The organism is Bradyrhizobium sp. C9 (assembly GCF_002532045.1).
Taxonomy (GTDB): Bacteria; Pseudomonadota; Alphaproteobacteria; order Rhizobiales; family Xanthobacteraceae; genus Bradyrhizobium.
This window is the reverse complement of record NZ_NWTG01000006.1, coordinates 338,579-389,166: the sequence shown is the minus strand read 5'-3', so window position 1 is coordinate 389,166 and position 50,588 is coordinate 338,579. Positions and strand designations below refer to the sequence as shown.

49 protein-coding genes (1 of these 49 cut by a window edge) are annotated in these 50,588 nt (G+C 64.2%); 36 read left to right on the top strand and 13 right to left on the bottom strand.

The genetic code is table 11. The features are described 5' to 3' along the window. Positions 1 to 272 precede the first annotated feature (272 nt). The gene (gene hemE / locus CO675_RS16740; RefSeq protein ID WP_097673017.1) at positions 273 to 1,319 is read right to left on the bottom strand and encodes a uroporphyrinogen decarboxylase; all 1,047 of its coding nucleotides are present in this window, start codon (positions 1,317 to 1,319) and stop codon (positions 273 to 275) included. Between the two features lie 120 nt (positions 1,320 to 1,439). Between hemE and CO675_RS16735 the strand changes: the two genes are divergently transcribed. Beyond that, entirely contained in the window at positions 1,440 to 1,625 is a 186-nt protein-coding gene (locus CO675_RS16735; protein ID WP_097672975.1) for a hypothetical protein, read from the top strand. A gap of 29 nt (positions 1,626 to 1,654) precedes the next feature. After that, positions 1,655 to 1,789, top strand: coding sequence for a hypothetical protein (locus CO675_RS41750; RefSeq protein ID WP_283808108.1), 135 nt, complete (start codon positions 1,655 to 1,657; stop codon positions 1,787 to 1,789). 60 nt (positions 1,790 to 1,849) lie between these two features. Here CO675_RS41750 and CO675_RS16730 read toward each other — a convergent pair whose 3' ends face one another. The 3 genes from CO675_RS16730 to CO675_RS16720 all read right to left on the bottom strand — a co-directional run bounded on the left by CO675_RS16730 (position 1,850) and on the right by CO675_RS16720 (position 4,286). Beyond that, complete coding sequence (locus CO675_RS16730) at positions 1,850 to 2,140, bottom strand: PilZ domain-containing protein (protein ID WP_245452783.1); 291 nt, start codon at positions 2,138 to 2,140, stop codon at positions 1,850 to 1,852. A 72-nt stretch (positions 2,141 to 2,212) separates the two neighbouring features. After that, positions 2,213 to 3,871 (bottom strand): pilus assembly protein TadG-related protein, encoded by a 1,659-nt coding sequence (locus CO675_RS16725; RefSeq protein WP_097672973.1) that lies wholly within the window; start codon positions 3,869 to 3,871, stop codon positions 2,213 to 2,215. Position 3,872: 1 nt separating this feature from the next. After that, a complete protein-coding gene (locus tag CO675_RS16720; RefSeq protein ID WP_097672972.1) occupies positions 3,873 to 4,286 on the bottom strand; it encodes a TadE/TadG family type IV pilus assembly protein in 414 nt (137 codons plus the stop codon). Positions 4,287 to 4,663: 377 nt separating this feature from the next. Between CO675_RS16720 and CO675_RS16715 the strand changes: the two genes are divergently transcribed. Beyond that, positions 4,664 to 5,551 (top strand): LysR family transcriptional regulator, encoded by an 888-nt coding sequence (locus CO675_RS16715; protein WP_245452782.1) that lies wholly within the window; start codon positions 4,664 to 4,666, stop codon positions 5,549 to 5,551. A gap of 30 nt (positions 5,552 to 5,581) precedes the next feature. Here the strand turns inward: CO675_RS16715 and CO675_RS16710 are convergent, their stop codons facing one another. Together CO675_RS16710 and trhO are read right to left on the bottom strand one after the other, a co-directional pair. After that, positions 5,582 to 5,797, bottom strand: coding sequence for a SlyX family protein (locus CO675_RS16710; protein WP_097672970.1), 216 nt, complete (start codon positions 5,795 to 5,797; stop codon positions 5,582 to 5,584). Next, positions 5,790 to 6,542 (bottom strand): oxygen-dependent tRNA uridine(34) hydroxylase TrhO, encoded by a 753-nt coding sequence (gene trhO, locus CO675_RS16705; protein ID WP_097672969.1) that lies wholly within the window; start codon positions 6,540 to 6,542, stop codon positions 5,790 to 5,792. The genes CO675_RS16710 and trhO overlap by 8 nt, the downstream gene beginning before the upstream one ends. A 183-nt stretch (positions 6,543 to 6,725) precedes the next feature. Here trhO and ggt point away from each other — a divergent pair, with 183 nt between their 5' ends. Genes ggt through CO675_RS16690 form a run of 3 tightly spaced genes read left to right on the top strand, consistent with a single transcriptional unit; the run spans position 6,726 to position 9,841 of the window. Further along, entirely contained in the window at positions 6,726 to 8,312 is a 1,587-nt protein-coding gene (ggt, locus tag CO675_RS16700; RefSeq protein WP_097672968.1) for a gamma-glutamyltransferase, read from the top strand. 34 nt (positions 8,313 to 8,346) lie between these two features. Next, entirely contained in the window at positions 8,347 to 8,805 is a 459-nt protein-coding gene (locus CO675_RS16695; RefSeq protein WP_097672967.1) for an FKBP-type peptidyl-prolyl cis-trans isomerase, read from the top strand. Positions 8,806 to 8,851: 46 nt separating this feature from the next. After that, positions 8,852 to 9,841, top strand: a complete 990-nt coding sequence (locus CO675_RS16690; protein WP_097672966.1) for a D-2-hydroxyacid dehydrogenase family protein — start codon at positions 8,852 to 8,854, stop codon at positions 9,839 to 9,841. A gap of 66 nt (positions 9,842 to 9,907) precedes the next feature. Here CO675_RS16690 and CO675_RS16685 read toward each other — a convergent pair whose 3' ends face one another. Continuing rightward, positions 9,908 to 10,111 carry a CsbD family protein gene (locus CO675_RS16685; RefSeq protein ID WP_097672965.1) on the bottom strand — a complete coding sequence of 68 codons (204 nt, stop codon included), beginning with the start codon at positions 10,109 to 10,111 and terminating at the stop codon, positions 9,908 to 9,910. Between the two features lie 145 nt (positions 10,112 to 10,256). On the opposite strand from CO675_RS16685, the gene CO675_RS16680 reads away from it, so the two are divergent. Next, positions 10,257 to 10,781, top strand: a complete 525-nt coding sequence (locus CO675_RS16680; RefSeq protein ID WP_076866333.1) for a cupin domain-containing protein — start codon at positions 10,257 to 10,259, stop codon at positions 10,779 to 10,781. Between the two features lie 46 nt (positions 10,782 to 10,827). After that, positions 10,828 to 11,565 (top strand): enoyl-CoA hydratase/isomerase family protein, encoded by a 738-nt coding sequence (locus CO675_RS16675; RefSeq protein WP_097672964.1) that lies wholly within the window; start codon positions 10,828 to 10,830, stop codon positions 11,563 to 11,565. A 134-nt stretch (positions 11,566 to 11,699) separates the two neighbouring features. Here the strand turns inward: CO675_RS16675 and CO675_RS16670 are convergent, their stop codons facing one another. After that, complete coding sequence (locus CO675_RS16670; protein ID WP_097672963.1) at positions 11,700 to 13,226, bottom strand: amidohydrolase family protein; 1,527 nt, start codon at positions 13,224 to 13,226, stop codon at positions 11,700 to 11,702. 216 nt (positions 13,227 to 13,442) lie between these two features. Here CO675_RS16670 and CO675_RS16665 point away from each other — a divergent pair, with 216 nt between their 5' ends. Further along, positions 13,443 to 14,456 carry an alpha/beta hydrolase gene (locus CO675_RS16665; RefSeq protein WP_097672962.1) on the top strand — a complete coding sequence of 338 codons (1,014 nt, stop codon included), beginning with the start codon at positions 13,443 to 13,445 and terminating at the stop codon, positions 14,454 to 14,456. Positions 14,457 to 14,574: 118 nt separating this feature from the next. Continuing rightward, positions 14,575 to 14,997 (top strand): VOC family protein, encoded by a 423-nt coding sequence (locus tag CO675_RS16660; protein WP_097672961.1) that lies wholly within the window; start codon positions 14,575 to 14,577, stop codon positions 14,995 to 14,997. Positions 14,998 to 15,005: 8 nt separating this feature from the next. Here the strand turns inward: CO675_RS16660 and CO675_RS16655 are convergent, their stop codons facing one another. Beyond that, a complete protein-coding gene (locus CO675_RS16655) occupies positions 15,006 to 16,451 on the bottom strand; it encodes a sensor histidine kinase (protein ID WP_097673016.1) in 1,446 nt (481 codons plus the stop codon). Beyond that, positions 16,451 to 17,122, bottom strand: coding sequence for a response regulator (locus CO675_RS16650; protein ID WP_050401724.1), 672 nt, complete (start codon positions 17,120 to 17,122; stop codon positions 16,451 to 16,453). The genes CO675_RS16655 and CO675_RS16650 overlap by 1 nt, the downstream gene beginning before the upstream one ends. A gap of 471 nt (positions 17,123 to 17,593) precedes the next feature. Between CO675_RS16650 and CO675_RS16645 the strand changes: the two genes are divergently transcribed. The 3 genes from CO675_RS16645 (at position 17,594) to CO675_RS16635 (ending at position 20,197) form a co-directional block, all read left to right on the top strand. Next, positions 17,594 to 19,363, top strand: coding sequence for a glycosyltransferase family 39 protein (locus tag CO675_RS16645; protein WP_198964624.1), 1,770 nt, complete (start codon positions 17,594 to 17,596; stop codon positions 19,361 to 19,363). A gap of 114 nt (positions 19,364 to 19,477) precedes the next feature. Next, complete coding sequence (locus CO675_RS16640) at positions 19,478 to 19,801, top strand: ComEA family DNA-binding protein (protein ID WP_097672960.1); 324 nt, start codon at positions 19,478 to 19,480, stop codon at positions 19,799 to 19,801. 66 nt (positions 19,802 to 19,867) lie between these two features. Continuing rightward, positions 19,868 to 20,197 (top strand): hypothetical protein, encoded by a 330-nt coding sequence (locus tag CO675_RS16635; protein WP_097672959.1) that lies wholly within the window; start codon positions 19,868 to 19,870, stop codon positions 20,195 to 20,197. Between the two features lie 64 nt (positions 20,198 to 20,261). On the opposite strand, the gene CO675_RS16630 is transcribed toward CO675_RS16635, so the two are convergent. Both CO675_RS16630 and CO675_RS16625 read right to left on the bottom strand, forming a co-directional pair. After that, positions 20,262 to 21,362: a hypothetical protein gene (locus CO675_RS16630; protein ID WP_245452789.1), complete on the bottom strand. Its 1,101-nt coding sequence runs from the start codon at positions 21,360 to 21,362 to the stop codon at positions 20,262 to 20,264. 47 nt (positions 21,363 to 21,409) lie between these two features. Then, positions 21,410 to 22,117: a FecR family protein gene (locus tag CO675_RS16625; RefSeq protein ID WP_097672957.1), complete on the bottom strand. Its 708-nt coding sequence runs from the start codon at positions 22,115 to 22,117 to the stop codon at positions 21,410 to 21,412. A 236-nt stretch (positions 22,118 to 22,353) separates the two neighbouring features. On the opposite strand from CO675_RS16625, the gene CO675_RS16620 reads away from it, so the two are divergent. Beyond that, on the top strand, positions 22,354 to 23,658 hold the full coding sequence (locus CO675_RS16620; protein WP_097672956.1) for a phospholipid carrier-dependent glycosyltransferase: 1,305 nt from the start codon (positions 22,354 to 22,356) through the stop codon (positions 23,656 to 23,658). Between the two features lie 154 nt (positions 23,659 to 23,812). Here CO675_RS16620 and CO675_RS16615 read toward each other — a convergent pair whose 3' ends face one another. Beyond that, on the bottom strand, positions 23,813 to 24,445 hold the full coding sequence (locus CO675_RS16615; RefSeq protein ID WP_097672955.1) for an OmpA family protein: 633 nt from the start codon (positions 24,443 to 24,445) through the stop codon (positions 23,813 to 23,815). 160 nt (positions 24,446 to 24,605) lie between these two features. On the opposite strand from CO675_RS16615, the gene CO675_RS16610 reads away from it, so the two are divergent. From CO675_RS16610 to CO675_RS16505, 22 genes are all read left to right on the top strand, one after another. Next, a complete protein-coding gene (locus tag CO675_RS16610) occupies positions 24,606 to 24,848 on the top strand; it encodes a hypothetical protein (protein WP_097672954.1) in 243 nt (80 codons plus the stop codon). A 105-nt stretch (positions 24,849 to 24,953) separates the two neighbouring features. Further along, positions 24,954 to 26,117, top strand: a complete 1,164-nt coding sequence (locus CO675_RS16605; RefSeq protein ID WP_097672953.1) for a winged helix-turn-helix domain-containing protein — start codon at positions 24,954 to 24,956, stop codon at positions 26,115 to 26,117. A gap of 130 nt (positions 26,118 to 26,247) precedes the next feature. Continuing rightward, entirely contained in the window at positions 26,248 to 27,570 is a 1,323-nt protein-coding gene (locus tag CO675_RS16600) for an MFS transporter (RefSeq protein ID WP_097672952.1), read from the top strand. Positions 27,571 to 27,872: 302 nt separating this feature from the next. Continuing rightward, the gene (locus tag CO675_RS16595; protein ID WP_097672951.1) at positions 27,873 to 28,979 is read left to right on the top strand and encodes an efflux RND transporter periplasmic adaptor subunit; all 1,107 of its coding nucleotides are present in this window, start codon (positions 27,873 to 27,875) and stop codon (positions 28,977 to 28,979) included. 57 nt (positions 28,980 to 29,036) lie between these two features. Continuing rightward, positions 29,037 to 32,174, top strand: coding sequence for an efflux RND transporter permease subunit (locus CO675_RS16590; protein WP_097672950.1), 3,138 nt, complete (start codon positions 29,037 to 29,039; stop codon positions 32,172 to 32,174). A 21-nt stretch (positions 32,175 to 32,195) separates the two neighbouring features. Next, positions 32,196 to 32,804 (top strand): TetR/AcrR family transcriptional regulator, encoded by a 609-nt coding sequence (locus tag CO675_RS16585; RefSeq protein WP_097673014.1) that lies wholly within the window; start codon positions 32,196 to 32,198, stop codon positions 32,802 to 32,804. Between the two features lie 163 nt (positions 32,805 to 32,967). Beyond that, positions 32,968 to 33,591 carry a flavin reductase family protein gene (locus CO675_RS16580; protein WP_097672949.1) on the top strand — a complete coding sequence of 208 codons (624 nt, stop codon included), beginning with the start codon at positions 32,968 to 32,970 and terminating at the stop codon, positions 33,589 to 33,591. 328 nt (positions 33,592 to 33,919) lie between these two features. After that, a complete protein-coding gene (locus CO675_RS16575) occupies positions 33,920 to 35,164 on the top strand; it encodes an SMP-30/gluconolactonase/LRE family protein (protein ID WP_097672948.1) in 1,245 nt (414 codons plus the stop codon). Between the two features lie 381 nt (positions 35,165 to 35,545). Further along, positions 35,546 to 37,813: an acyl-CoA dehydrogenase gene (locus CO675_RS16570; protein ID WP_097672947.1), complete on the top strand. Its 2,268-nt coding sequence runs from the start codon at positions 35,546 to 35,548 to the stop codon at positions 37,811 to 37,813. Next, positions 37,813 to 39,096 (top strand): acetyl-CoA C-acetyltransferase, encoded by a 1,284-nt coding sequence (locus CO675_RS16565; RefSeq protein ID WP_097672946.1) that lies wholly within the window; start codon positions 37,813 to 37,815, stop codon positions 39,094 to 39,096. Before CO675_RS16570 ends, CO675_RS16565 begins: the two co-directional genes overlap by 1 nt. 2 nt (positions 39,097 to 39,098) lie before the next feature. Next, entirely contained in the window at positions 39,099 to 41,195 is a 2,097-nt protein-coding gene (locus CO675_RS16560; protein ID WP_198964622.1) for a 3-hydroxyacyl-CoA dehydrogenase NAD-binding domain-containing protein, read from the top strand. Between the two features lie 89 nt (positions 41,196 to 41,284). Then, positions 41,285 to 41,638 carry an acyl-CoA thioesterase gene (locus CO675_RS16555; RefSeq protein ID WP_097673013.1) on the top strand — a complete coding sequence of 118 codons (354 nt, stop codon included), beginning with the start codon at positions 41,285 to 41,287 and terminating at the stop codon, positions 41,636 to 41,638. 166 nt (positions 41,639 to 41,804) lie between these two features. After that, positions 41,805 to 41,999, top strand: coding sequence for a hypothetical protein (locus CO675_RS16550; protein ID WP_097672944.1), 195 nt, complete (start codon positions 41,805 to 41,807; stop codon positions 41,997 to 41,999). 81 nt (positions 42,000 to 42,080) lie between these two features. Next, positions 42,081 to 42,776 carry an HAD family hydrolase gene (locus CO675_RS16545; protein WP_097672943.1) on the top strand — a complete coding sequence of 232 codons (696 nt, stop codon included), beginning with the start codon at positions 42,081 to 42,083 and terminating at the stop codon, positions 42,774 to 42,776. Between the two features lie 143 nt (positions 42,777 to 42,919). Beyond that, positions 42,920 to 43,750: a DeoR/GlpR family DNA-binding transcription regulator gene (locus CO675_RS16540; RefSeq protein WP_092124510.1), complete on the top strand. Its 831-nt coding sequence runs from the start codon at positions 42,920 to 42,922 to the stop codon at positions 43,748 to 43,750. A gap of 336 nt (positions 43,751 to 44,086) precedes the next feature. Further along, on the top strand, positions 44,087 to 45,631 hold the full coding sequence (gene glpD, locus CO675_RS16535; RefSeq protein WP_097672942.1) for a glycerol-3-phosphate dehydrogenase: 1,545 nt from the start codon (positions 44,087 to 44,089) through the stop codon (positions 45,629 to 45,631). Then, positions 45,628 to 46,767, top strand: a complete 1,140-nt coding sequence (locus CO675_RS16530; protein ID WP_097672941.1) for an ABC transporter ATP-binding protein — start codon at positions 45,628 to 45,630, stop codon at positions 46,765 to 46,767. The genes glpD and CO675_RS16530 overlap by 4 nt, the downstream gene beginning before the upstream one ends. A 12-nt stretch (positions 46,768 to 46,779) precedes the next feature. Continuing rightward, complete coding sequence (locus CO675_RS16525; RefSeq protein ID WP_097672940.1) at positions 46,780 to 47,865, top strand: ABC transporter ATP-binding protein; 1,086 nt, start codon at positions 46,780 to 46,782, stop codon at positions 47,863 to 47,865. Further along, positions 47,865 to 48,767 (top strand): carbohydrate ABC transporter permease, encoded by a 903-nt coding sequence (locus CO675_RS16520; protein WP_097672939.1) that lies wholly within the window; start codon positions 47,865 to 47,867, stop codon positions 48,765 to 48,767. The genes CO675_RS16525 and CO675_RS16520 overlap by 1 nt, the downstream gene beginning before the upstream one ends. Then, the gene (locus tag CO675_RS16515) at positions 48,767 to 49,573 is read left to right on the top strand and encodes a carbohydrate ABC transporter permease (RefSeq protein ID WP_021075985.1); all 807 of its coding nucleotides are present in this window, start codon (positions 48,767 to 48,769) and stop codon (positions 49,571 to 49,573) included. The genes CO675_RS16520 and CO675_RS16515 overlap by 1 nt, the downstream gene beginning before the upstream one ends. 66 nt (positions 49,574 to 49,639) lie before the next feature. Next, complete coding sequence (locus tag CO675_RS16510; RefSeq protein WP_097672938.1) at positions 49,640 to 49,966, top strand: DUF2160 domain-containing protein; 327 nt, start codon at positions 49,640 to 49,642, stop codon at positions 49,964 to 49,966. A 108-nt stretch (positions 49,967 to 50,074) separates the two neighbouring features. After that, positions 50,075 to 50,588, top strand: the 5' portion of a protein-coding gene (locus tag CO675_RS16505; RefSeq protein ID WP_173643029.1) for an ABC transporter substrate-binding protein. It continues 1,229 nt past the right edge of the window; 514 of the gene's 1,743 nt are visible here — the first part of the coding sequence; its start codon is at positions 50,075 to 50,077; its stop codon lies off the right edge, out of view.

Sequence of the window (50,588 nt, the reverse complement as noted above, 5' to 3'; positions counted from 1 at the left end):
CCATCTCGCAGCCGCAATGATCTGGATGCAATGAATGTCGATCGGTCCTAGTGCGCAATTGCGCACGGGAGCCGGGACCCATAGCCACCGAAGGTCATTGTTGCACGACGCTGGGGCCACAGCCTTTTCTAACAACCCAACCCTGTGGTTATGGGTCCCGGCGTTCGCCGGGACGACGAGGGGAGAGATTGAGCTGCATCCCCGTCGACCCGTCGAGATGCGCGCAAGAGCGCGCTCCTCAGGGCGACGGTCATGCGGTGGGTTATAGGACCTTAGCCCCTATACGCGCGGACCCGTGCGACCATCTGCTCGACATGGGCGATCGGCGTCTCCTGCAGGATGCCGTGACCGAGATTGAAGATCAGCCGGCCGCTGCCGAAATTCTCCAGCACATCGTCGACCGCGCGGTCGAGTGCGGCGCCGCCGGCGATCAGGGCCAGCGGATCGAGATTGCCCTGCACGGCGACGCGACTTTGCACCCGCTCGCGGATCATCGACGGCTCGGCTGCCCAATCGATCGAGACGGCATCGACGCCGGTCTGCTCGACATAGGCCGGCAGCATGCCCGCCGCGCCGCGCGGAAAGCCGATGATCCTGGCACCGGGGACCTGCTTGCGCACCCCGGCAACGATACGCCGGGTCGGCTCGATCGACCAGCGCGCGAACTCGCGCGGCGGCAGCACGCCGGCCCAGGTGTCGAAGATCTGCAAGCAGTCGGCGCCGGCCTTGAGTTGGCCGACGAGGTAGTGGATCGAGTTCTCGACCAGGACGTCGATGATCTTGGCGAAGGCGTCCGGATGGCGGTAGGCGAGCATCCGCGCCGGCGCCTGGTCCGGCGTGCCCTGTCCAGCCACCATGTAGGTCGCGACCGTCCATGGCGCGCCGCAGAAGCCGATCAGCGTGATCTCGGGCGCGAGCTCGCGCCGGACCCGGCGCAGGGTTTCAAAGACCGGCTCGAGCTGGTCGAAATTGGCCTCGGTAGCCAGCGTCGCGATCTCGGCGGGCGTTGCCAGCGGGTCGAGCCGCGGCCCTTCGCCGGCCTCGAAGCGCACCGAACGGCCGAGCGCGTAGGGGATCACCAGGATGTCCGAGAAGATGATCGCGGCGTCGAAGTTGAACCGGCGGATCGGCTGCAACGTGATCTCGGTGGCGAATTCGGGCGTGAAGCAGAGGTCGAGGAAGCCGCCGGCCTTGGCGCGCAGCTCGCGGTATTCCGGCAGATAGCGGCCGGCCTGCCGCATCATCCAGAGCGGCGGCGCGGCCTGCCGGTGGCCCGACAGGAGGTCGATGAGCGGCTTCTTGATGGCATCCTGGGGCACGCGAAAGTTCCTGATCACGGTCAAATTTGGCCCCTGATACACGCTGCGGCGCAATGGGCCAAGGCGGTTCTGGAACCCCCCTTTGCGCGGGCGCGTTGTCCCAGCGAATGGAGGGACGATATGGCCGAGAAATTCGATCCTGCCCCGCATGACAAGCATGCCGAGAAGCCGCACGAAGCGCAGGCTGCCGACCGCAAGGCGCGCTCCCGGTTGAAGGAGGGACTGGAGGATACCTTCCCGGCCTCCGACCCGGTCAGCGTCACGCAGCCCGCGCCGACGAAGCACGACGGCAATCGGGACAATTAGCTGGTATATCCCAGCGAGCGCTAACCACGATGCGAAATGAGTTCAATCATGCGAGGAACGACTCGCCGCGAAGCGGTGGCTCGAAGCGCACCGCGCCGGTGGCGTGGGGCGCGATCGTCGCGACGGCAATCGCCGTGATCCTGTGGCTGACGCTGCACGCCTGACACGCTTGCGGGCGGCCGCGATCAGCGAAGCCGCCCGCATATCGTGATGCTCGGGACCGGTTAGACCGGGCGGCCTTCGGGGCGCTGCACCCGCTCAAATTCGAACGTCACGCCGAGCCGGCGCTCCAGGCGCCAGACCAGAATGCAGTGCCGGCGGATCGGTTCGCTCTCGATCTCGAGATCGAACGCGAACGGAATGGCTGCGTCGCTTTCCACGGCCAGCCCCGCGCCGCCGGTCGAGATGTTGAGCACAAGACATTCGACGCTGGTGTTGCGGAAGAAGATCGTTCCGCGCTTCATCAGGACGGTTCGTTGGCTGTCGATCTTGTATCTTCTTATTGTTGTACTCACGGCAGTCTCCTACCCCCGATCTTCTCCCACCCCGATGTGATGCCCGTCGCGATCGCTCCCCCGGAGAACGCCCTAATTCACCAATACCGCGCCGTCGCAGCGGATGCCCAGCACCCAGACGTCGACCTGGCCGAGTCCGATGCCGAGCGTCGAAAGCAGCGACGCCAGCACCTGATCGATCGGACTGGTCACGGCACTCAGGATGCTCATGACCAGCGCGCCCAATCCGGGAAGCGGAATGCCGGCGATGGTGAGCGAGAGGTCGCCGAGCAGGCTCGACGTGAGCGAGGTGAGGAAGTTGGTGGTCGTCACCGTCTTCTTCGTCCCTGCCTGGATGTCGCTGTAGCTGAAGTTGACGTTGGTCGGCGTGGTGTTGCCCATGCCGACATGGGCGAGGCCGGTGATCGTGATCCCCAGCACAGTGGCCAGCGTTGCCGGCGGCGGATTTGGCTTGGTCGTGAAGTTGGTCATGTCGGCAACCGTGACGTTGCCGATCCAGGCGTCGACGATCCCCGGCGTCACGCCGATCGTGACCTGCGAGGTGTTGATGTTCGGATGGCCGCAGGACACCGCATTGAGCGTCGCGGTGCCCGAGGCGACCTCGACATAAACCGGCAGATTGATCGAGGCGATGCTGCCGGAGCCGAGAACGTTGACGGTTGCCAGGACTCTCGTCTGCGCGGTGTGCACGCTCACGCCCTGGGTGCCCATCGCGATCCAGCTCGAGCCGACCGGACGCTCGCCGATCGTCGCGATCACGGACACGTTGGCGATGCCGGGCAGGCCGAAATTCACCGAGGTGGCGATCTGATGGCTGCCGTTAGCGATCTGCGCCACCGTGTTGATGAGGTCGAACACCGAGATGCTGGCGCCGACCTTCGGTTTCTGCCCCACCGTGAGGTTGGCGAAGGGACCGAGGTCGATCAGGGTGCCGGGCGAAATCTTGGTTGAGGAGCCGGTGACGGCCTGGGAGATCGTCGACAGCGCGGTCGTCGCCGCGCCCGCGCCGTTGGTGATCTGCTGTGTGGTCAGCGCGGCCGCCATGATATCGCCGACCTTGAGGTTGCTGCTCAGGAGGTCGCTGTAGGTGACGCCGGTCAGGTTGACCCGGGTCGCCAGCGCCGACAGGAAGTCGAGGGCGTCGATCTTGGCGCTGATCAGCGAATTGTAGTCCATCACCGACAGCGACAGCGTGGTGCCGAGCATCGAGCCGAGCAGCGCGTTGATCGCGCCGCCATTGACCGACAGCAGCCGCGAGCCGATCTCGAACGAGGCCATTTCGGTCGATGTCGCGGTCGCGGTCGTCGTGATGTTGAAGCTGCTCGCGCCGGTGATGTAGCGCGCGAAATAGAGCGGGGTCTTGGTCGTCAACGTGACGCGCGCGGCGTTCGGAATGCCGACCGCCGGGGTCACGAAGCGGGACTGTGGCGCGACCGCGCTGTTTGCGGTGTAGGTCCCGGTCTCGACCTTGACCAGCGCGCTGGCCGGATAATTGTTCTGCGTCACCGTCGCGGAGGCGGCGTTGACCGGATTGCTCAGATTGGCGGCGGCGACGATCGCGGCGAGGTCGGCGGTGCTCTGGGTCTTGCGCCGGTCGGCGAAGATCGTGCCGAGATCGATGGCAAGCCCGGCGCACCCGATCAGGAGCGTCATCAGGCCGGCCGAGATCATCGCGAAGTTTCCTCGTTCGTCGGCGCCGAAGCGCCGCATCAGCATGAGGATGCCGCTCATGCTAGAATCCCCCGTACTGGATCGCTGCGGAGCGGACGATGGTGCTCGCCGGCGCCGGGACGAAAGGCAGCTTGTAGATGAAGTTGCCGGCCGCGTTGTAGTTGACCGTCACGACGTAGACGTTGGCGTTCAAAGGGGACGGCGCGGCATTGACGGTGAGATTGCTGGCGACCAGCAGCGGGTAGGTCGATGCGTTGGCGGTGACGTAGCTCGTCGCAAGGCTGTTGCGCTCGGTGTCGGTCATTCCGGCGATCGACGACCGCGCCGCTTCGGCGGCGAGTTGCTGCACGCCATGCACCATCGCAAGATACGAACCGAATACAATGATGCCGAAAATGAATGCAAGAAACAGCGGCAGCATCAGCGCAAATTCGACAGCAGAAGCGCCGCTACGACAGCGAAAGAACCTGGTCATGGCACACCTCGAAACGCAAACTAGGGCGCTACGTTGCGATGCCTTTGATTAAGGAAAACTATGAAAACGCTTCCGCGAATCAGTGACGTCAATTCAGACTTATCGGGTCAGTAATGCGTAATGGGGCGATCAGAATCTTTGATGCGATCCCCGCAAAAACCCGGAGTTCGGTCCGGTTGAGGTGCTGCGGCGTGTTGAGATGCTGTTGTGGGATACCGTGACATGCGGAGTAATGCACGTAACAATACATATGGCCTGCAATATCAGTGCCTTGGCGGCAATTGTGCCTAAACGAAAGTGCAACCAAATGTTAGTATAGCCTGGTCACATACTGTGGAGATTGGAACTGCGTCCGTGCTGAGATTGGAGTGCTCGCGATGCATAGACCGCGTCAGCATTTGAATATTCCTACAGAAATTGTTCGCACCGTCGTCGCAATCGCGGAGACGGGAAGTCTATCGAAGGCCGGCGAGCGTCTCGGCCTCAGTCAGCCGGCGATCAGTTCGCAGGTCAAGCGACTGCAGAGCCTGGTCGGCGGCGCGCTCTTCGTCAGAACGGCGAACGGCACCACGACGACGGAGCTCGGCAAGGTTGCCGTGCAGCAGGCAAGGCGAATCCTCGAAGCGAACGACCAACTGCTTCGGCTCGGCGGCAATCACGAAGGACCGCAGCCGTTGCGGCTCGGAATGAGCACGATGCTCGCCGAGGAATTCCTCAAGCTGCATCCGGCCGACGCACTCGCCGACGTGCTGGTTCACGCCGACATGTCGCCGATCGTCATCAGGGGATTGATCGACGGCTACATCGACATCGCCTTCGTCTACAGCAATCCTTCGCTGGAGAACGAAGACGACGTGACGATCGCCGCCGAGGCCGACGAGCGCTCGGTTTGGGTACGATCACGCGATTTTGTTCTGCGGCCGGGCGCCCCGATCCCGATCCTGGCGTGGCCGGGTGACGACTGGATGATCCGGACGCTCACCAAGCACAACATCTCGTACAAGATCGTGTTCAGGAGCCCGAACCACCAGCTGCGACTGGAAGCCGCACGGGCTGGATACGGCCTGACGGCGTGCCCCGAGCGGATGATCCCATCCTCGCTGATCTCGGCGAAGGACTATTATCTTCCTGAGCTTCCGCTGCAGAAGCGCATGCTGTGTGTTCGCCCGGGCCTCGAGGGAAGCCGAGCGACGGCGATGGTGCAGCGGTTGTCCAGCCTGTTCTTCAGCGGCGCGAAGCCGATGCGTCAGGTGAGCAACATGTAATCCGGCGCCGCCGGGCTCCGGCGGCATCGATCAGTAGTGCGGTGGGCGCTCGTTGGCGGGGCCCGGCGCCTGGCGTTCGGTCTCCTGAAGCCGGTCGCGCAGCTCGGCGAGCTGGCGCGTCAGCGCGTCGATCTGCTTCCATTGGGCCGTGATGGTCTGGTTCAGCGTCTCGATGGCGTCATCCTGGTAGGTCAGGCGGACCTCCAGCGCATCGATTCGCTCGCTCAGCTTTGCCGCGTCATTCATGCACGGCGTCCTCGTGCCCACGCTCGCGCAGGCCGTGGCCGAGCGCGACCCGTTCGTCGAACACGAAGCAGTCGCCGCGCCAGCGGCTGTCCTGCCGCGGCGTTTCCTCGAGATATTTCAGGATGCCGCCCTTGAGGTGATAGACCTCGCTGAAGCCTTGCGCGAGCAGATAGGCGCTGGCCTTCTCGCAGCGGATGCCGCCGGTGCAGAACATTGCGATCCTGCGGTGCTTCGCCGGATCGAGCTGCCGCGCGGCAAATTCCTTGAACTGTCCGAAGCTCGCGATCTTGGGATCGACCGCGCCTTCGAAACTGCCCATCGCGACCTCGAACGCGTTGCGGGTGTCGAGCACCATGATGTCGGGCGAGGCGATGAGTGCGTTCCAGTCGCCGGCGTCGACATAGGTGCCGACCTGCCGCGTCGGATCGACAGTGGTGTCGCCGAGCGTCACGATCTCCTTCTTCAGCCGCACCTTGAGCCGCTGGAACGGCATCTGCGCGGCTTCGGAGAATTTCAGCTCGAGATTGTCGAGGCGGCCGCCGAACAGCGGTCCGTGCTCAAGCTCAGCGACGAAGCCGTCGATGGCTTTGTCGCTGCCGGCGATGGTGCCGTTGATACCCTCATGCGCGAGCAGCACGCTGCCCTTGAGATCAAGGTTGGTGCAGAGCGCGCGCAGCGGCTCGCGCAGGGCGCGGAAGTCAGGCAGTGCGGCGAACTGATAGAAGGCAGCGACCTTGAGGGGCATGGCCGGGGTTTATCAGGCCTGCCAGATCGGCGAAACCCCGCAAAGCCATGCATTATCGGGATAATTCCTCTGGCATACCATGCATTGCCCTGCCGGGGACGAATGTGCCATGTACTCCGCATCCCCTTGGCATCCATCCGCCGCAGCAGCATCAGACCATCACGATCAAGCGAGCTCTCCGTTATGAGGAATTTCCACTTCGCCGGCCGTTCCACGGTCCACGCCCAGAACGCGATGGTCGCAACGTCGCATCCGGAGGCGGCACTGGTGGCCATCGAGGTGATGCGCGCGGGCGGCACGGCCGCCGACGCTGCGGTTGCGGCCTGCGCGCTGCTCGGCGTCATCGAGCCGCAATCGACCGGTATCGGCGGCGACTGCTTTGCGCTGATCCAGCCGAAGGGCGAGGGCAAGATCACGGCCTATAACGGCAGCGGCCGGGCGCCGATGGCGGCCACTGCCGAGTGGTATCTCGAACGCAAGATCCATTCGGTGCCGCTGACCTCGGCGCATGCCGTCAGCATTCCCGGCGCGATCGACGCCTGGGACGTGATCCTCCGGGATCACGGCAAGTTCGGCTTCGACCGCCTGCTGCAGCCCGCAATCAAGGCCGCCGAGGAGGGCTATGTCGTCGCTCCGCGCATCGCCTTCGACTGGAAGAACGGTTTCGAGAAGCTGAAGAACGGCACCAACACCGAACGCTATCTGCTGCCGCACGGCAAGCCTGCGGTCGCCGGCGACGTGATCCGCCAGCCCGAGCTCGGCAAGACGCTGCGCGCCATCGCGCAAAAGGGCCGCGACGCCTTCTACAGCGGCGAGATCGCCGCCGACATGGTCGACACCCTGCGCGGCATCGGCGGCCTGCACACGCTGGAGGACTTTGCGGCGCATTCGACCGAGACGACCGCGCCGATCGGCACGATGTACAAGGGCTACGACGTCTGGCAGTGCCCGCCGAACGGCCCCGGCATCACCATGCTGGTCATGCTCAACATCCTGTCGCGCTTCGACCTGACCAAGTTCAAGCCGCTCAGCATCGAGCGCTTCCACCTCGAGGCCGAGGCCGCACGCATCGCCTACATGATGCGCGAGCAGCATATCGGCGATCCCCAGCACGCCCATGTCGACGTCGCCGGTATCCTCTCCAAGGAGTTCGCCGACGAGCACATCAAGAACATCCGGATGGACCGGCTGCTCGAGTTGCCGAACGTGGCGCCGCCGATGAATCCCTCGACCGTCTACATCACGGTGGTCGACAAGGATCGCAACGTCTGCTCCTTCATCAACTCGATCGCGCACTCGTTCGGCTCGGCGATCGTCTCCAACAAGACCGGCGTCCTGCTGCAGAACCGCGCCGGCGGCTTCCGCATCCAGCCCGGCCATCCGAACTGCATCGCGCCGGGCAAGCGTCCGCTGCACACCATCATCCCGGCGCTGGCCACAAAGAACGGCCGCGCGGTGATGCCGTATGGCGTGATGGGCGGGCAGTATCAGCCGGTCGGCCAGACCCGCGTGCTGACCAACATGCTCGACTATGGCTGCGACATTCAGGAGGCGATCGACATGCCCCGCGGCCTGCATTACGAGGGCGTCTACCAGCTCGAGGACAGCGTGCCGGCCGAGATCGTCGAAGGCCTGAAGAAGATCGGTCACAAGACCACCAGCGTGGTCGCGCCGCTCGGCGGCGGCCAGGGCATCTGGATCGATTGGGAGAAGGGCACGCTGACCGGCGGCTCCGATCCGCGCAAGGACGGTTGCGCGCTCGGCTACTGATCGGATCGACATCAATCAAGGAAGGACGTCCCAGATGCAATCTTCACGACGCACGATCATCACGACTGCATTCGCCGGCCTTGCGGCGGCAGTCTCCACGTCCGTTGCCGGCAGGACGGCAATGGCCCAAACCGCAGGAAAGCCCATGACCACTGCTTCAGGCCTCCAGATCATCGACAGCAAGGTCGGCACCGGCGCCTCGCCGAAGACAGGCCAGACCTGCGTGATGCACTATACCGGCTGGCTCTACGAGAACGGCCAGAAGGGCAAGAAATTCGACTCTTCCGTCGACCGCAACGAGCCGTTCGAATTTCCGATCGGCCAGGGTCACGTGATCAAGGGCTGGGACGAGGGCGTCGCCACCATGAAGGTCGGCGGCAAGCGCACGCTGATCATTCCGCCGAACCTCGGCTACGGCGCGCGCGGCGCCGGCGGCGTGATCCCGCCGAACGCCACGCTGATGTTCGACGTCGACCTGCTCGGCGTGAAATGACCTGATGGCCGTCAACTAACCGGCCCATGACAAGAGGGGCGCAGCGATGAAGATCTCGATCCTCGACGATTATTTCGACACGCTGCGCACCCTCGATTGCTTCCGCAAGCTCGACGGCTACGACGTCACGATCTGGAACGATCATGTCCAGGACGTCGACGCGCTCGCCGAGCGGCTGCGCGACACGGAGGCGCTGGTGCTGATCCGCGAGCGCACCCAGATCCGCACCCCGCTGCTGGAGCGGCTGCCGAAATTGAAGCTGATCAGCCAGCGCAGCGTCTATCCGCATATCGACATCGACACCTGCACGCGGCTCGGCATCATCGTGTCGTCGGGCCAGCATGCCGATACGCCGTCCTACGCCACTGCCGAATTCACCTGGGGCCTGATCCTCGCGGCGATGCGTGCGATCCCGCAACAAATGGCGGCGCTGAAGGCCGGCAAATGGCAAATCGGCGTCGGCCATACGTTGCGCGGCAAGACGCTCGGCATCTACGGCTACGGCCGCATCGGCGCCGTGGTCGCGGGCTACGGCAAAGCGTTCGGCATGAACGTGCTGGTCTGGGCGCGCGAGGCAGCGCTGGCCAAGGCGCGCGCCGACGGTTACGAGACCGCCGCCAGCAAGGCCGATTTCTTTGCCCGCTGCGACGTGCTGTCGCTGCATATGCGACTGGTCGACGCAACACGCGGAATCGTCAAGGCGGAAGACCTCGCGCGGATGAAAGATGTCGCGCTGATCGTCAACACCAGCCGCGCGCCGCTGATCGAGCCGGGCGCACTGGTCAATGCGCTGCGCGCCGGCCGGCCCGGCATGGCCGCGGTCGACGTCTACGAGAAGGAGCCGCTGCGCGACACGTCGGATCCGCTGCTCAACATGGACAATGTGGTCTGCACACCGCATCTCGGCTACGTCTCGCGCGACGAATACGAGATCCAGTTCACCGATATCTTCGATCAGATCGTGGCTTACGCTGCCGGAACGCCGACTAATGTCGTCAATCCGGATGTGCTGGCACATCCGCGCCCGCGCAGCTGACCATCGTCGCTCATGCTCCAACGGCAGGCCTGATGGGCCGGCCGCCTCATCTATCGCTCAGCGAGGCTAGTGGGCTGCGGTCGCCCTCTTGACTGCATGTCTGACCATCGTCTTGGCGCCGCCGAGTGCCTTCTGTCCCTTGCCCTTGACTTCCTGGATCGCGCCTCTGCCTTGCATAGCCAGAGAACCAGTGGCCTTGCCGAGACGCCGCTTGACCTTGCCAATCGCCTCGTTGGCCGTGCCCTTGATCTTGTCGGTCGCGCTACCCATGAATTACTCCTTCAAAATGCGCAGACCCAACGCGCCGGGACATGGCTATGTTCCGATTTGGCAATGTTCCCATTTTGCGCTCGCCTGCACGTCAGCTTTTCGGTAGCGTTCCACGCGCGAAACTTGACCAACGAAAGCAAGAACGATGAGCGGTTCCCACGATCACACCCATTCTCACGACCATGATCACCATCATCACGACGACGAGCGCTGGAAGCACGACGGCGTCCGGGTGATTCCGGGCAACCAACTCGATCCGAACGTGCCGTCGACCGCCGGCATGGACCGCAAGGCCGCGATCAATTTCGCCCGGGTCGGCGCGCAGAAATTGTGGGCCGGCACCGTCAGCATCAAGCCGGACGCCAAGACCGGCGCGCATCACCACGGCCATCTCGAAAGCATCATCTATGTCGTGAAGGGCAAAGCGCGGATGCGCTGGGGCGAGAAGCTGCAGTTCACCGCCGAAGCCGGTCCCGGCGATTTCATCTTCGTGCCGCCCTACGTGCCGCACCAGGAGATCAACGCCAGTCCTGACGAGGTGCTGGAATGCGTGCTGGTGCGTTCCGACGGCGAGGCGGTCGCGATCAACCTCGACATCGAGCCGGTCGAGAAGCCGGAGAACGTGCTCTGGGTCGATCCGGTGCACCGGCATCCCGACGAGAAGAAATAACGTCGCAGCCGCGACGAAAGACAACAACAAGAGCAGGGAGGCCAGCATGACGCTCGTTCGTTACGAGAGCGCCGACCACGTCGCGACCATCACGATGGCACGCAGCGACAAGCACAACGCGCTCAACAACGCGTTGTGTACCGAGCTGCGTGACGCCTGGCTGCGGTTTCGGGACAGCGACGATCGTGTCGCGGTGCTGGCTTCGTCGGAGGAAAAGTATTTCTCGGTCGGCGCCGATGTTGGCGATCTCCCCGCCAACATGTGGCACGCCGTGCCTGGCCTCGGCGTCGAGCTTGACAAGCCGGTGATAGCAGCGACATCCGGCTGGGTCGTGGGTGGCGCCTTCGTGCTGGTCCAGATGGCCGATCTGTGTGTGGCGTCGGAGACGACACGCTTTATCTACCCCGAGGGAAAGATCGGCACCACCGCAGGCGGCGTCTCATCGGCGATGGCGCGGATGCCGCACAAGATCGCGATGGAGTTTCTGCTGGTCGGCGACGAAATGTCGGCGGAACGCGCTTTCCAGATCGGCTTCGTCAACAAGGTCGCGCCGAAAGGTCAGCACCTCGCGCTGGCGCAGGAGATGGCTGCGAAGATCGCCGGCAATGCCCCGCTGGTGGTCCGCGCGCTGAAGAAGCTGGCCCGCGAGGCGATGCCGAAGGGACCTCTCGAAACCGTCGCCGACGCGCGGCGATTGCTCGATGAGGTCAGGGACAGCGAGGATCTCAAGGAGGGTGTGAAGGCCTTCGCCGAGAAGCGGAAGCCGAAGTTTACGGGAAGGTAGCGCAGTCATTGCGAGGAGCCAACGGGTCGCGCGAACGCGCGCCCGATGACAGGCTCGGCGACGAAGCAATGCATCTCTCCGGTGCGCGGCGCGATGGATTGCTTCGCTTCGCTCGCAATGACGGCGTCTAATGACTACACAAACACCCGGTGATCGATCGGCCCGTTCGGCACCACATAGCCGTAGCGCGTGTTCGACGGCTCCACGCCGGCCTTCTCATACTGCGCCTTCATCATCGCGAAGCGGTCGCCCCTGATGTCGAGCATCGCACGCTTCGGCTGGATGTTGTAGAGCCGGGCATTGTTGTCGCCGAAGATCGCGGTCTTCACCGGTCCGTCGGCGGGCCCGAGCGGCGCGTAGCCGAACTTCTTCTGCATCATCTCGGGGATCTCCAGCCGCCGCAGGCCCTCGATCTGCCATTGCGGCGCGCCGGTCCACAGCGCGTCGGTGCCCCAGCAAACGTGGTCGACGCCGAGACCCTTGATCAGGGTGCCCATCAGCGCGGCGCAGACATTCGGTTCGGCGACCAGCGTGGTCGCGAACAATTGCCCGACATCGCCGTAGACATTGTTGACGCCATATTGCGCCGGAATGTCGGCGAGGTCACTGGTCCAGGCGATGCGGCCAGTGCGCTCGAATTCGGCCAGCGCCACCTTGGGGTCGCCGCCGACATGGCGATAGGCCGAGTGATAGATGATGAAGTTGAGCTGCGGCCAGTCCTTGGCCGCCTGGCCGACATCGGCGACGTCGGCGAAGCCACGCAAATTCGGATACTGCTTCTCGATCCCGGGCGGGAACAGTCCCTTGTGCACGCAGACATTCTTGATGCCTGCCTTGACCATCTTCTCGTAGCCCTTGTAGGCGACCTTCTCGTCGTCCAGCCGCCAGGGATAGCGGCTGATCTCCTTGTGGGTGTTGTCGCCGATCGTGTAGCCCTTACAGGATTCCGGCTTTAGCGCCAGCGCGGCATCGAGCTTGTCGAGCCAGCCGGGCTGGCCGGGCGTGAAGATCGCGTGGCAGAATACGCGGCGCGAGCCGGCCTCGCCGTTCATTTTCTTGCGCGCATCGGCCATCTGCTCGTTGGTCAGGAACCAGTCCTGCTCGATGTCCGACGGCGCCGAGGAGATCAGCGCGATCTTGGTGTCGGAATCGAGAAACATCTCCTTCTTGTAGTTGTTGAACTTCAGATCCTCGATGGTCTGCTCGTGATCGTTGAGCTCCCGGTTCCAGCCGGCCTTGCCAACCGCCTTGCGCATTTCCACGAAGCCCATGATGCGGGTGTCGTCGCGCAGGAAATGCGTGTGCATGTCCATGATGAACTGATCTTTTAGTCCGTTGGCGCGCTCTTGCGCCATCGCGGGCGTCGCAGCCTCGGCCGGCGTCACGTCGAACAGCTCGCCATAGACCTGGTTCATTGCGACAAAGGAGGCGGCCATGCCAGCCGCGGTCTGGAAGAATCTTCGGCGATCGAGGCCCTGCTTGCCGCCGAGATCGTCGGCCATCGCCAGCAGGCGTGCCTCGACCTCGCGCTGCCGTTCGTTCTGGGGGTCGGGATAGAACTCGTCGCTGGAGACGATCTGGGTCGGGATCGGCGTCTGGTACTGGCACAGTTCGGAGGGCATCAAGGCGGCAAGTTCTTCGTCGGTGAGATTGCTGCTCATTCTTCGCTCCCGCATCGCGCCGGATTTTTCCGATCGGACCGCGGCGGAGACTAGGTCCAAGTCCGTCCGTCGTCCGCGCCGATTGCCGGTATCAGCGTTCACAAAATCGTGCATCGCAGCCGCGGACGCGAGAGGCCGGCTTCGCACAACCGGTCCTGTGCGCTGCTATGCTCGATAGCACCGGATCGGACGAAGAAATCCGGAAGGGAGCGAAGCATGTCAGCAGATCATTCGCGGCGCACCATCATCACAGGCATCGGCGTTGCGACGGCAGCCGGCGTGCTCGGCGCGACGCCGGCGCAGGCTGCGACCGCAGTTCCTGCCGAGGGAGAAATATGGAGCAACGAATACTGGGCCAAGAAGGGTGACATTCCGCTGTGGATGTTCCGCAAGCGGATCGGCGCGCCGAAACCGGGCGAGCCGGCGCGGCCTGTGGTGTTCTTCGTCCACGGCTCGTCGGTGACGTCGAGGGCGTTCGACCTCACGGTGCCGGGCAAGGGCGAGTATTCGCTGCTCAATGTCTTTGCGCGCTACGGCTTCGATTGCTGGACCATGGATCACGAGAACTACGGCAAGTCGGGCCGCACCTCGGGCAACGCGGATATCGCAAGCGGCGTCGAGGATCTGAAGGCGGCGGTCGAGGTGATCGCGCGCGAGACCGGCGAGAAGCGATATCACTTCATCGGCGAATCCTCCGGCGCGTTGCGGGCAGGCGCCTTCGCGATGGCCGAGCCCGAGCGCATCGATCGCCTGGTGTTCGCCGCCTTCACCTACAAGGGCGAGGGCTCGCCGACACTGGCGAAGCGCGCCGAGCAGCTTGCCTATTACCGCAGCCACAACATGCGCAAACGCGACCGCGACATGATCCGCTCGATCGCGACCCGCGACAGGCCCGGCACGTCGGACCCCGCCGTGATGGAAGCGTTGGCCGATGTCGAGATGCAGTTCGGCGACCAGATCCCGACCGGCACCTATCTCGACATGACCGCCAATCTGCCGGTGGTGCATCCGGAGAAGGTGTTGGCGCCGGTGCTGCTGGTCCGCGGCGAGTATGACGGGATCGCGTCGGTCCCCGACCTCGAGGAGTTCTTCAACAGACTGCCGAATGGCGACCGGCAGTTCATCATCCTGCCCGGTACCGCCCATTCGGTGGCGCTGGCCACCAATCGCGAACTGTTCTGGCATGTGACGCGGGCATTCTTGACGATGCCGACGCCGATCGTGACCTAGGCGGCCTGCGGCAGGACGTCGCAAGAAAAATCTGCGCGGCGATGTCGGGATCCGGCTATGCGGTTCGTCCTCGGGGCACAACCCCGCCAACAGGAGTTCTTTCGTGGCCAATCCCAAAATGATCTTCGTCAACCTGCCGGTCAGCAATCTCGCCCATGCCACTACTTTCTATGAGGCGATCGGCGCGACCAGGAATCCGCAATTTTCCGACGAGACTGCGTCCTGCATGGTGATCTCCGATACCATTTTCGTCATGCTGCTGACCCACGATAAGTTCCGGCAGTTCACGTCGAAGAAGATCGCCGACGCCAAGACGACGAGCGAAGTGCTGGTCTGTCTCTCCGCCGACAACCGCGACGCCGTCGACGGCTATGTGACCAAGGCTACGGGCGCGGGCGGCAGCGCCGATCCGTCGCCGAAGCAGGATTTCGGCTTCATGTACGGCCGCAGCTTCGAGGATCCCGATGGGCACATCTGGGAAGTGATGTGGATGGACCTCGAGGCCGCAACGAAGGCGCAGGCCGCCGCGGCCACCGCCTGAGGATCACTTCACGCTGCCGAAATGCCGTCCGGCCGGGCTTCGGTCATGGTTTGGACGGCTTTTCTCCCCTGAGGCAGGTCGGCTTGCCGGCAGCCGGCGACCGGAAAGTTAAGCTCGACCGTGGTGCCGCCGCCGGGCGTCTCGCAGAGGGAAACGGTGCCGCCGTGGGTGGTCATCACCTGGGAGACGATCGAAAGTCCTAACCCTGTTCCTTCCGCGCCGGTGTTGCCGCGCTTGAAGGGCTCAAGCAGCAGTTCGGGCTGACCGAGTTGGAGTCCCGATCCGTAGTCAATCACGCTCAGCCGCGCGGGTGCTCCGACCTCGATGAGGACGGAGCCGCCTGTGCCGCCGTGAGTCACGGCGTTTCGGATCAGGTTCGAGAGCGCGACGGCGATCGCGGTTTCCGAGCCGCGTACCCAGATCGGGTGACGAGGCTCGATGAACTCGACATCGCTTCCGTTCTTCAACGCCATCGGCACGTGTTCGGCCGCAACCTTGCGTGCAAGCGCCGCAAGGTCCATTTCGATCAGTTCGGCAGGTTCGGCGGAGATGCGCGCCAGTTGGAGCAGCATGGTGACGATCGACGACAGCTTCTGGTTCTCGGCGATCAGCCTCGCACGCAATGGAGCGTCCTCGACCTGCTCGAGTATGGTGCGCGCATTGGTCAAGGGCGTACGCAACTCGTGTGCAGCATTCGACAGGAAGTTTCGTTGCGATTTCGAAGCGACGTCTATTCGCGATAGCGCGCGATTGAAAGCCGCGACGAGAGGCAGGAGCTCGGCCGGCGCATCCTGTTCCGGCAGTCGGCGACCATCCGAAACCCCATCGATCATCTCGGCGGCCGCAGCGACGGCCCGGACGGGACGTGCGATCAACGTCGGCACGAAAACCATCGCGGTAAACGCCGTCGCCGCCAGGACGAGGATAATGGGGAGCGCGACGATCGTCGCATCGGTGAGCATTCCGGTCGTTAGTTGCGCTGCCGTATAGGCCACACCACCGGTTTCAATCCACACTTCACCCACAGGCGTATTTCGGACCGCCGACATCTTCTTCAGATTGGTGGTTTCCCCGTCAAACGCGTAGGCGAGGAAACTCGTCCCGTCACGCGATGTCTGGGTCTTTTGCGGACGCCACTTCGGGACTGGGCCGTAGCTGACCTCTCCACTCTTGTCGGACACGACATACCAGAATGTCGGGAATTCGCGGGTGATCTCGTCCAGCCTCGAGGTCCGCTTGAGCGCCAGTTGCCCGGTCTCGTTGCGGATGACGGCTTCCTTCAATGCATCGGCGACGTCGGCGGCGGCCCAGGTGCCGTCATCGTCACCGCCAAATCGGATCAGCAGCGCTGCCGCGCAGAGCAGCATGATGGTCGTCACGGCGCCGATCAGCGTCGCGGACAGCACCGCGATCGAGCGATGGACGCGCTTGAGCCTTTGCCACTGCAAAATCATCATTCACCACTCAAGAGATATCCGAGGCCACGGACCGGTTTGATGACGACCTTGCAGTTGGCCGCGCGCAGACGCCGGCGTAGCCGCGAAACGTGGGCCTCGATGGCGTTTGATTGAATCTCGTCGTCAAAGCTGTAAGCGGCAACTTCAAGGGTCTCGCGCAGGACGACGCGCCCGATGCGCCGGACCATCGCTTCCAGAATCGCCAGTTCACGCCGCGGGACGACAATTGGCGCGTGATCGACGCAGACCTCGCGATTGAGCACGTCGTAGCTCAGATTGCCGATGCGAACGATCGCCCCTCGATCGAGAAACAGACGTCGCAGCACCGCCTTGGCTCGGGCAATCAGCTCGATCGGCTCGAAGGGCTTGGCCACGTAGTCGTCCGCCCCGTCGTCGAGGGCGCGCGCAATATCGAGGGGGTCGTCAAGCGCCGTCAGCACGATCGTCGCGGGGCTCGGCTTTTGCTGCTTCAGGTCGCGCAGCAAGGCCAGACCGTCGCCATCCGGCAGTCCACGGTCGATCACGACGAGTTCGAAGCTTCGCACGGCGACTGCAGCGCGCCCCTCCTCGAGCGTCGTGACCATGTCGGATGCGCCGAAGGCCGTAGCCAAGGTATCCCGCAGCCATGGCCCAAGCTGCGGGTCATCCTCCACGACCAGAACTCGCACCGCGTTCTCCCAAGTGTAAACCAATGTTTCTACCATTACAGACGGATTACAATAGGATTACGGCCGGGAAGAAAGCCGCGGTGTCCATACGAACGCATTGATGTAATTGACATTTTCACGGGGCTCGACCGGCCATCCGGGAATGGCAGCGGTGATCGGATCGGTACCTGACAGAGGCCGGTCCGAAAGACTCAATCAGGGGCGCCGCACCGGCGGGCGCGCTGGCGCTCCGTGGCCGATCGGCGTCACGACAGCAAGCGAGCTTTCGCATGCGCATCCCCTCTCAGCGAATTCCCCGCCAGAGACGTCGATCAACATGACCGGCGAATGACGACGCCTCGCCTCGCGCAAGGATACGTCGACAGAGGCAGAGGTCGCGTCAGGCTATCGTAATGGTCGCCGTGAAAAGCATGCCGGACAACGCGGCTCGCATCGCGCTTTCCGATCTCCGTCCCCAGGCTTCCGAACGATATGCCGGTCGATTTTGCGTTCTCAGCGATGGCCAAGCGGTCCGATCGCAGCCCGGCGTCGTGGCGCCGTCCGTTCAATCGATGGCTGGAGGGAGTGGAGGCAGGGTGGTCGGTGCCGTTGCTGCTGGTTTGCTTCGTCGGCATCTGGACGGTGTATCTGTCGGTGGCCTATCACGGCGCCGGCCTGCATCCGGACGTGCTGGAGACCTGGACGTATGGCCGGCATTTCGCATGGGGTTATCCCAAGCATCCGCCGTTGATGGGGTGGACGACCGGCGCGTGGACCTCGGTCTTTCCGCTCACCGACTGGTCGCTGCAGCTGATGGCAATGACGTATGCGGCGTTGGCCCTGTGGTTCGTCGATCTCATCGCACGAAGGTTCGTCTCCGGCCACAAGCGCCTGATCGTGCTGCTCCTGCTGATGCTGACCCCGGCATACCAGTTTCACGCGCAGCGCTTCAACGCCAACGCCGTGTTGCTCGCCGTCTGGCCGCTTGCAACCTACTGCTTCCTGCGCGCCTTTGAAACCAGGGCCCCGCTCTGGGCGATTGCTGCGGGTGTCGCGGCTTCGCTTGCAATGCTGGGCAGGTACTATTCGATCTTTCTGATCGCGAGCTTCGCGCTGGCGGCCATCATCCATCCCTTGCGGCGCGCCTATTTCACGTCCAGTTCGCCCTGGATCTCCACTGCCGCCGGGCTGATCGTGCTGTCTCCGCATCTGCACTGGCTGGTCACGACAGGCGCGGAGCCTGTCCGCTATGCCGCGACGCATGTGGGGGCCGGATTCCCTTCGTCGCTGCGGGATGCCGTCAATTTCCTGCTGGGCCTCGCCGCGGCGACGAGTGTGTCCGCCGTGACGTGGGCGATGATAACAGGGTATCGAGTAAAGCGCCTTGCTCGGGATCTCGCGGCGGCGGATCCCAACCTGAAGCTGCTTGGCCGCGTCGCGATCTGCACGATCGCGCTTCCTTTCATCACGTCCATATTGCTCGGCACCGACTTGCCGTCGCTATGGGCGCTTCAAGGATTGTTCCTGTTCGCCGTGCCCGTCGTGTGCAGCACGCGTTACCCGATCGAGCGGTTCTACACGGTGAATGCAGCCCTGCTGGTTGCCGGAATAGCGATCGTCGCCGCCGCGCTGGCAGCCCCGGCCCATGCCCTCTACCGCAACAGCTACGGCTATGAGGAAGGGCGAAACGTCTATCACCAGGCCGCAGACAGGCTCACCCGGCTGTGGCACGAGCAGATGGGTACGCCGCTGTCGATCGTCGGCGGCAACGACAGCCTTGGGGTCGCGGTGGCCTTCTACAGCTCCGATCATCCGCATTATGGCGATCCCTTCGCCTACCAATATTCATTGGCATTGCCTCGCGAGGTGACGCCGGAGCGCGGCTGGGCGGCGCTCTGTTTCGATGACCAGGACGATTGTCTTGAATGGACCGCGCGAATGGCGGCCCACGCCGGACGCTATGTCAAACGCGAGTTTTCCGTTCAATCGAGCCTGTTCGGAATTCCAGGCATCAAGCGAAACCTCGTCGCATTCCTGGTGGCGCCGCGTCGTGAGCCGGTCAATGCACCGCCAAGCCTTGTCAACGATGCCGGTCAGGGCGGAGGACATGTCTCTCCGCAAACAGATTCGCCGCGCCGCGCGGAGCCGGATGTCGCACTGCCGGAAAATCAGCCGCCGGGAAATGCGCCGCAGACGATCGATCCAGGTGCCAACATGCTGGTGCATCATGGAGCAGCAAAGCTCTTCGTCCTGATGCGCTGATCAAGCTCATCCCGGAACGCCGCCGTGGCGATCGCGCGCGTAATCTTGCGGTAATCGGCCCCCGCTTTATCGGCGGCGGGGTCAAGGGCGTCATATCACGAAGGATAGCGGTCCATGCTTATCAGGTTGGTTTGCATCAGCCTCGGCGTTTGCGGCATCATCGGCGCCACCGCGGTCGCACAGACATCTCCATCAACGACCGGCTCAACTCACCCGGCCCCCGCAACACGCGCGTCGATCAGTCGTGCCGACAAGATCAACCTCAACGCCGCTCCTGTCAGCGAGCTGGTGAAGCTTCCGCACCTCAGCGTGCGTGGCGTCACTGCGATCACAGAGGCGAGAGCAAAGTCGAAGTTCAAGGATTGGAATGATTTCGTGGCCCGACGGGTTGTGCCGCGATACGTCAGGAGCGAGCTCAAGGAGCTCGTCACGTTCTAGAGGGGCTTTGTCGATCGTTGCCGAGGGGCGGGCGCGGTTGTTGAACGCGAATAAGGATCTGCTTCAATGAAACGAGTAGCTGTTTTTGCCACCATGGCGGTGATCGCTGTGGGATGTCTTGCCTCGACAGAAGCCACGGCAGGTGGCAGGCGGGGAGATGCAGTCGCCGTCGGCATCGTCGGCGGCCTGGCCGTCGGCGCCCTGTTGGGCTCCACCATGGCCGCTGGTGCGGCTCCGGCCTATGTCTACGAGCGGGAGTATTATTCGCCGCCCCCTGTCGTCCACTATCATCGTCACGTGTACGATTACGGCGACGAATATCCAGGCGGATATGACTACGGTTATAGATCCGGGTACCGGGAAGGCTACTCGGACGGTTATTGGGACAACGATTGACGTAGATCGGCGTCGGCGCTGATCCGGTTGCTCGACGGTGCGGGGCCGGACCAGCGGCCCCGTCCTAATAACTGATCCGCAAGCCCACGCCGCCGTGCAGCGTGTTGCCGACCGGTTGCGGTCCGGCGGTGCCATTGAGGAAGAGGTCGGCGATCCAGCCCTTGGTGATGCGGAAGCCGACGCGGCCGCCATATTCGAACCAGCCCTGATTGCCGATCGTCGGCACGATGGTGCCATCGCCGGTGACGGTGGCGACGATGCCGGAGTGGGTGGCGAAGGATTGTACCCAGCCGCCATTGATGTTGGTCTCGATGTTCGATCCGAACAGATGTGTCCACTGGCCGCCGATCTTGACCAGACTGGTGCGATCGGTGCCGTCGGCGATGGTGGCGTCGAACGGATTGAAGGCAATCGCGGGGTCGCTGTAGCCCTTGACCCGCTGCCACAGCTGCCAGACCTCGACCGAAGCCGCGACCTCGTCGCGCGCCGACAGCCGGCTGATCCAGCCGGCGCGTCCATACACGCCGTAATTCTCGCTCGAGGTCTGGCCGGTAACCGACACCGGGCCGAGGCTGGTCGTGTAGCTGCGGGTGTAGCGCACCTTCTCCGACGGCGAGAGGATCGCGCCGATGTCGAAGAACGGCCGCGACGAGCCCCAGTCGACGAAGTCGTAGCGCAGCGCGAAGGCGCCGATCGGCGCGCTGGTGACGTTGTAGCCGCCTTCGCCATATTGCGTGTAGGCGATGCCGGCGAGCAGCGACAAATTCGGCGTAATGGTCTTGCGGCCATGGATGCCGGCCGAGAACGAGCCGGCCGAGCCGAAGGCGCTGATGCAGTCGTCGCAATTGACCTGCTCGTTGACGCCGAGCAGCACCGATCCGAGCACGCGGTTGGTGATCATCTGGTTGAAGCGCTGGTCGGCGAGGCTGTTGATCGAACTGCCGCTCGACGGCGCGCCGGTGATCGGCGTCGGCGACGGGCTGGGCGTTGGTGTCGGCGTGGGTGTCGGCGTTGGCGACGGTGTGGCGGTAGGTGTCGGCGTCGGCGTCGGGGTTGCCGTACAGTTCGGCGATGCTGAAAGCGATTCGGAATTGCAGTTCGGCGTCGGAGACTGCGCCTCGGCCGGCGTAGCCAGCGCATGCAGCATCGCGAGCGACAGTGCCATCGTCAGCGCCGCCGACAGGATCAAATGATGGAGACGCCGCACCATGCTCACCGCCCGCACAGCATGCCGGTCGGGTCGTCGACCGGCGGCGTCACCGGTGAGGCGTCCGCGAACTGGGTGACGGTGCAGAGGCCCGCGGCCTGGGAGCAGGTCGCGGCAAAGGTCCAAGGCGGGTTGTTGGTCTTCTGGATCGTGGTGCGGCCGCCGCTCGAGGTGATGATCGCGGTATCGCCGGGCTGGGTCAGGTCAATGCACTGCCGGTTCGACGTACACACCGTCGATGCGCCTTCCTGCAACACCACGGTGGTCTTGCCGCGTTGCGAGAGGATGTCGAGCACCGTGCCGCGGACGCCGATGGTCGCAAGCGGCGTAGTGATCGTGTAGGCAGCCTTGTTCGAGTGGCCGGTGACGAAGCGGAACGCTCCCGAGGTCAGGCGGATCGCAACATCGCGATAGTGATGCTCGTCGTCGAACACGCTGCGATCGAGCTTGAGCGAGGCATTCGGTCCGAGCGACAGGTTGGTGCTGTCGGCCATCACCAGCCGTGCGGCGCTCTCGAGGCCGGTGCGCACCGTCTCGTCGCGCAGCAGCGCGTCGCCGACATTGATCGGCGTGGTCGCGGCTGCAACGCGGACGACCTCGTTCTTCACCATGGCCGCTTCGCCGACGCGTGTCTGCGCCTGAACGGGATGAGCCGTCAGTGCGACCGCAAGACCGAGTGCAAGGAGAGAGAAAAAGCTGTGGCGCAAATTCATTGCAATACCGATCGACCTACCCTCTCATCGTACCGGATCGCGGACGGAGCTGATATTGTATAATTGTCACAAGCCGTGTTGAGTTGCGCCGGACGGTGAGTGTCGATGGATTCGAAAATGCCCGCGGCTGCGGACATCAACGTGAGATTTGATCACACTCGTCACATACATCACACTCGTGGCCGTCGTAGCTCACACTTCGCTCACACTGGCTCCCCTCGCAGCGTGCTCGCCCTTTGATCACCGAATCCAAATCTCCTTCTGTTCTGCGGCGTCCCGCCACGCGCACGGCGCCCGTCGCGGCCATCATCTTCATCATCGCCCATGTCGTGTTGCTGCTCGGGATCACCACGCCGGACAAGCTCTATTTCGATGAGGTGCATTACGTGCCGGCGGCGCGCCAGATGCTGTTGCCGGTGGTCGAGGGCCCGATCCTCAACCCGATGCATCCGCCGCTCGCCAAGGAGATCATCGCCCTGTCGATCAAGGCGTTCGGTGACGTGCCGCTCGGATGGCGCTATCCCGCGGCGCTGTTCGGTGCGCTCGCGCTGGTCGCCGTCTATCTCGGCGGCCTCGCGCTGTTCGCCTCGCAGGAGCGCGCCATCGCGGCCGTGCTGCTCGCTTTCTTCAACCAGATGCTGTTCGTGCAGGCACGGATCGCAATGCTGGATATTTTCGCGCTCGCCTTCTGCCTGTTCGCGATCGCTGCCTTCATCCACGGCTTCAGGCAGAAGCGGCCGCAGCTCGCCTTCGTGCTGACGGGCGTATTCGCAGGGCTGGCCTGCGCCTGCAAATGGAGCGGGCTGTTCATGCTCGCGACCTGCATCGCGATCGTCGCGATGATCCGCCTGATGCAGGGCTGGCGCACGCGCTTCGCCGACGCCAATGCGGAGGACTGGTATCGGCCGGACCTGTGGCCGGACTTCCGTCTTCCCCACTTCATCGGCTGTTTCGTGCTGATCCCGGCGGCCGTCTATCTCGCGAGCTTCGTACCGCTGTACGGCTTCTCGCTCACCGACCTCGTCGAGGCACAGCGCCGCATCTTTGCCGACAACACCACGACCGCGATCGCGGGCCACACCTATATGAGCTCATGGCCGTCCTGGCCGTTCCTGGTGCGTCCGGTCTGGTACCTGTTCGAGAAGGCCGGCGATGACAGGTTTGCCGCGATCGTGTTTCTCGGCAATCCGCTGATATTGTGGCCGGCGTTGATCGCGCTGATCGTCGCGCTGCGCGACTGGATCGTGACCCGCAGCCGCGATGCCTTTCTGGTGCTGGCGTTCTATCTCGGCCCGTATCTCGCCTGGGCGCTGCTGCCGCGCACGCTCGGCTTCATCTATTACTACCTGCCGGCCGCGACCACCGCGAGCTTCGTGCTGGTCTACGCTTCGACGCGCAAGGGCGTGCCGCGCTGGCTGTTGTGGACCTTCGTGGCGGTCGGATGCGCAGGCTTCATCGCGATGCTGCCGATCACGGTTGCCGCCATCGGGACGTCGATGGCGACCTTCAACCGGCTGATGCTGTTCCAGAGCTGGATCTGACTCTCTCTGAAACAAGGGATCCGCCTGCCCAATGTGGCGGGTGGCTCCAGAGCGTTTTCGAGCGAAGTGGACGCCGGTTCGCGTGAAGAAAGCGCGTTCAGATAAAAGGCGGAGCTTCGGTTCAATCTGAACCGAAGCTCCAGGCTCCGGGAGATTACTGCGACGCCGTCTTGGTATCCATGTTGACGACCTGCACGCGGCGGTTGGTCGGGTCCATCGGCGCGTTCGGATCCTTCGGCCGGGTCTTGCCGTAGCCGACGGTCACGAGATCAGAGCCGTTCAGCCCGTAATGCTCGACCAGATAGTTCTTGATGGTGTCAGCGCGGCGCTCCGAAAGATCCTGGTTATAGGCTTCGCTGCCGATCGCGTCGGTGTGGCCGGCGACGACGAAGGTCGAGCCCTTCATGCTGGCATCCGACAGTGCCTTGCCGAGTTCCTGCACCGCCTGGGTCGAGCCCTTGGCGATCTCCGCCGAGTTGTAGTCGAAGTGAATCTCAAGATCGATCTTCGGCTTGTTGGCGGCGATGTCGGCGATCTCCTGGCGTTCGCCCAATGACAGCGAGCGAGTCTGCCGGTTACGAACGGTGTTGAGGAAGCTCGTCTCCTTGGCCGACGCGACCGGGTCGACCTGCGTGCCGGCGGAGAGGCCGCGGGTGGCCGACTTCGGCTTCAGCGCATTGAGGATCTGGGCGGCCGGAACGGTGTCGCTGCCGGCCAGTGCGACGCCCGCCGTCATCGACAGCGCAGCGCCGATCGTCAAAAGAGACAGGGAGAAGGAGCGGGTCATGGTTTTCGTCCTTAAAGGTCAGGCCAGCCGATCCGGCTGCTATCGTTTTGATGCTGGGAACCTAGGACCGGTTCAAAGTCGGGAATGTGATTTAGGTCACAGTTGAATATGCCGGGCCCTGTCCCGTATCAGCCGGGGGCAAACGACGGAGGAGAGCATCTTGGCCCACGTCAATCGTGTCCTCCGCTCGATCAATGACGAAGGCGCTTCGCGCTGCGTCGATATCTTCGTTCGCCCGGAAGGGACGATCGGCTTCGAGGAATATCGGCGGGACGTGGAAGACGGCCGCGGCTGGTTTCCGATTGGCGGCCATTCATCCCGGGTCTTTCATGAGGAAGGCGCGGCGCTGGATGCAGCGCTGGCGGACGTGCCCTGGTTGCGGCGGGCTGTTGGATCGCCGTAGCCGGTCCGAAGCGCTCCTCACGTCAAGGCGCCGATGATCATGCACGGCTGATTTGCCTCGCGCGGCTCTCCACAGCAGCGCGAATCTCACTACATTGCCTGGGCAATGCCCCGCGCCGCCGAACCCTTATCCCTGAACAATGCCGCCGCCCGCCATATCTGGCTGCGCGCGCAGCGGCTCGATACAACGGCGCCGTTCGGGGAGGGGGCGTCGGCCGTAGCGGCCGCCGTCGACCATCTGGGCTATGTGCAGATCGACACCATCAACGTGATCGAACGCTGCCACCACCACATCCTGTTCACCCGGATTCCGGACTACCGTCGCGCCGACCTCAAGCAGGCGCAGAGCCAGGACAAGAGCGTGTTCGAATACTGGACCCACGCGCTGTCCTACGTGCCGTCCAAGGACATCAACATCTTCCTGCCGGCGATGAAGGCGCACAAGCGCGAGGGCCATAAATGGTTCTCGTCGGTGACGCCATCGGATACCCGCAAGGTGCTGCGGTTGCTGCGGGCCGGTCCGCTGACCATCCGCGACATCGAAGACGACGTGCTGACCGAGAAGGAGCATCTCTGGCAGAGCCGCAAGCCCTCCAAGCGTGCGCTGCAACTCGCCTTCTATGGCGGCGTGGTCACGATCAGCGAGCGCGCCGGCATGCTGAAGACCTACGAGCTGATGACCAGGCATTTCGGCTGGGACAGGCCGCCGAAGCCCGCACCGGCCTCGGCCAGAACAGCCTATCTGCTCGACCGCGCGCTGCGCTCGCAGGGCATCGTCAGCCTGGACTCGATCTGCCATCTCGACGCGCCGAGCAAGAAGGCAGTGCGCAGCCTGATCGAGGCGAGAGTGCGGCGCAAGGAGCTGGTGCGGATCGCGCTCGATGGTGCCGGCAAGCAGGAGCATTGGGCGCGGCCCGAGGCGCTGGAGGAGACCGGCGAGGGTGATCCCGCTTTGGTTCACATCCTCTCGCCGTTCGATCCCCTCATCATCCAGCGCAAGCGCACCGAGCTGTTCTTCGGCTATGGTCACCGTTTCGAGGCCTATGTGCCGAAGGAGAAGCGCCTGTTCGGCTATTTCGCGCTGCCGGTGCTGGTCGGCGACGAGATCGTCGCCGCGCTCGACCTGAAGACCGACCGGCAGAACAGGAAGCTGCTGATGCAGAAATGGAGCTGGGTCGGCAACGGCAAGAAGCAGGCGGCGCGCAAGGAGCTGAAGCGTCGCATCGAGGAGGAGCTCGACCGCTTCGAGCGTTTCCAACTCGCCGAATAGGGCCGGCTCGCAGTGACGCCGTGGAAACGCCCGGGTTCCGATCTGGCCTGTGTGCTATGAGTTTTTGCCATTGCTCAAGGTCGGGCCACCCAATAATCCTCAAGGCAAGCAATAGCTTTGGGGGAAACAGATGAGCCAGACCGCAACCGCTGCTGATCGCGGCGCCCGCAGCGAGATCGAGACGTCCACGATCCGCGCGATCTCCTGGCGGCTGATCCCGTTCCTGATCCTGGCCTACTTCTTCTCCTATCTCGACCGCGTCAATCTCGGCTTCGCCGCGTTGACCATGAACAGCGAACTGAAATTCTCGCCGGTGGTGTTCTCGTTCGGCGCCGGCATCTTCTTCATCGGCTATTTCATCTTCGAGGTGCCGAGCAATCTGGCGCTGGAGCGGTTCGGCGCCAGCAAGTGGATCGCCCGCATCATGGTGAGCTGGGGCATCCTCTCGGCCTTGATGGCGGCGGTCTATGACGAGCACAGCTTCTACGCGTTGCGCTTTTTCCTCGGCGTCGCCGAGGCCGGCTTCTTCCCCGGCATCATCCTCTATCTCACTTATTGGTATCCGGCCGAGTATCGCGCGCGCTTCCTCGCCGCCTTCGCGCTCGCCGTGCCGATTTCGACCGTGATCGGCGCCCCGATCTCCGGCCTGTTGCTCGGGCTCGACGGCGTGATGGGGCTGAAGGGCTGGCAATGGCTGTTCGTCATCGAGGGCATCCCCTCGGTGCTGCTCGGCATCGTCACCTGGTTCTATCTCACCGACCGGCCGGAGAAGGCCGATTGGCTCTCGGCCGAGCAGAAGGCCTGGCTGAAGGCGAAGCTCGATGCCGAGGTCGCGGCCAAGCAGGCGGCGCAGCACTTCACGCTCGGCCAGGCGCTGTCCTCGCCGAAGGTGCTGGCGCTCAGCGCGATCTATTTCGGCTTCGTCGCCTCGCTCTACGGCATGCAGTTCTGGCTGCCGCAGATCGTCAAGGCGTTCGGTCTCACCAACGCGCAGACCGGCTTCGTCACCGCGATCCCCTACGCGTTCGGCACCGTCGCGATGATCCTGTGGGCGCGCCGTTCCGACGCCACGCGGGAGCGCGTGTTTCATGTCGGCGCGCCACTGCTGCTCACGGCGCTGGCGCTCGCCGTCTCCAGCTACATCACCGATCCGACCATGACCATGGTGGTGCTGACGGTCGCCGCGATCGGCGTGTTCTGCACCTTCGCGGTGTTCTGGACGCTGCCGACCGCCTGGCTGTCAGGCACCGCCGCCGCCGGCGCGATCGCGCTGATCAACTCGATCGGCAACCTTGCCGGTTTCGGCGGGCCCTATCTGATCGGCTGGGTGAAGGAGACGACTGGCAGCACGTCGACCGGCCTCCTGGTGCTGTCGCTGCTGCCGCTCGCGGCGGGCCTCCTGGTCTTCCTCGGCAGCCACGAAACCAAGACCGAGTTCGCGAGCGCGAAGTAGCGCCGCGCGATCCGGGATCGGCACCCGGATCGGCAGCTGGACAAAAAAATCGAAAACAACCCCACGCACAGTACGTAACCCGGATGCAGCGAAGCGTTACCCGGAACGCTCTCGCCACTGGCATGAGCCCCGGATTTCGCTTCGCTGCATCCGGGCTGCGCAGTACTTCCAGGCCCGCCGCACCTGCCATTGCCACGCGGATCCAGCCCGTCCTCACGAATAGGTTACTACTGACGAATATTGACATTCATCAGTGATAAATCAATACTATTCATCAGTCGTCAGCCTGATGGAGATTTCAGATGTTCGTTCGTTCCGTTTTGTCGAGCTATTACAGGCTCTTGACCGGAGCGTCGCTGGCTTTCGCGGTGTTCGCGCTGACCGGCTGCAATGAAAAGGCAGCCGAAAACGCCGATCCGGGACGCCCCGTTCTGGTGGCGACCGTTCATTACGAGGCCGAAACCCCTGAGCGCAGCTTTGTCGGCACCATCAAGCCCCGTATCGAAGCCGATATGGGCTTTCGGGTCGCCGGCAAGGTGGCCAAGCGGCTGGTCGAGGTCGGACAGACAGTCGACGTCGACCAGCCCTTGGCCACCCTCGATGAGGTCGACCTGAAGTTGCAGGCCGAGCAGGCGGAGGCGGAATTCCGCGCCGCCACCGGCGTGCTGGCGCAGGCCGCGGCCGCCGAGCAGCGAGCCAAGGATCTGAAGGTCAAGGGCTGGACCACCGATGCAGCGCTCGATTCCGCCAAGGCCGCCGGCGACGAGGCGCGCGCGCGGCTGAACCGCGCCGAGCGCTCGGTCGAGCTGACCAAGAATTCTCTCTCTTATGCAACGCTGGTGGCCGACACGAGGGGTGTCGTCACAGCGACCATGATCGAGCCCGGCCAGGTGGTTGCCGCGGGCCAGGCCTCGATCCGTGTCGCCCGACTTGGCGAGAAGGAAGCTGTCGTCGCGATCCCCGAGACGCTTCTTGCTCGTGCCAGGTCGGGCGTTGCCACGGTGACGCTGTGGTCCGATGCCAAGAAGACCTATGCCGCGAAGCTGCGTGAGGTCGCGCCGCAGGCCGATCCCGCCACCCGCACCTATCTCGCGAAGTTCTCGCTGCCCGACGCCGACGAGGCCGTCTCGCTCGGCATGACCGCAACGCTGACCCTGGCCGACAAGGCGACCGAGCGGGTGGCCAAGCTGCCGCTGTCGGCGCTGTACAGCCAGGGCGGCGATCCCTCGCTCTACATCGTCGACGACAAGGGCGACATCGCGCTGAAGCCAGTCAAGGTGAAGGCCTATGAGAGCAACAACGTCGTCATCTCCGGCGGCGTCGACGATGGCGCCAAGGTGGTCGCCCTCGGCGTGCAGAAACTCGATCCGAGCCAGAAGGTCCGGGTCGTCTCGTCGCTGTCGTTCTAACCCTCGCAAAATCAGCAGAAACGGTTCTGGGACCTGGTCTAGAACTTGGAGAGTTCGATGAAGCGCTTCAACCTTTCGGCCTGGGCGGTCAGCCATCCGACGCTGGTGCTGTTCCTGATGATCATCCTCGGCGCCGCCGGCTTCTTCTCCTACCAGAAGCTCGGCCGCGCCGAGGATCCGTTCTTCACCGTCAAGGTGGTGAACGTCTCGGTGATGTGGCCGGGCGCGACCTCGCAGGAAATGCAGATGCAGGTCGCCGATCCCATCGAGAAGAAGCTGCAGGAGTTGCCGTTCTTCGACAAGGTGCAGACCTATTCCAAGCCGGGCTTTACGGCGATGCAGGTCTCCTTCAAGGATTCGACCTCACCGAAGGACGTGCCCTATCTCTTCTATCTGCTGCGCAAGAAGCTGGTCGACGTGCAGGGCGAACTGCCCTCCGGCATCCTCGGCCCCGTGGTTAACGACGAATTCTCCGACGTCGATTCGATCCTCTATATGATGACCGGCGACGGCGCTGACTATGCGCAGCTCAAGAAGGTCGCGGAAGGTTTCCGCCAGCGCCTGCTGAAGGTGCCCGGCGTCACCAAGATCGACCTCTACGGCATCCAGGACGAGCGCATCTTCGTCGAGTTCTCGCATGCCAAGCTGGCGACGCTCGGCATCACGCCGCAGGCGCTGTTCGATTCGCTCGCCAAGCAGAACAACGTCACGCCGGCCGGCACGGTCGAGACCTCGTCGCAGCGCGTGCCGCTGCGCGTCACCGGCGCGCTTGACGGCGTCAAGGCGGTTGCCGAGACGCCGGTCGAGAGCAACGGCCGCGTGTTCCGGCTCGGCGATATCGCGACTGTCTCTCACGGTTATGTCGATCCGCCGAGCTTCAAGGTGCGTCAGGAAGGCAAGCCCGCGCTCGGCATCGGCGTCGTCACCGCCAAGGGCGCCAACATCCTCGAGCTCGGCAAGGAGGTCCAGCAGGCGACCGCCGAGTTCATGAAGGCGGTGCCGCAGGGCGTCGATATCCAGCAGATCGCCGACCAGCCCAAGGTGGTCGAGCACGCCGTCGGCGAGTTCGTGCACTCCTTCGTCGAGGCGCTCGCGATCGTGCTGTTCGTCTCCTTTGTCGCGCTCGGCTGGCGCACCGGCATCGTGGTGGCACTGTCGGTGCCGCTGGTGCTCGGCATCGTCTTTATCGTCATGAACGCGATGTCACTCGATCTGCACCGCATCACGCTCGGCGCGCTGATCATTGCGCTCGGCCTTTTGGTCGACGACGCCATCATCGCGGTCGAGATGATGGTGGTGAAAATGGAACAGGGCTGGGACCGCATGAAGGCGGCGTCCTTTGCCTGGGAATCTACCGCGTTTCCGATGCTCACGGGGACGCTGGTCACAGCCGCTGGCTTCCTCCCCATCGGCTTTGCCAATTCGGCTGTCGGCGAATACGCCGGCGGCATCTTCTGGATCGTGGCGATCGCGCTGGTCGCCTCCTGGTTCGTCGCGGTGATCTTCACGCCCTATATCGGCGTCAAGCTGCTGCCCAACATCAAGGTGCACCAGAACCACGATCCGCACGCGATCTACGAGACGCGGATGTATCGCGGCTTGCGCAGCGTCGTGCAGTGGTGCGTCGATCACCGCATCAAGGTGGTGGCGGCGACCGTCGGCGTGTTCGTCGCCGCGATCGTGGGCTTCGGCCACGTCCAGCAGCAGTTCTTCCCGCTGTCGGAGCGGCCCGAGCTGTTCCTGCAGCTCCGCCTGCCGGAAGGTACCGCCTTCAACGTGACGGAAAAGGCGGTCAAGCAGGCCGAAGGACTGTTGAAGGACGACCAGGACATCCAGACCTACACCGCCTATGTCGGCCAGGGCTCGCCGCGCTTCTGGCTCGGCCTCAACCCGCAGCTGCCGAACGAGGCCTTTGCCGAGATCGTCATCCTCGCCAAGAACGTCGAGGCGCGCGAGCGCGTCAAGGCGAAGATCGAGCAGGCCGCCGCCGATGGCGCGCTGAACGAGGCGCGGGTCCGGGTCGACCGCTTCAACTTCGGTCCGCCGGTCGGTTTCCCGGTCCAGTTCCGCGTGATCGGTCCCGACGCCAACAAGGTGCGCGACATCGCCTACCAGGTGCGCGAGGTGATGCGCCAGAACAAGAACGTCAAGGACGTCCAGCTCGACTGGAACGAGCAGTCGCCTTACCTGAAGCTCGCTGTCGATCAGGATCGGGCGCGCGCGCTCGGCCTGACCCCGCAGGATGTCTCGCAGGCGCTCGCAATGCTGATCACGGGCGCGCCGGTCACCACGATCCGCGACGGCATCGAGAAGGTCGGCGTGGTCGCCCGCGCGGTGCCGTCCGAGCGGCTCGATCTCGGCCGCGTCGGCGATCTCACCATCACCACGCGCAACGGCGTCGCGGTGCCGCTGCAGCAGATCGCCAAGATCGAATATGCGCATGAGGAACCGATCCTGTGGCGGCGCAACCGCGACATGGCGATCACCGTTCGCTCCGACGTCGTCGACGGTGTGCAGGCGCCCGACGTCACCAACCAGATCGCGCCGAAGCTGAAGGACATCCAGGCCCATCTCGAGCCGGCCTACCGGATCGAGCCGGGCGGAGCGTTCGAGGAATCCGCCAAGGGCAACGCGTCGATCTTCATCCTCTTCCCGCTGATGGTGATGGTGATGCTCACGCTGCTGATGATCCAGCTGCAGAGCTTCTCGCGCCTGACCCTGGTGTTCCTGACCGCGCCGCTCGGCATCGTCGGCGCCTCGCTCGGGTTGAATGTCGCCAACCAGCCGTTCGGCTTCGTGGCGCTGCTCGGCCTGATCGCACTCGCCGGCATGATCATGCGCAATACGGTGATCCTGGTCGATCAGATCGAGAGCGATGTGGCGTCCGGCCTGACCCGGCGGGAGGCGATCGTCGAGGCCACGGTCCGGCGCGCACGGCCGGTGGTGCTGACCGCGCTCGCGGCGATCCTCGCCATGATCCCGCTGTCGCGCTCGGCGTTCTGGGGCCCGATGGCGATCACCATCATGGGCGGTTTGTTTGTTGCGACTTTCCTGACCTTGCTGTATCTGCCGGGCCTTTACGCCCTCTGGTTCCGCAAGACCCTGGACGAAAGCGGTCCCGCGCAAGCCGATACTGCGCCGCAGCATGCGGGAAAAGGACAACTCGCATTTCCACTTGCTGAGGCGGCCGAATAATTGAAGATTGAGCAGGCCAACATGACACTGATCTCGGAACATAGCGAAACCGACACCCGCGAGCGAATTCTCGTGGTGGCGGAGCGCTTGTTCCGGCAGATCGGCTACCAGAAGACGACAGTCGCCGACATCGCCAAAGAGCTGCGGATGAGCCCCGCCAACGTGTATCGCTTCTTCGATTCGAAGAAGTCGATCCACGAGGGCGTGGCGCGCGGCCTGATGGGCGAGGTCGAGATCGAGGCGCAGCGGATTGCCCGGTCGGAGGGGCCGGCGGCAACGCGCCTGCGCCAGATGATGACGACCATCAATCGCATGAACACCGAGCGCTATGTCGGCGATTCCAAGCTGCACGAGATGGTCGAGATCGCGATGCAGGAGGACTGGGAGGTCTGCGCCGCCCATATGGAGCTGATCGGCCAGACGATCGGTGAGGTGATCGCGCAGGGCGTGGCCTCGGGTGAATTCGAGGTCAAGGACCTGCAGCTTGCCGCGCTGTGCGCCGGCACGGCGATGATGCGGTTTTTCCACCCGCAGATGATCGCGCAATGCGCCAACAAGCCGGGCCCGACCATCGACCAGATGATCGATTTCGTGATCGCCGGCTTGTCGCCGCGCGCCCGTGCCAATTGAGCTGCCGGGCCTGACGTTTTCGTCAGTTGACTCTTCCCGTATTGCAAGCGAAGCGAAACCGTAGCCCGGATGGAGCGCAGCGTAATCCGGGAACGCTTCCACGTGTGAGACGAGTCCCGGATTGCGCTGCGCTCCATCCGGGCTACGGCAAGAGGGGCCCCGCGTGACCGCCAAAGACCTGCATTTCTACGAGCCGAAGAACGGCCACGGCTTGAAGCACGATCCGTTCAACGCCATCGTGGCGCCGCGGCCGATCGGCTGGATCTCCTCGCGCGACAAGGGTGGCAACGTCAACCTCGCGCCCTACAGCTTCTTCAACGCCTTCTGCTACACCCCGCCGATCATCGGCTTCTCCTCCACCAACTGGAAGGACAGCGTCGCCAATATCAAGGACACCGGCGAGTTCGTCTGGAACCTGGCGACGATGGATCTCGCCAAGCACATGAATGCGACCGCGGCGCATGTCGCGCGCGATGTCGACGAGTTCAAGCTCGCGGGGCTGACGCAGGTCGCCGGCAAGCTCGTCAACGTGCCGCGCGTCGCCGAGAGCCCGGTGTCGTTCGAATGCAAGGTGAGCCAGATCATCCAGCTGCAGGGCGCCGACGGCAGGAAGGCCGAGGCCTGGCTGACGCTCGGCGAAGTCGTCGCCGTCCACATCGACAAGGCCTTCATCAAGGACGGCGTCTATCAGACCGGTCTCGCCCACCCGGTCGTCCGCGCCGGCCGGCGCGGCGATTATTTCGAGATCAAGCCGGAAAACATGTTCGAGATGATCCGGCCTGATTAGTCTTTGCTTCTCCCTCGCCCCGCTCTTGCGGGGAGAGGGTTGGGGTGAGGGGCCGTCTCCACGAGCTGTGCGTTTAGTGAGACCCGTACCCCCTCACCCGAAATTCAAGTAGCGCTTGAATTTCGACCTCTCCCCGCAGGCGGGGCGAGGTAAGGAAGGTTGCCCCGGCTGCGTATTCACGCGTTCCGCAACGACGGCCCACACCACAACAATGTGAAATTTCCGCCCGCAGTGATGAAAAACCGTCACTCGCAACCTCCGAGCGAGCAGTCTAACCTCCCGCGCGCCAGGCCGGATCAACGGCCGGCCAACAGAGTGGGAGGATGCGATGACACGCCAACCGCGGAGCAATCCAACAGAAGAGCGGCGCGATCCGAACGTTTCACGACGAACGCTTGTCCAGGGATTGGCGGTGGGGGCGGCCGCTACCGCAGCCGGCGTCAGCGGCGCGCTGGCCCAGAACGCGCCGGCGCCGGTCGGGCCGCCGACAACCATCACCAGCCCGCCGCGCGATTTTAGCCCGCGCGGTGCGCCGACCACCTATTTCTGGGACCCCGACATCATCGCAGTCGATCCGTCCTTCAACGACCTTGCCCAGCCCAACACCTCGATCAAGCGCCTCTTCACGGGCGTGCTGTGGGCGGAAGGCCCGGCCTGGAGCTCGCAGGGCCGCTATCTCCTGTGGAGCGACATCCCGAACAACCGGCAGATGCGCTGGTCGGAGGATGACGGCCATGTCAGCGTGTTCCGCATGCCGTCGAACTACTCGAACGGCAATTCGTTCGACTTCCAGGGCCGCCAGCTGTCCTGCGAACATCTCACCCGCCGGGTGACGCGCTACGAGAATGACGGCACCGCGACCGTGCTCGCCGATAACTATCAGGGCAAGCGGCTGAACTCGCCGAACGACATCGTCGCGCATCCCGACGGCAGCTACTGGTTCACCGATCCGCCCTATGGCGGCCAGCTCTACGAGGGCGAGCCTGACGCGGCCGGTGGACCGGGCAATTCAGCCGGCAAGCTCAATCCGCGGATCGGCCAGCCCGCGGGCTTCGTGGCGGCCAAGCGCGAGCTGCCGACCAATTGCTATCGCATCGATCCCTCCGGCCGCGTCGATGTCGTGGTGACCGAGGATCAGGTGCCGGACCCGAACGGCATCTGCTTCTCGCCGGACTACAAGAAGCTTTACGTCGTCTCGACCGGCAAGGGACCGGGCGACACCGGCCCGGGTGGCAAGGGTGACGTCTTCGTGTTCGATGTCGGCGCCGACAACAAGCCCGTCAACGGCAAGCGCTTCAGCGACTTCACGATCGATGGCGTGAAGTGCGGGCCGGACGGCATCCGCTGCGACGTCAACGGCAATGTCTGGTGCTCGAGCAATGCCGGCCGCGCGGTCGGCTACAACGGCGTGACGGTGTGGTCGCCGGAAGGCAAGCTGCTCGGCCGCATCCGGCTGCCCGAAGTCTGCGGCAACATCACCTTCGGCGGCCCCAAGCGCAACCGCCTGTTCATGGCCGCAAGCCAGTCGCTCTATGCGGTCTATACCGCAACCCAGGGCGCCGGGCCGGCCTGAGGCATGAACTGTAACCGCGCAGGAAACTGCGCTCCCTCTCCCGCTTGCGGGGGAGGGTTGGGGTGGGGGTATCTCCGCGAGTCGTATCGTGGTGAGACCCCCCACCCGCCGCGCTGATGCGCGGCGACCTCCCCCGCAAGCGGGAGAGGTGGGGAGCCTGCCGCAAGACCAGCACGGTTCATCCTGCTTTCGCGGTGCTACCACCTTCGGCTACCTGATTGTCGCGGCTCAGCTTTCGGAACTGAACGCGCGGCCTGCCGTTAACAAACGGCGGCTTGGCCGCGTCAATTTCGCTTTATTTGCAGGGCGAAGTGTTCACCCGTGACCGGCACTTTCCGCTAGGATCATGCCACCGCTGCGCCGATCCATGAGGACCCCACCATGAGCTTCCGCCGCGATTACCTTTCCAAGCCGATCTTTTCCTGGGCGCGTGGCGTGCTGCCGACCATGTCGGACACCGAGCGCGAGGCGCTGGAGGCCGGCGACGTCTGGTGGGACGCCGATCTGTTCACCGGCAATCCCGACTGGTCGAAATTGCTGGCGTTCTCGCCGGCCAGATTGACCGACGAGGAGAACGCCTTCCTGCACGGTCCGGTCGACGAGCTCTGCGCGATGCTCGACGAGTGGAAGATCAACTGGGAATGGCGCGATCTGCCGCCCGAGGTGTGGAGCTTCATCAAGGCCAAGAAATTCTTCGGCATGATCATCCCCCGGGAATTCGGCGGGCTCGGCTTCTCGCCTTATGCGCATTCCGAAGTGGTGCGCAAGATCTCCTCGCGCTCGCTCACCGCGGCCGTCACCGTGATGGTGCCGAACTCGCTCGGGCCGGGCGAACTCCTGATGCGCTTCGGCACCAAAGAGCAGCAGGACAGATGGCTGCCGCGCCTCGCCGCGGGCCAGGACATTCCCTGCTTCGGCCTGACCAGCCCGGAGGCCGGCTCCGATGCCGCCTCGATGATCGACACCGGCATCATCTGCAAGGGCAATTTCGAAGGCCGCGAGGTGATCGGGCTCAAGCTCAACTGGCACAAGCGCTACATCACGCTGGGGCCAGTGGCGACGCTGCTCGGCCTCGCCTTCAAGGCCTATGATCCCGATCACCTGGTCGGGAGCGAGCAAGAACTCGGCATCACGGTTGCGCTGATCCCGACCCATCTGCCCGGCGTCTCGATCGGCCATCGCCATCTGCCGGCGATGCAGGTGTTCCAGAACGGCCCGAACTGGGGCAAGGACGTCTTCATCCCGCTCGACTACATCATCGGCGGCCAGGAGCGCTTGGGGCAGGGCTGGAAGATGCTCATGACCGCGCTCGCCGCCGGCCGCGGCATCTCGCTGCCGTCGCTGTCGGCCGCCGGTGCCGCCTACGCCGCGCGCACCACCGGCGCCTATGCCCGCATTCGCGAACAGTTCGGCATTTCCATTTCCAAGTTCGAGGGCATCGAGGAGCCGCTGGCGCGGATCGCCGGCACCGCCTATCTGCTCGACGCCGCGCGGCGGTTGACCTGCGCTGCGCTGAACGAGGGGCATCATCCCGCCGTCATCTCCGGGATCATGAAGCTGCACGCCACCGAGCGGATGCGGATCGCGATCGACGACGCCATGGACATCCACGGCGGCAAGGCCGTGATCGACGGGCCGCAGAACTATCTCGGCGGGCTCTACCGCTCGGTGCCGGTCGGCATCACGGTCGAGGGCGCCAACATCCTGACCCGCAATCTGATCGTGTTCGGGCAGGGCGCGATCCGCGCGCATCCTTATCTGTTGCAGGAGATGAACGCGCTCAGCGAGACCGATCGCGACAAGGGCCTCACCGCGTTCGACACCGCATTCTGGAAGCATGTCGGCCACAGCTTTGCGACCATGTTCCGCGCCTGGGGCCGCAGCTGGACCTTCGGCCTGTTCGCACCGGCGCCGGACGCCGGCGACGCAACGGAGTTCTATCGCCAGCTCTCGCGCTATTCGTCGGCGTTCGCGCTGTGCGCCGACATGGCGCTGCTCACGCTCGGCGGCGCGCTGAAGCGCAAGGAGATGCTCTCGGCGCGGTTCGGCGACATCCTGTCCGAGCTCTACTTGCTGTCTGCCGCGCTGAAACGCTGGCAGGACGAGGGCCGGCAGAAGGAGGATCTTCCCGCGCTCGAATGGTGCATGGCATCCGGCTTCAAGACCATCGAGAACCGCTTTGCGGAAATCCTCGCCAATCTGCCGAACCGACCGGTGGCATGGATGCTGAAATTCCTGATCCAGCCGTTCGGCGCGCGCGTCACGGGTCCGTCGGACCGCGTCGTGCATCTCTGTGCGCAACTCGTGCTGTCGCCGTCGGCGGCACGCGACCGCCTCACGCCGGATCTCGCCTTTGTCGAGGATGACGGCGGCATCGCGCGGCTGGAAAAGGCCTTCCGCCTTGTCATCGCGGCCGAGGACGCCGCCAAGCAGTTGCGCGCGGCGCGGCTGCATGACTGGAAGGATGCGGTCAAGAAAGGCGTCCTCACCGAGGCCGACGGCGAGAAGCTCGCCGCCGCCCATGAGGCCGTGGCCAAGGTCATCGAGGTCGATGATTTTGCGCCCGAGGCGCTGTCCCCGATTTACAAGAAAACCGCCGACGTGCATCAGTTCTTCCAGGAGCTGGGTGAGCAGAGGGCGGCGAGCTGATGGCGCGACCAGTCTTTATCGTCGACGGCAGCCGGACGCCGTTCCTGAAGGCGCGCTCCGGTCCCGGCCCGTTCACCCCGGTCGATCTCGCCGTGCAATGCGGCCGGCCGCTGCTGGCGCGGCAGCCGTTCGCGCCCACCGCTTTCGACCAGGTCATCCTCGGCTGCGTCAACGTGATCGCCGACGAGATGAACCCGGCCCGGGTTGCAGCGCTCCGGCTCGGGATGGGCGAGCAGATGGTCGCCTTCACGGTGCAGATCAATTGCGGCTCCGGCATGCAGTCGATCGATACCGGCTATCGTTACATCCGCGAGGGCATCTCCGATCTGATCCTCGCCGGCGGCGCCGAAGCGCTGAGCCACGCGCCGCTGGTGTGGCCCAATTCCGGCGTGCGCTGGTTCGCCGGCTTTGCCGGCGCCAAAGGCTTAGGGCCCAAGATCGCCGCGGCGCTGAAGGTGAGGCCGAGCTACTTCAAGCCGATCATCGGGCTGGAGCGCGGGCTGACCGATCCCATCACCGAACTCAACATGGGGCAGACCGCCGAGAAGGTCGGCCATCTCTTCGGCATCACCCGCGCGCAATCCGATGCTTACGCCGCCGAGAGCCATCAGCGGCTGGCCAACGCGCAGAAGCAGGGTTTCCTCAAGGGTGAGGTCGAGACCGCGTTCTCCCGCGACGGCAAGTTCTACGACCACGACGACGGCGTCCGCCCGGACTCGACAGCCGAGACCCTGGCCAAGCTGAAGCCGGTGTTCGAGCGCCCGTGGGGCCAGGTCACCGCCGGCAATTCCTCGCAGATCACCGACGGCGCCTCCTGGGTGATCCTCGCGTCCGAAAACGCCGTGGCAAAGCACGGGCTGACGCCGAAGGCCGTCATCCTCGACAGCCAGTGGTCGGCGCTCGATCCCTCGATCATGGGCCTCGGTCCGGTGCTGTCGGCGAGCGCGCTGCTCAAGCGCAACGGGCTGACCTTGCAGGAGGTCGAGACCTGGGAGCTGAACGAGGCCTTTGCCACCCAGGTGCTGGGTTGCCTTGCCGCCTGGAACGACGACAAATTCTGCCGCGAGATTTTGGGACTTGATGGCGCGGCCGGCGAGATCGACCGCGCCAAGTTGAATGTCGACGGCGGCGCGATCAGCCTCGGCCATCCCGTCGGCACCAGCGGCAACCGCATCGTGCTGCATCTGGTCAATGCGATGAAGCGGCTCGGCACAAGGCGCGGTGTCGCCACCGAATGCATCGGTGGCGGGCAGGGCGGCGCGATGTTGATAGAGACGGTGTGATCATGGATTCACGGATCATGGACGTTCTCGCCGACCGCGTGCTCGAGCTCGGGCCGAAGCCGGCCGCCGACAGCCCGTACAGGAATTTCAAGCTGACGCGTGACGAAGACGGCATTGCCTGGCTGCTGTTCGACCGCGCCGGCACCAGCGCCAACACGCTGTCTGCCGATCTGCTCGAGGAGCTCGATGCCATTGTCGCGGCGCTGGAGAACCAGCGGCCCACCGGCCTCGTGGTGCGCTCGGCCAAGACAAGCGGCTTCATCGCCGGCGCCGACGTCAATGAATTTCGCGGTGTCAGCGATCCGCGCACGGTCGAGACCGAGATCGGCCGCGCCCATGCGGTGATCGACCGGCTCGAGGCGCTGCGCGTGCCCTCGGTCGCCGTGATCCACGGTTTCTGTCTCGGCGGCGGCCTCGAGGTCGCGCTGGCCTGCCAGATGCGCATCGCGATCGACGATGCCAGGTTCGGCTTTCCCGAGGTGATGCTCGGCCTGCATCCCGGCCTCGGCGGCACCGTGCGCTTCACCGAGCTGGTCAACCCGATGCAGGCGATGACCTTGATGCTGACCGGCAAGACGGTCGACGCGCGGCGCGCGAAGTCGCTCGGCCTGGTCGACGCCGTCACCCAGGAGCGCCACGTCCGCAACGCGGTGAAGGACGCGGTGTTCGGCCGGCTGAAGCGCGCCAAGCCCGGCGTGCTCAACTCGCTGCTCAATCTGGGTCCGGTCCGGGGCTTGCTTGCCTCGCGGATGCGCAGCGAGGCGGAGAAGGCGGCGCCGCACAAGCATTATACGGCGCCCTATGCGCTGATCGATCTCTGGGAGAAGCACGCCGGCAATCGCGCGGCGATGCTGAATGCGGAGAAGGCTTCGTTCGCCAATCTGATGGTGACGCCGACTGCGCAGAATCTGATTCGCGTGTTCTTCCTGCGCGAGCAGATGAAGAAGGCGGCAGGCCCCGGCAACAAGGTGCAGCACGTGCATGTCATCGGTGCCGGCGCGATGGGCGGCGACATCGCGGCCTGGTGCGCCAATCAGGACATGCGCGTCACGCTCGCCGACATGAAGGCCGAGCCGATCGCGGGCGCGATGAAGCGCGCTGCGGATCTGTTCGGCAAGATCATGCGCAAGAAGATCGACCAGCGCGACGCGCTCGACCGGCTGATCCCCGACATGGACGGCGAGGGGGTCCGCAACGCCGATCTGATCATCGAGGCGGTGCCGGAAAAGCTCGAGCTGAAGCAGAAGGTCTATGCCGGCCTCGAGCCGAAGATGAAGCAGGGCGCGATCCTCGCCACCAACACGTCGAGCATTCCGTTGCAGGATCTGCGCACCACGCTGGCACGGCCGGAGCGGCTGCTCGGCTTGCACTTCTTCAATCCGGTGTCGCGGCTGCAACTCGTCGAGGTCGTCAGCCATGACGGCACCGACGCTGCGATGCTCAAGGAAGCGCTCGCCTTTGTCGGCGCCATCGATCGCCTGCCGCTGCCGGTGAAGAGCTCGCCGGGCTTCCTCGTCAACCGCGCGCTGACGCCCTACATGCTGGAAGCGATGATGATGCTGGACGAGAAGACCGACCAGCGCCTGATCGACGCGGCCGCCGTCGAGTTCGGCATGCCGATCGGCCCAATCGAGCTTGCCGACCAGGTCGGCCTCGATATCTGCCTCGATGTCGGCGACATGTTGCGCTCGAAGTTCGGCGACACCTTGCCACCGACGCCGGCCTGGCTGCGCGAGAAGGTCGCCAAGGGCGAGCTCGGCCGCAAGACCGGCAAGGGCTTCTACACCTGGAAGGACGGCAAGGCGGAGAAGGCGCCGCTGCCAGAGACCGGACCGAAAGTCAGCGACGAGATGATCGACCGCCTGGTGCTGCCGATCTCCAATGTCTGCGTCGCCGCCTTGCGTGAAGGCATCGTCGACGACGCCGATATGGTCGACGGCGCGATGATCTTCGGCACCGGCTATGCCCCGTTCCGCGGCGGCCCACTCAACTACGCACGCACCCGCGGCGTCGACAGTGTCGTATCCGCGCTGCGCGCATTGACGCAGAAATTGGGCGATCGTTTCGCACCCGACGCAGGCTGGGAGACCTTCAAGTGACCGATACCCAAGCGCCCGAAACCCATGTTCACGCGCCGCCGATCAGCGGCAACGAACCGCAGGGCGATCTCTGCATCCGCACGCTGGCGATGCCGGCCGACACCAATGCTAATGGCGACATCTTCGGTGGCTGGCTGCTCAGCCAGATGGATGTCGGCGGCGGCGTGTTCGCCTCCAAGCTCGCGAAGTCCCGCACCGTGACGGTCGCAATCGAGGCGATGAACTTCCGCAAGGCGGTCTATGTCGGCGATCTCGTGTCGGTGCACGCCAATCTCGTGCGCGTCGGCCGCACCTCGATCACGGTGCATCTCGAAGCCTGGGTGCTGCGTCGCCGCGAGCAGCAATCGATTCTGGTCACCGACGGCAATTTCACTTACGTCTCGATCGACGAGCAGGGCCATCCGCAACCGATCCAGCGCGATGGTGCGACGATTTCGACCTGATGTCTCTTATTCGAGAAACGCCGCTGATTCGGCGCGAGGGAAAACGCGTCGAAACTGAGACCGCAGCGCGGCTTGATCGCAAAAGCTGCGCTTTGCGTCGCAAATAAATCGAGGAACAAACAGGCAGTGACACCGTTGTCGGGCCGGAATCAAACCGAGGCCGACTATGTCTGACTGCTACGTCATCGAAGTGAGTTCACAGACCGCGGGTATCGTGGTGCGCGATAGCGGTGGTTACGCGTTTTTTGCAGCCTCGCACCGCTTCCACGCCCTCGAAGGCCAGATTTTCCGCAATGCACGCGAGGCCGAGCGCGCGGCGCGACGGCTTGTCACTGGGCAAGATTTGCAGCTCGCCTCCTGATTTGGAGCCAGGTGGCGCGCCATTTGCGCACGCCGCGAGAGTCTGTATTGATGCATCCGAACTCACGGAAACGTTTTTCGGATGTCGCAGACACAAGGCCGGGCGTCGCAGGCACAAAACAAAGCGCTGCTGTTCGATATCGACGGCACGCTTGCCGACACCGATCCGCTGCATCTGGCGGCGTTCAACCAGGTGCTCGGCCCTCATGGACACAGCTTCGATCACGCGCGCTTCGGCAAGGAGTTGCAAGGCTTCTCCAACGCGTCGATTGGTGAGCGTTTCCTCGCCCACGAACCGGCCGACCGCCGCGCCAGCATCCTTGGCGAGAAGGAGCGGATCTTCCGCGAATTGGTCTCTGGCCAGATCGTGCCGGTGCCGGGATTGATGGCGCTGCTCGAGGCGGCCGATCGCGCCGGCGTGCCGATGGTGGCGGTGACCAACGCGCCGCGCCCGAACGCCGAATTACTGCTCTCGGGGATGGGCATCGCGCACCGTTTCAAGGCCGTCGTGATCGGCGATGAACTGGCGCACGGCAAGCCGCATCCATTGCCGTATCTCGAGGGGCTGCGGCTCGCAGGCGCGCAGGCTTCGGCTTCGCTGGCGTTCGAGGATTCGCGCTCCGGCATCCAGTCCGCGACGGCGGCGGGCATCGCGACGATCGGGATGCGAACCGGGCTCGGTCATGCCGATCTGCTCGCGGCCGGCGCGGTCGCCAGCGCGGCGGCATTCGATGATCCGGAATTGATTCGCCTGATTGCGTCGGCCATGTCTTGGTGAGGAGACGGCGTGGTGAGGCACTGTGCCGGAATGCGCCGCCTCGACATGCTGCAACGCAGTTCTTAACCCCGGCGATGCTTGCTCGTTGACCTCGGTGCCGAACGGTCGCACCATGGGGCTATTCGCCGCTAAAGGGGGCCGCCGTGGCCGGACTCTCCCACCGCCAGACTGAAATCCTCAACATCGCACGCGCATTCGGCCGGGTCATGGTCGAGGACCTTGCCAAGCGATTCGAGGTGTCGGCGCAGACCATCCGCAAGGACCTCAACGATCTCTGCGACGAGCGCTCGCTGACCCGCATCCATGGCGGCGCGATCATCGCCTCGGGCGTCGAGAACCTCGCCTATGAGGCGCGCCGCTTCGTCGCCGCCGAGGAGAAGAAGGCGATCGGCGCCGCCGCGGCCGCGCGGATTCCGAACGGCTGCTCGCTGTTCATCAATATCGGCACCACGACGGAAGAGGTCGCGAGCGCGCTGACCTCGCATGAGGACTTGCTGGTCATCACCAACAACCTCAACGTCGCGATGCTGCTGTACCGCCATCCGCGCATCGAGGTGGTGGTGGCCGGTGGCACGGTGCGCCGCGCCGACGGCGCCGTGGTCGGCTCGACCGCGACACAGCTGATCGGCCAGTTCAAGGTCGATTACGCGATCATCGGCGCATCCGCGATCGACGAGGAGGGCGCGCTCCTCGACTTCGACTATCGCGAGGTGCAGGTGGCGCAGGCGATCATCGCCAACGCGCGAAACGTGATGCTGGTGTCGGATGCGACCAAGCTCCGCCGCAGCGCGCCGGTGCGGATTGCGCATATGAGTCAGATCCAGACCTTCGTCACCGATTCGCCGCTTCCTGCGGGCCTCGCCAACATCTGCCACAGCCGCGGCATCGAGGTGGTCGTCGCGATGGACAAGCCGCAGGCCGATATCGACGACAACGGCGCCGACGCCGCACCCGCGACGCTGCGCAGCGCGTAATTCCGGACTCTCTGATCAAAGCGTTCACTGTTAGACCCGTCACCCTGAGGAGCGCGTAGCGCGTCTCGAAGGGTCGACGGCCAACGGCGGGGCCGTGCGCCCTTCGAGGCTCGCTTCGCTCGCACCTCCAGCGCCAGCGGCGAAGCCGCTGCGCGGGGGTGACGGCTCTGCTACCGGATGCTCGGAGCGAGGGGCTGCCCCTGCCGCGGTCACCTCGCTCAAAAAATCCCCAGCAAAAGTTCCCCGTTTTCACTTTGCTTTCGTTTTCGGTTGTGATCTACTCCAATCCGAAAGTAAAACCGTCAAAGCGAAAACGGTTGCCGGGGGAAGCGTTCTTTGGACCGAATTTACGACCTCGCCATCATCGGAGGCGGCGTTAATGGCTGCGGCATCGCGCGCGATGCTGCCGGCCGGGGCAATTCTGTTTTCCTCTGTGAAATGAATGATTTGGCCAGCGGGACGTCGTCCTGGTCGACCAAGCTCGTGCATGGCGGTCTGCGCTATCTTGAGTATTACGAGTTTCGTTTGGTGCGCGAGGCGCTGATCGAGCGCGAGATCCTCTGGCAGATCGCGCCGCATATCATTCGCCCGCTGCGTTTCGTTTTGCCGCACCATGCGGGCCTGCGCCCGGCCTGGCTGCTGCGGCTCGGCCTCTTCCTCTACGATCATATCGGTGGCCGGCACCTGCTGCCCGCGACGCGCTCGCTCGATTTGACCCGCGACGTGGTCGGCAAGCCGCTGATCCCCGGGCGTTACACCAAGGGCTTCGAATATTCCGACTGCTTCGTCGACGACGCGCGGCTGGTGGCGCTGACTGCGCGCGATGCCGCCGATCGCGGCGCCGAGATTCGTACCCGCACCCGCGCGGTCGAGATCAGGCAGATCGATGGCGTCTGGCACGTCACGGTCGAAGACACGACGAGCGGTTCGCGTGAGACGATCAAGGCGCGCGTGCTGGTCAATGCCGGCGGTCCCTGGGTCGAGCAGGTGCTGGCGACCGGCGCCGGCGTCAATGCGCGGGCCAAGGTGCGGCTGGTGCAGGGCTCGCACATCGTGGTGCCGAAACTCTACGACCACGACCGCGCCTACATCTTCCAGAATGCCGACGGCCGCATCATCTTCGTCATTCCCTACCAGAACGATTTCTCACTGATCGGCACCACCGATCGCGACTATGACGGCGATCCGGCCAAGGTGAAGGCGACGCGTGAGGAGATCGAGTATCTCTGCGCCTCCGCCAGCGAATACCTTGCCAAGCCGGTGAAGCCCGAGGACGTGGTCTGGAATTACTCCGGCGTGCGTCCGCTCTATGACGACGGCGCGAGCGAAGCCAAGGCCGCGACCCGCGACTACGTGTTCGAGCTCGATACGCCCGGCGGTGCGCCGCTACTGTCGATCTATGGCGGCAAGATCACCACCTATCGCCGCCTCTCCGAAGAGGCGCTGGAGCGGCTGTCGCCCTATCTGCGCGGCGCGAAAGCGCAGGAGGGTTGGACCGGCAAGGCGCCGCTGCCCGGTGGCGAGATGGATGTCTCCGCAGTCGCGGCGCTGAGCGCCGAGTTGGTTCGCAACTATCCGTTCCTCGCGCAGTCTCACGCCAATCGTCTCGCGCACGCCTATGGCACGCGCGCCAGCAAGGTCTTGGGCAATGCAGCATCGGCTGACGATCTCGGCCGCGCCTTCGGCGCCACCTTGACGGAGAGTGAAGTCCGGTACCTGATGGCGAACGAATGGGCGCGGACTGCGGAAGATGTCGTCTGGCGACGATCCAAGCTGGGCTTGCGGATGACGGCGGGTGAAATCGCCGCGCTCGACGAGTGGATGGTCGCCAACCGTGTGTCCGGTGAACGTCCCCTCCGCGAAGCGGGAGGACGGGCATGAGCGTTACACTGCAGAATGTCACGCGAACCGTGGATGGCATTGCGACCATCCGCGATGTTTCGCTGACGTTGGAGCGTGGCACGCTCAGCGTGCTGCTCGGGCCGACGCTGTCAGGCAAGACCTCGATCATGCGGCTGCTCGCCGGCCTCGACAAGCCGACCACCGGTCGCGTCCTGGTCGACGGCAACGACGTCACCGGCGCCGACGTGCGGCAGCGCTCGGTGGCGATGGTCTATCAGCAGTTCATCAACTATCCCTCGCTGACGGTCTACGAGAACATCGCCTCGCCGCTGCGGGTGCAGGGCAAGCCGAAGGCCGAGATCGAGCAGCGGGTGGCGGAAGCGGCCGGCCTGCTCCGGCTCGAGCCCTATCTGAAGCGCACGCCGCTGCAGCTCTCCGGCGGCCAGCAGCAGCGCACCGCGATTGCGCGCGCGCTGGTCAAGGGCGCCGACCTCGTGCTGCTCGACGAGCCGCTCGCCAACCTCGACTACAAGCTGCGCGAGGAGCTGCGCGCCGAGCTGCCGCGGATCTTCGAGGCATCGGGTGCGATCTTCGTCTATGCCACCACCGAACCGTCAGAGGCGCTGCTGCTCGGCGGCGACACGGTGTGCATGTGGGAAGGCCAGGCGCTGCAGACCGGCGCGACGCCGAAGGTCTACCGCCATCCCGACACGCTGCGCGTCGCGCAGGTGTTCTCCGATCCGCCGCTCAACATCATCGGCATCGAGAAGAAGGGCGACCGGGTGATCTATGCCGGCGGCGAGCAGGCGCCGGCGGCCGGGCTGTACGCAAACCTGCCGGACGGCACCTACAAGATCGGCTTCCGTGCGCACCAGCTCGAGGTCGGGAGCGTCGCACCAGGCCGCCACAAGTTCTCTGCCACCGTGACGGTGACCGAGATCACCGGCTCGGAGAGCTTCGTGCACGTTCATGTCCATGGTTCGAACTGGGTCGCGGTGCTGCACGGCGTGCACGAATATGAACCCGGGCAGGTGCTCGAGGCCGCGCTTGATCCCGAGAATATCTTTGTGTTCGACGCCGCCGACCGCCTGGTCGCGTCGCCCGCGACCGCGTTCGCAAGCGAACTGTATGGCCGTTCGCTGGCGGCACGCACGTCCGCCGGCAAGAGCAAGTGAGGGAGATGCCCGATGGCTCGCATTGACCTCGTCGATCTCGCACAATCCTACAACGGCAATGACGCGCCGCTGGAATCCTTTGCGCTGAAGCCGGTGACGATGACCTGGCGGCAGGGCGGCGCCTATGCGCTGCTCGGCCCCTCCGGCTGCGGCAAGACCACGCTGCTGAACCTGATTTCCGGCATCGTGACGCCGTCGCGCGGCAAGATCCTGTTCGACGGCCAGGACATCACGCCGCTGTCGACCCAGAAGCGCAACATCGCGCAGGTGTTCCAGTTTCCGGTCATCTACGACACCATGACGGTCGGCCAGAACCTGGCCTTCCCGCTGAAGAACCGCGGCGTCGCCAAGGCCGAGGTCGATGCCCGGGTCAAGCAGATCGCCGATTTGCTCGACCTCACGCCGTATCTGAACCGCAAGGCGACGCGGCTCACCGCCGACGCCAAGCAGAAGATCTCGCTCGGCCGCGGCCTGGTGCGCTCCGACGTCGCCGCCGTGCTGTTCGACGAGCCGCTGACCGTGATCGATCCCGAGCTGAAATGGCAGCTGCGCTCCAAGCTGAAGGCGCTGCATCGCGAGCTCGACCTCACGATGATCTACGTCACCCACGACCAGACCGAAGCGCTGACTTTTGCCGATACCGTCGTCGTCATGCATGACGGCCGCGTGGTGCAGAGCGGCACGCCGGCCGAACTGTTCGACAAGCCGGCGCACACCTTCGTCGGTTATTTCATCGGCTCGCCCGGCATGAACATCGTGCCCGCCGAGGTCTCAGGCCACGAGGCGCGGATCGACGGCCATGTCATCGGCCTGCATCGAAACTATGGTGTGCTGCCGGCCGGCAAGAAGATCGAGATCGGCGTGCGGCCTGAATTTGTCGATGTCGCGGCGCCCGCATCCGGGTTGCTGTCGGCGACCATCGAGCGGATCGACGATCTCGGCCGCATCCAGTTCGCCCGCGTCCGCGTCGGCAACACCAAACTCGCGGCGCGCGTGCCGCCGGGCTTTTCGGTCTCCGGCGATACCGCCGGTCTCGTTTTCAATCCCGCCTATGTCCACGTCTATGCCGACAGCCATTTGGTGGAAGGGGTCGCCTGATGGACAAGACCATCAACCAAAAAGCCTGGTTCCTGGTGCTGCCGGTATTCCTGGTGGTGGCGTTCTCGGCGGTGCTGCCGCTGATGACCGTCGTGAACTATTCGATGCAGGACACCTTCGGCAACAACCAGTTCTTCTGGAACGGCGTCGGCTGGTTCAAGGAGCTGCTCGATCCCTCGACCGATCTCGGCGGCCGCTTCCTGGCCTCGCTCGGTCGCAACCTGTTCTTCTCCGCCGTGATCCTTGCGATCGAGGTGCCGCTCGGCATCGTCGTCGCGCTGTCGATGCCGCGCGAGGGCTGGAGCGTCGCGGCCTGCCTCGTCATCCTCGCATTGCCGCTGCTGATTCCGTGGAACGTAGTCGGCACCATCTGGCAGATCTTCGGCCGGCCCGATATCGGCCTGCTCGGCTATGTGCTGAACCATCTCGGTTTCAACTACAACTACGTCTCCAATGAGGTCGACGCCTGGGTCACCGTCATCGTGATGGACGTCTGGCATTGGACCAGCCTCGTCGCGCTGCTCTGCTACGCCGGCCTGAAGTCGATCCCCGACGCCTATTACCAGGCGGCGCAGATCGACGGCGCCTCGCGCTGGGCGGTGTTCAAGGCGATCCAGCTGCCGAAGATGAACCGCGTGCTGCTGATCGCGGTGCTGCTGCGTTTCATGGATAGCTTCATGATCTACACTGAGCCGTTCGTGGTCACCGGCGGCGGTCCCGGCAACTCGACGACCTTCGTCTCGATCGAGCTCGTCAAGATCGCGCTCGGCCAGTTCGACCTCGGCAAGGCCGCAGCGCTGTCGCTGGTCTACAATCTGATCATCCTGATCGTGTGCTGGGTGTTCTACACCGTGATGACCAATGCCGGCTCCGAGCGTCCGGTCAAGCAAGGAGCGGCGTGATGCACTCGATCCCGGGCCGCCGCCTGATCATGGCGCTGTTCTTGATCTTCCTGCTGTTGCCGATCTACTGGCTCGTCAACATGAGCTTCAAGACCAACGCCGAGATCGTCTCGACGATGACGCTGTGGCCGCACACGCCGACGCTGCAGCACTACCGGCGCATCTTCACCGACGAGAGCTGGTATTCCGGCTACATCAATTCGCTGGAATACGTCGTCATCAACACCGTGATCTCGATCGCGGTGGCGTTGCCGGCGGCCTATGCGTTCTCGCGCTACCGCTTCCTCGGCGACAAGCATTTGTTCTTCTGGCTGTTGTCCAACCGCATGGCGCCGGCAGCGGTCTACGCGCTGCCGTTCTTCAACCTGTACTCGGCGATCGGCCTGTTCGATACGCCGTGGGCGGTTGCGCTCGCGCACTGCATCTTCAATGTACCGCTGGCGGTGTGGATCCTCGAAGGCTTCGTCTCCGGCGTGCCGCGCGAGATCGACGAAACCGCGTTCCTCGACGGCTATTCGTTCCCGCGCTTCTTCATCAAGATCCTGGTGCCGCTGATCGCGAGCGGGATCGGCGTCGCCGCGTTCTTCTGCTTCATGTTCTCCTGGGTCGAACTGCTGCTGGCGCGCACGCTGACCTCGGTGCAGGCCAAGCCGATCGCCGCGATCATGACGCGCACGGTCTCGGCCGCCGGCATGGATTGGGGCCTGCTTGCCGCGGCCGGCGTCCTCACCATCATCCCCGGAGCACTCGTGATCTGGTTCGTCCGCAATTACATCGCGCGCGGCTTCGCGCTCGGCCGGGTCTAGGAGGGCGCATGATCCCGAAAAGTAGAAGCCGGTTTTCGGACCAGATCATGCGCAAGGAGTAGGATCATGGACAGCATCGCATGGATGGCATGGACCTGGCCCACCGCGGTCTTCTTCGTGCTGCTTGCCTCGACGCTCGGGATGATGACCTGGCTCGCGATCGCCTATCCCGAGGCGGAGCGGGTCGGCGTGCTGCGCATTCCGACCACGCGCGGCGACCGCCTGTTCGTCTCGCTGGTGCTGGCGGCGGTGATCCATTTGCTGTGGATCGGCCTCGTCGGCACCGATCCGATTTTCACCCTGCCGATCGGGGAGGGCGTCGAGATTTCGAGCCTTTGGCTCGGAACGGTAATTTCGCTTCTTTCAGCCGTGGTGATTTTTCGCACCGTCTGAAGAACGCGAAAAAGAGCAGATCCGGGGTCTACCCGGGCCTGATTTAGTCGCTGCAACCGGAGGAATCTAATGCGACATTTACGAATGACTAAAGATAAGCTTTTGACGATGACCAGCGCGGTCGCGCTCGTCGCAGCATCGGTCACTCTTGTCGCGCCGGCCCGCGCCGACGAGGCGGCCGCCAAGAAGTGGATCGACAGCGAATTCCAGCCGTCGACCCTCTCCAAGGACGACCAGATGAAGGAGATGCAGTGGTTCATCAAGGCCGCTGCCCCCTTCAAGGGCATGGAGATTAACGTCGTCTCCGAGACCCTGACGGTGCACGAATATGAATCCCGCACGCTCGCCAAGGCGTTCGAGGAGATCACCGGCATCAAGGTCAAGCACGACATCATCCAGGAAGGTGACGTCGTCGAGAAGATCCAGACCCAGATGCAGTCCGGCAAGAACGTCTATGACGGCTGGATCAACGACTCCGACTTCATCGGCACTCACTTCCGCTACGGCCAGGCCGTCGACCTCACCGAGTGGATGAAGGGCGAAGCCAAGGACGTCACCGATCCGATGCTCGACGTCGACGACTTCATCGGCAAGTCGTTCACGACGGCACCGAACGGCCACC

Excerpts from the sequence above, each read along its gene's own strand:
- CO675_RS16735 (WP_097672975.1), top strand. The coding sequence starts at position 1,440 with ATGGCCGAGAAATTCGATCCTGCCCCGCATGACAAGCATGCCGAGAAG.
- CO675_RS41750 (WP_283808108.1), top strand. The coding sequence starts at position 1,655 with ATGCGAAATGAGTTCAATCATGCGAGGAACGACTCGCCGCGAAGCGGT.
- CO675_RS16725 (WP_097672973.1), bottom strand. The coding sequence starts at position 3,871 with ATGAGCGGCATCCTCATGCTGATGCGGCGCTTCGGCGCCGACGAACGA.
- CO675_RS16720 (WP_097672972.1), bottom strand. The coding sequence starts at position 4,286 with ATGACCAGGTTCTTTCGCTGTCGTAGCGGCGCTTCTGCTGTCGAATTT.
- CO675_RS16715 (WP_245452782.1), top strand. The coding sequence starts at position 4,664 with ATGCATAGACCGCGTCAGCATTTGAATATTCCTACAGAAATTGTTCGC.
- CO675_RS16710 (WP_097672970.1), bottom strand. The coding sequence starts at position 5,797 with ATGAATGACGCGGCAAAGCTGAGCGAGCGAATCGATGCGCTGGAGGTC.
- trhO (WP_097672969.1), bottom strand. The coding sequence starts at position 6,542 with ATGCCCCTCAAGGTCGCTGCCTTCTATCAGTTCGCCGCACTGCCTGAC.
- ggt (WP_097672968.1), top strand. The coding sequence starts at position 6,726 with ATGAGGAATTTCCACTTCGCCGGCCGTTCCACGGTCCACGCCCAGAAC.
- CO675_RS16695 (WP_097672967.1), top strand. The coding sequence starts at position 8,347 with ATGCAATCTTCACGACGCACGATCATCACGACTGCATTCGCCGGCCTT.
- CO675_RS16690 (WP_097672966.1), top strand. The coding sequence starts at position 8,852 with ATGAAGATCTCGATCCTCGACGATTATTTCGACACGCTGCGCACCCTC.
- CO675_RS16685 (WP_097672965.1), bottom strand. The coding sequence starts at position 10,111 with ATGGGTAGCGCGACCGACAAGATCAAGGGCACGGCCAACGAGGCGATT.
- CO675_RS16680 (WP_076866333.1), top strand. The coding sequence starts at position 10,257 with ATGAGCGGTTCCCACGATCACACCCATTCTCACGACCATGATCACCAT.
- CO675_RS16675 (WP_097672964.1), top strand. The coding sequence starts at position 10,828 with ATGACGCTCGTTCGTTACGAGAGCGCCGACCACGTCGCGACCATCACG.
- CO675_RS16670 (WP_097672963.1), bottom strand. The coding sequence starts at position 13,226 with ATGAGCAGCAATCTCACCGACGAAGAACTTGCCGCCTTGATGCCCTCC.
- CO675_RS16665 (WP_097672962.1), top strand. The coding sequence starts at position 13,443 with ATGTCAGCAGATCATTCGCGGCGCACCATCATCACAGGCATCGGCGTT.
- CO675_RS16660 (WP_097672961.1), top strand. The coding sequence starts at position 14,575 with ATGATCTTCGTCAACCTGCCGGTCAGCAATCTCGCCCATGCCACTACT.
- CO675_RS16655 (WP_097673016.1), bottom strand. The coding sequence starts at position 16,451 with ATGATTTTGCAGTGGCAAAGGCTCAAGCGCGTCCATCGCTCGATCGCG.
- CO675_RS16645 (WP_198964624.1), top strand. The coding sequence starts at position 17,594 with ATGCCGGTCGATTTTGCGTTCTCAGCGATGGCCAAGCGGTCCGATCGC.
- CO675_RS16640 (WP_097672960.1), top strand. The coding sequence starts at position 19,478 with ATGCTTATCAGGTTGGTTTGCATCAGCCTCGGCGTTTGCGGCATCATC.
- CO675_RS16635 (WP_097672959.1), top strand. The coding sequence starts at position 19,868 with ATGAAACGAGTAGCTGTTTTTGCCACCATGGCGGTGATCGCTGTGGGA.
- CO675_RS16630 (WP_245452789.1), bottom strand. The coding sequence starts at position 21,362 with ATGGCACTGTCGCTCGCGATGCTGCATGCGCTGGCTACGCCGGCCGAG.
- CO675_RS16625 (WP_097672957.1), bottom strand. The coding sequence starts at position 22,117 with ATGAATTTGCGCCACAGCTTTTTCTCTCTCCTTGCACTCGGTCTTGCG.
- CO675_RS16615 (WP_097672955.1), bottom strand. The coding sequence starts at position 24,445 with ATGACCCGCTCCTTCTCCCTGTCTCTTTTGACGATCGGCGCTGCGCTG.
- CO675_RS16605 (WP_097672953.1), top strand. The coding sequence starts at position 24,954 with ATGCCCCGCGCCGCCGAACCCTTATCCCTGAACAATGCCGCCGCCCGC.
- CO675_RS16600 (WP_097672952.1), top strand. The coding sequence starts at position 26,248 with ATGAGCCAGACCGCAACCGCTGCTGATCGCGGCGCCCGCAGCGAGATC.
- CO675_RS16595 (WP_097672951.1), top strand. The coding sequence starts at position 27,873 with ATGTTCGTTCGTTCCGTTTTGTCGAGCTATTACAGGCTCTTGACCGGA.
- CO675_RS16590 (WP_097672950.1), top strand. The coding sequence starts at position 29,037 with ATGAAGCGCTTCAACCTTTCGGCCTGGGCGGTCAGCCATCCGACGCTG.
- CO675_RS16585 (WP_097673014.1), top strand. The coding sequence starts at position 32,196 with ATGACACTGATCTCGGAACATAGCGAAACCGACACCCGCGAGCGAATT.
- CO675_RS16575 (WP_097672948.1), top strand. The coding sequence starts at position 33,920 with ATGACACGCCAACCGCGGAGCAATCCAACAGAAGAGCGGCGCGATCCG.
- CO675_RS16570 (WP_097672947.1), top strand. The coding sequence starts at position 35,546 with ATGAGCTTCCGCCGCGATTACCTTTCCAAGCCGATCTTTTCCTGGGCG.
- CO675_RS16565 (WP_097672946.1), top strand. The coding sequence starts at position 37,813 with ATGGCGCGACCAGTCTTTATCGTCGACGGCAGCCGGACGCCGTTCCTG.
- CO675_RS16560 (WP_198964622.1), top strand. The coding sequence starts at position 39,099 with ATGGATTCACGGATCATGGACGTTCTCGCCGACCGCGTGCTCGAGCTC.
- CO675_RS16555 (WP_097673013.1), top strand. The coding sequence starts at position 41,285 with ATGCCGGCCGACACCAATGCTAATGGCGACATCTTCGGTGGCTGGCTG.
- CO675_RS16550 (WP_097672944.1), top strand. The coding sequence starts at position 41,805 with ATGTCTGACTGCTACGTCATCGAAGTGAGTTCACAGACCGCGGGTATC.
- CO675_RS16545 (WP_097672943.1), top strand. The coding sequence starts at position 42,081 with ATGTCGCAGACACAAGGCCGGGCGTCGCAGGCACAAAACAAAGCGCTG.
- CO675_RS16530 (WP_097672941.1), top strand. The coding sequence starts at position 45,628 with ATGAGCGTTACACTGCAGAATGTCACGCGAACCGTGGATGGCATTGCG.
- CO675_RS16525 (WP_097672940.1), top strand. The coding sequence starts at position 46,780 with ATGGCTCGCATTGACCTCGTCGATCTCGCACAATCCTACAACGGCAAT.
- CO675_RS16520 (WP_097672939.1), top strand. The coding sequence starts at position 47,865 with ATGGACAAGACCATCAACCAAAAAGCCTGGTTCCTGGTGCTGCCGGTA.
- CO675_RS16515 (WP_021075985.1), top strand. The coding sequence starts at position 48,767 with ATGCACTCGATCCCGGGCCGCCGCCTGATCATGGCGCTGTTCTTGATC.
- CO675_RS16510 (WP_097672938.1), top strand. The coding sequence starts at position 49,640 with ATGGACAGCATCGCATGGATGGCATGGACCTGGCCCACCGCGGTCTTC.